Source organism: Aeromonas lacus (genome assembly GCF_000764665.1).
In the GTDB taxonomy this organism is placed as follows: Bacteria; Pseudomonadota; Gammaproteobacteria; order Enterobacterales; family Aeromonadaceae; genus Aeromonas; species Aeromonas lacus.
The window spans coordinates 1-57671 of sequence record NZ_JRGM01000136.1 but is presented as its reverse complement, the minus strand read 5'-3'; the positions used below and the strand labels follow the sequence as shown (position 1 = coordinate 57671).

Genomic DNA, 57671 nt, shown 5'->3' with positions numbered 1-57671 from the left:
AGCCGTACCCCCCACCGTTTTCGCAATGTGGGCGAACAGGAGTGCGTGCTGATTTCGGCCAACACCCCCGCCAGTTTCTAACTGACAGACATCGGTTAAAAACGGCTCAATGTTTAATGAATTGTTACAGAATGGATTTACAAGCGGCAAGATGTTTAGCATATTGATACGCGGATAGTGACTTTTGCCGGTTCAAGGAGTGAACATGAGTGACCTGACCCTAGCCCAGTGGCAACACAAGGCCTCCCACCTGACCCTGCCCTCGCAAGCCTTTATCGACGGCAGCTATCGGGATGCCATCAATGGCGCCACCTTCGACTGCATCAACCCGGCCAACGGCAAGCTGCTGACCAAAGTGGCCGCCTGCGACGCCGCCGATGCCGAGTTGGCGGTACAGGCCGCTCGTGCCGCATTCGATGACAAGCGCTGGAGCGGCCTGCCACCGAAACAGCGCAAGCAGATCATGCAGCGCTTCGCCGAACTGATGCGTCTCAACAAGCTGGAGCTGGCGCTGCTGGAGTCGCTCGACATGGGCAAACCCATCGGCGATGCCATGGGCTATGACGCCCCTGCCGCTGCCAACTGCATCGCCTGGAACGCCGAAGCCATCGACAAGATCTACGATCAGGTCGCGCCGGTCGAGGAGTCGGCACTGGCGCTGGTGACCCGCGAACCACTCGGGGTGGTCGCCGCCATCGTGCCGTGGAACTTCCCGTTGGTGATGGCCTGCTGGAAGCTGGGCCCGGCGCTCGCCACCGGCAACTCGGTGATCCTCAAGCCTTCTGAAAAGTCCCCCCTGACCGCCCTGCGTATCGCGGGACTGGCCAAGGAAGCGGGCATTCCGGACGGTGTGTTCAACGTGCTGCCCGGCTTCGGTCACACCGTGGGCGAGGCGCTGGCCATGCACATGGATGTGGATTGCATTACCTTCACCGGCTCCACCAAAATCGGCAAACATCTGGTGGAGTGCTCCGGCAAATCCAACCTCAAGCGCGCCTTTATGGAGTGCGGCGGCAAGAGCCCCAACATCATTCTGGCTGACGTGCCCGATCTGGACGCTGCCGCCAGAAGCGCGGCCGGCGCCATCTTCTACAACCAGGGCGAGGTGTGTACCGCCGCCTCCCGGCTGCTGGTGCAAAACAGCATCAAGCCGCAGTTCATGGAGCGACTGCTGGCCCATGCCCGCGAGTGGATCTCGGCCAACCCGCTCGACCCTGCGACCCGCATCGGCGCCATGGTGGATCACATCCAGATGGAGCAGGTGCTGCGCTATATCGAGATTGGCAAGCAGGAGGGAGCCAAGCTGCTGCTGGGAGGAAACCGCACCAACACAGTGAGCGGTGGCTTCTATATCGAGCCCACCATCTTCGACGAGGTAACCCCGCAGATGCGTATCTTCCGCGAGGAGATATTCGGCCCGGTGCTGGCGGTGACCGGCTTCGATACGCTGGGGGAGGCCATTGCGCTGGGCAACGACACCGACTACGGCCTGGCAGCGGCGATCTGGACGGCGGATCTCAACAAGGCGGTCAAGGGCTCACGCGCGCTACGCGCCGGAACAGTATTCGTCAACAACTGGGATGGCGGCGACATGACCATGCCGTTTGGCGGCTTCAAACAGTCCGGCAACGGTCGCGACAAGTCGCTGCACGCGCTGGAGAAATATACCGAGCTGAAAAGTACCTGGATCCAGCTCGAATAAGGGCATAAATAGCCATCATCATCAGCAAGGGGGGAGAAATCCCCCCTTTTGCATTTCGGTCTTCCATCAGACGGCACAATCGATATAATCATCAAATAAGCAAGCCATTAAATATAAAGACAAAAATGCTATTTTTTCTGGGAAGTGTCCTGTTTCTGGTGATCGGTTTGCCCCTGCTGTTCTTCGTGCTGGGGCACGGCGAGGCCTACGTGACCTGGGGCCCCTGGATCTCCGCTATCGCCCTGATGCTGTGGCTGCTGATGGATGTGGACAAGATCCGCCGCGGCAAAGGCTGATCCCCCTCCTCCCCCCGACTTCGCTTTATTCGCTTCTTTCCCCGTACAAGGATCGCTACACTGATTTTTTGCGATGTTTTTCCAACATCCGCACTCCAGTGAAGGCTATCTGCATGTCGCAACAGACCGAGCGCGAGGGGATCATCTACGCCCTGAGCGCCTATACCCTTTGGGGCATAGCCCCGATCTATTTCAAAACCATTGCCGCCGTGCCGGCCATCGAGATCCTCACCCACAGGGTGATCTGGTCCTGCGCCCTGCTGATGGTGCTGGTACTGCTGGGCCGCCAGTGGCACAAGGTGCAGGCGGTGCTGCGTCAGCCGAAAGTGCTGCTTACCCTCGCCTTCACCTCCTTCACGGTAGGGGGCAACTGGCTGCTCTTTATCTGGGCCATCAACAACGGCCATATGCTGGATGCCAGCCTCGGCTACTACATCAATCCGCTGTTCAACGTGCTGCTGGGCATGCTGTTCCTGAGCGAGAAGCTGCGCCGCCTGCAGTGGTGGGCGGTCGCCCTCGCCTTTATCGGGGTGGCAATCCAGCTTATAGCCTTCGGCTCCCTACCCTGGATCGCGCTGGTGCTGGCGTCGAGCTTCGCTCTGTATGGTCTGGTGCGCAAAAAGCTGGCCCTCGATGCCCTCACCGGCCTGCTGCTGGAAACGCTCATCATGCTGCCTGCGGCGGCTTTCTACCTGTGGGGCATCGCCGACAGCCCGACCAGCCACATGACGGAGAACGGCTGGCAGCTCAACCTGCTGCTGATCGCCGCCGGCGCCGTCACCACGGCTCCCCTGCTCTGCTTCACCGCGGCGGCAACCCGGCTCAAGCTCTCCACCCTGGGTTTCTTCCAGTACATAGGCCCCAGCATGATGTTCATTCTGGCCGTCACCCTCTACGGTGAGGCGCTGGCAATGGACAAGCTCATCACCTTCGCCTGCATCTGGAGTGCGCTGGTGATCTTCACGCTGGATGGACTGCGCAACGGCAAGACCAAGCCTGTACCGGCCAAAGAGTAACCCCTGTCATCCCGCCCCGGCCGTCGTGCCGGGGCAAACCTCACCCGCACAACTATTCGCGCCACATCACGCCAGTCACGATTGAATCGCCCTCCTGATAATGAAGCTATGCTATCCATGAACAACACCGCATGGAGGCATCATGTTCAGGCAAATTCACGACCGTTCACTGCTCTTTAGCCAGCTGCTTGGGGTGCTGGTCATTATCGTACTGATATCCATCAGCTTTTTTGGCCTCTATTCGCTCAGAAGTGCAGCCGACCAGATGGGGCAAGGCAAGGACGTGGTGGCCGACATCCTGCCACCTCCGCTCTACCTCATCGAATCCCAACTGCAGGTCTATACCCTGCTCCATGCCAAACCGGAGGAGCGGGAGGGGTTGCTGCAGACTCTCGCACGCCTGCAAAAGGAGTTCGAAGAGCGCAACCGCTTCTGGCAGGAGAGCAACCTGAACGAACCGCTCAAACAGCTGCTACTGGGTGAGCAGAAACAGCAGGGGGAGCGCTTCTGGCAACTGCTCAATACCCAGTTTGTTCCCGCTATCAAAGCAGGTGATATCGCAACGGCCACCCGCATTGCGACAAACCTTCATGCCATCTACAACGCTCACCGCCTCGGAGTGGATGCTACTGTCACCAGTGGTAACCAATATGCCGCCGCGCAAATGACTCATCTCGTCGATACCACCCGCCTCTGCTACGGCTTGCTGCTCTGTGCCGCACTGATCGGCATAGCCCTTATCTTCGGCCTCGGCCTGCCGACCCAGCAACGGTTGCTCGCTGCAGGCAGGGCAACAGCCGCCATCGCCGAGGGAAAGTTAACCGTGACAATGCCGGAGCCAGGACGAGATGCCATCGGCGACCTGATTCGCCAAATAGGCGCAATGCAAGGCCAACTGGCCACGCTGGTCTCCTCACTGCAACGCAGTGCTACTACGCTGGACGAACGGGCCATCATTCTGACAACTACAGCGCAGCGACATTCCGATGACAGTCTGACCCAGGTAGATACCGCCCGACAGATAGAACAGGCTATCGAGCAGCTCACACATTCAATGGGTCAAGCGGATGAACAACTGCACCATGTCAGCGAGCTGACCCGGCAATCAGCTTCCCGAGCCGCCGAAACCGCTCAGGTCATCCACGCTGTCGAGAAGGTCATAGACGAACAGGCAACCGGTGTGAAACGGGTCTCAAGTACCATTTCAGATCTGGCCAGTCTCTCGCAACAGATCTCGGGACTGGCGGGCGCTATCCAGTCCATTGCGGAGCAGACCAATTTGCTGGCTCTTAACGCAGCGATTGAAGCCGCCCGGGCGGGAGAACAGGGGCGCGGCTTTGCCGTGGTGGCCGATGAGGTGCGCTCTCTCGCCACCCGTACCGGCAGTGCCACGACCGAGATCAACACCATCATCGACCGAATCCAGAGTGTCAGCCTGCGGGCCGTTAGTGAAATGGATACCGAACTGGGCAGGGTTGGCGAAGCAATTGAGCACGCAGGCATGGCGCACCAGAGTGTGGCAGGCATTGAACAGAGCTGTGGTGACGTGGGTCACCGCATTACCCAGGTCGAGCAACTGATGAGCGAGGAACGGCAATTGATCCGGGAGATCACCGAAAAGGTTGGCGAGATGTCTCATCTGGCGAACGAGGTCAATCAAAGTGCCAGCCTTGCTGCCGAGGAGGCAGAACAGGTCGCCCAGCACGCACACATCCTTACCAAACAGACCCGTCATTTCCATCTCGACACCCAGCAACGCTGAGCCCCCAGCCGGCCATAACAGACACCTCCACCCATTTTTTCAATCACTGGCAAAATGGGTGGTGTTGGGCTCCATGAGGGAATAGGATCCGCCCCTCCAATAACCAACTACAAGGATCAACTGGCATGAATCGAAAATGGTCGCTCCCCATCGTGGCAATCGCGGGGGGAGCGTTACTCTGGCTCGGCAACACCTTTGGTATGAAATGGGCCCTGATGGCCCTGATCGGATTCGGCTTCGGCTTCACCCTCTCCTTCAGCCGCTTCGGCATCGTCTTCGGTTGGCGCGAAATGCTGACCAAGCGCAACAGTTACTATGTGCGGGTTCACCTGCTCACCATCGCCATCGAAATTCTGCTGTTCACCACCTTCCTCTCCTTTAGCCACGCCCTGTTTGGCGATGCCATGGTGGGTAACGTGATGGCTATCGGCATTCCTTTCATCGTCGGTGCCTTCCTGTTCGGCATCGGCATGCAGCTGGCAGGCGTCTGTGCCACCGGCACGCTTTATTGCTGCGGCGAGGGGCAACCCCGCTTCTGGCTGGTGCTGATCTGCTACGGCATCGGCACCCTCATCAGCAACCAGTTCCGCCCCGAGCTGGAGGCCACCTTCTCCAGCCATGTAGTGCTGGCCAAGGATTTGACCGGCAATATCTGGAGCGGCATGCTGCTCAACCTGGCGCTGGTCGCCGCGCTGTTCCTGCTGTTTCGCAAGAGCGAACTCAAGCGTACCGGCGAACTCAAGCCCCTCTTCAGCGGCGGCAACCTGTTCTGGCGCGATGGCCGCTTCACCGTGCTGACCGGCGGCATCATCATCGCAGTGCTCAACTCCACTGTCGTCGCCCTGCACGGCTCGGCCTGGACCATCACAGGCGCCGTCTATGACATGGCGCTGCGCGGCGCCTCTCTGTTCGGCCTGTTCGAGGGCAGCCCCAAGCTGGCCCAGCCGCTCTTCATCAACCCCATGGTCGGCATGTTCTGGCTCGGCATTCTGGGGGCCATGCTGGCGCGCTGCATCAGCGGTGGCGGTAACTTCGCCCCGATGCGGATCGGCAACAGTCTGGCATCCATCCTCGGCGGCCTGCTGATGGGGATGGGCGCCATGTACAGCGCCTGCAACCTCGGTGGCTTCTTCGATGGCACTGCCTCCGGCAGCCTGCACGGCTGGGTCTGGATGCTGATGGCCCTCGCCGGCAGCCTGATCGGCATTCGCCTGCGCCCGCTGTTCAAACTCTGAGCCACAGACCTGCACTCGCTGCCAAGGGAGTCGGGTCACACCAAATAGAGAGAGCCAGTCCGCTTGCGCGGGCTGGCTCTCTTTTCTCTGTCGCGACGGGATCACCCCGACCCTTTAGCTAGCACGTCATCAGAACCACTGACCGTGGCGCTTGATGTAGATGCTCTTGACGGTCTGGGTCAGCCCCATGTAGGCCAGCATGGTGATCACCAGCCACATGAAGTACTTGGGCCCATCCAGGGTGATGAAGCCGAAGTGCTCAGCCACAGGCGAGAAGGGCAGGTAGCAGCCTATGGCAATGGCGATCGAGGTGGAGAGCAGCACCGGCAAGGTAGCGGTACTCTGCAGGAACGGGATCTTGCGGGTACGCAGCATATGCACCACCAGAGTCTGCGACACCAGCCCCTCGATAAACCAGCCGGAGTTCATGATGGCTTGACCGTTGACCAGCGGATCCATGCTGCCGTTGGCGGTGGCATAGAGAGCGCCGGCACCGAACACGAACCACATCAGGCAGTAGGTGCTGATATCGAATACCGACGAGGTCGGGCCGAGCCAAAGCATGAAGCGCTTGATGTTGCTCGCCTCCCACTTGCGCGGCCGCTTGAGGAATTCGGGGTCCATCTTGTCCCACGGCAGCAGCATCTGGGAAACGTCATACACCAGATTCTGGATCAGCATCTGCATCGCCAGCATGGGCGCCCAGGGCAGCCAGGCGGAGGCCACCAGCACCGAGAAGACGTTGCCGAAGTTGGAGCTGGCGGTCATGTTGAGGTACTTCAAGATGTTGCCAAAGGTCTCGCGCCCCTTGATCACCCCCTCCTCCAGCACCATCAGGCTCTTCTCCAGCAGGATGATGTCGGCAGTCTCCTTGGCGATGTCGGCACCGCTATCCACCGAGATCCCCACGTCCGCATCCCGCAGTGCCGGTGCATCGTTGATGCCGTCACCGAGGAAACCGACGGTGTTGCCGTTGGCCTGCAGCGCCTTCACCACCCGCGACTTCTGCAGCGGGGTGAGCTTGGCGAAGATGGTGGTCTGTTTGACCGCCTCGCACAGCGCCACGTCGTCCATCCCTTCGATATCCTTGCCGAGCAGCGGCACGCCGGGCTCCAGCCCCACATCGCGGCACACCTTGCTGGTGATGATGGGGTTGTCGCCGGTCAGCACCTTGACCGCCACGCCATAGTCGTTCAGCGCGCGGATGGCCGGTGCAGCCGAATCCTTGGGCGGATCGAAAAAGGTGAGGAAGCCGCGCACTACCAGATTGACCTCATCACTGGTGCGATAGCTCTGCTTGCGCTCGCCCGCCGGGATCTCGCGAGTTGCCACGATCAGCACCCGATACCCCTCGGCATTGAACTCCTCGCTCTGGCGCAGCAGGGCACGGCGATCGGCGTCGGTCAGTGCGCGGATCTCCTTGCCATCGGCGATCTGGCCGGAGACGGCCAGCATCTCTTCCACTGCCCCTTTGGAGACCATCAGCTGCTGGCCCAGATCGTCCTGCACGATCACCGACAGGCGACGACGCACGAAGTCGAACGGCAGCTCGTCCACCTTGCCGTAGTTGGCCGGCTTGCAGCTCTCACCCAGGGCATCGGCGTGTTCGATCACCGCGATGTCCATCAGGTTCTTCATGCCGCTCTGGTAAAAACTGTTGAGCCAGGCCAACTGAAGGATCCGGTCGTCCCGATTGCCACGCACGTCGTAATGGTGCTCGAGGATGATCTTGTCCTGGGTCAGGGTGCCGGTCTTGTCAGTGCAGAGCACATCCATGGCACCGAAGTTCTGCACCGAGTTGAGCCGTTTCACCACCACCTTGCGCTTGGCCATCGCCACCGCGCCCCGCGCCAGATTGGCAGAGACAATCATCGGCAGCATCTCTGGGGTGAGGCCCACCGCCACTGCCAGCGCAAAGGTGAGTGCCGACATCCAGTCGCCACTGCTGATGCCGTTGAGCATAAAGACAATGGGCACCATCACCAGCATGAAGCGGATCAGCAGCCTGGTGACGCTGTTTACGCCGCGATCGAAGCTGGTCTCGATGCGCTTGTGACTCACCACATTCCGGGCCAGCGAACCGAAGTAGGTATCACTGCCGGTGGCCACCACCACGGCGCGGGCGGTACCGCTCACCACGTTGGTACCCATAAAGCAGATGTTGGGCAGATCGAGCATCCCGCCATCGCAAGCACCGGTGCCTTCCGCCGACTTGCCGGCCACAGCGCCCAAAGTGTCGTACTTCTCAACCGGCAGAGCTTCGCCGGTCAGCACCGCCTGACTGATGAAGAGGTCGCGCGATTCGATCAGCTTGATGTCGGCCGGGATCATATCCCCCGCCTGCAGGTGCACTATGTCACCGACCACCAGCTCGGTCATCGCCACCTCCTTACGCTGGGGGGTCGCCCCCGGCGAGGGGCGGCGCTGCACGGTGGCGGTATTGCGTACCAGTGACTTGAGCGCCTCAGCCGCCTTGGCAGAGCGATACTCCTGCCAGAAACGGAGCAGGCCGCTCAGGCTGACCATCACACCAAGGATGATCACCTTGACCCAATCCTCGTCACCCGGTTCGGCCATCAGCACGTCCATCACGTAGCTGACCAGCCCCAGCGCGATCAGCACCATTACAAAGGGGTTCTTGAACGCCTGCAGCAGCTGGATCAGCGCATGGGGTGGCTTGTCGTGATTCACCTCGTTGAGACCGAACTCGGCCAGCCGGTTGGCTGCTTCGGTCGCGGTCAGGCCGTCAATATTGCTGCGCACGGCGGTGAGGGTGTACTCGAGGGATTTGTCGGCCTCGTCGAGCACCCGGGAGGAGATTTTCTCTCTCTGCGTACCCGGTGCAACAAAACCCTTCTGCTTGTGCCGGCTGGCTGTATGTTGTTGTTTCATTACTCTTTATCCTGATTTTTACGCGCAGGAAGGCCCCGTCGCGGGCTTGGCCTGGCGTCAGTACTGATATCGAAGGCTGTGAACCCAACACGCTGCGGGTGCGCTCGATCGCCGCGCACGGGGCGGCCCGTCAGACAAATGTCTGCCGTCGCGCTAACCAGCATGGTTGAGTCAGATCAGGGGTCAGGACACCGCATCCCGTCCCCGTAGGGGGATCAGGAGTGGGGAGGCGTGGACCCCGAGGGTCGAGGTTTGGGCTCTTCGGTCATCGGTTTTCCTCCGAGTTTGCCAGGGCACATGGCCGGATACGGGTATCCGCCAGCAGTGCCAGTAGTGCCAGTAGTGCCAGTAGTGCCAGTAGTGCCAGTAGTGCCAGTAGTGCCAGTAGTGCCAGTAGTGCCAGTAGTGATGATGAAAATCAGGATAACAATTGCGAACTACAAGATAATGGCGCGAGTCAAATAATGTCAGGCGTGTTTCATTTAGCCATTCACAGAAAAATGACAGGCCATGAAATATATTTCAGCGGAAAACAAAAACCACCAAATATATATTTCACACAAACCCAAGATATATTTATTCGCAACCACGCCTATCGAAAACAGAGCCGTTTTCAATATGGTGGAATTCATCTTGTTCTTCGACGCCCGCTCGCCAACGGCCAGTCAGATGCTGCTCGACGGCAACACGGACTTGCGGCGCAACAGGGGCGACGATGAAGCGTGCGATTACATGATTCGCGAGGCGGTGCGGCTCGCAGATGAGCGGAACAATCCGGTTTGCAACGACAATCCCTGTTAAAACGGGCCCTTGGCTGTTGCGGGAGTCAGTGGTGACTCATTGAAATGCTGCACTCTAATGCTACGTTCGAGCAATCAGAGTGAGGAGGAAAGAGAGAATATTCGGCCTCAGCTCTGGTAAACCCGCATCGCGATTTGCAATCGGCTACAACTGTCGCAGTCCATAATATTCATCCATCTGTTGATAACACGCAGGGATTCTAACCAAAAGGCTCTGCGGGAGCAAAGTTTAAATCGATATTTTTTCATCTATTTATTTACCTCCCATATCACCGATATTTTCCATATCGAAAATATTCGCTGATTCATTGCCTTGTACTACCCGTTATCCATAAAGAACGGGAGGCCAGGCCTCCCGCTTTTCTTGCCATCTTATTGAGCCGGATGGGAAACCCCTTCCAGATGGACTTCGACCCGGCGATCCGGCGCCAGACAGGCGATCAACGCCTGTTTGGAGTGACTGGCGCAGTTGCTGCCGGTTACCGGATTGGCCTTGCCACGCCCCTCAACCCGAACCTTGTCGGCATAGAGTCCCTTGGCCACCAGATAGCTGGCCACACTCTGGGCCCGCTTCTCGGAGAGGGCGAGGTTGTAATTGTCGGAACCGATGCGGTCGGTGTAGCCGATCACGGTGGCCACCCCGTCCTTCGGATTGGCTGCCACGATCTGGTTGAACAGGGCGTCGAGCGCCTCGCTGGCAGCCGGTTTAAGGGTCGCCTTGTTGAACTCGAACAGCACGTCGGAGCTCAGGCTGAACTCCTTGGGTGCCACCACCACAGCCGGGGCCGGGGCGGCAACTACCGGAGCTGGAGCCGGGGCTACCTCCCCTTGCTGGCCGAAACGATAGAGCATGCCAAACGCCAGCAAGCCATTGTCCAGCTCGATGCCTGAACGATCGATGGAGGTGTCGCCCAGTGGGGTAGTATATTGGTACTCCAGACGCGCCGCCCAGTTCTGGTCGATGGTGTACTCGGCACCCAGTGCCCCGACAAAGGCGGCACCATGTTTCTTGCCGGTATCGCTCGCGCCACCAACGCCGATCTTGCTATCCGTCCAGGCATAGCCACCACCCAGACGACCATAGAGATCAAGAGTGTTGGTCGCCGGGAAGCTGATCTTCATGGTGGCCTGTACCAGCTGGCTCTTCGCCTCGCCATCGAGTGCCGTCGCACCGCTGCCACCGCTCATCTTGTACTTGCCGAGCCAGTCATAGCCCAGTTCAAAACCGAGGTTGGGATTGAGCTGGTAACCGGCGAATGCCCCCAGCCCCAGATCGTTCTTGTCCTCACTGTTGTTGCCTACAGCATTGAAGGCACTGGCGATATCCTGGTTTTTATCTACACCGTAGTAGTTGGACCAACCGGCCTTGCCGCCGGCATACCAGGTGTTGTCCTGAGCAGCCGCCTGCACGGCGCCCGCAGCCAGCAATCCGCCGACCAACACGGCAAGCATCGATTTATTCATGTTCAGCCTCTGCAATAAGTCGTTTAGGCGCCTGAATGCGCACTCTCCCTGTGTGAAGCCGTCAGGCGGCCTCGCCGCATTCAGGTTATCCCATCCACTGCCAGCCTCAAATGACCAAGCCATCAGGAGTGTGAACTTGCCTGCATTATCTGTGCTAAAAACAGCCAGTTAGCGGCCTGCCAATAAAAAAGGGAGGCCGACGCCTCCCTCCTTCTTCATCGCGATCGTGCCATCAACTGGCCAGGAACAGTCGGTAGGCGGGGTCGTCGCTCACCTCTTTCCAGCCGTAGCCAATCTCGCGCAGGTAGTCGTGGAAGGCGGCAACGTCCTCGTCCGGCAGCTCGAACGCGCAGAGCACCCGGCCGTAGTCGGCACCGTGGTTGCGGTAGTGGAACAGGCTGATGTTCCAGCGACAGCCCAACGTCTCCAGAAAGCGCATCAGGGCCCCCGGCTGCTCCGGAAACTTGAAGCTGTAGAGGCGCTCACCAAGGGGCCGGGCCGGGCGACCACCAATCATGTAGCGCACGTGGTTTTTGGCCAGCTCGCTCTCGGTCATGTTGACCACCGGATAGCCGTTGCCACCCAGCTGATCGATGATCTGGCCGAGCTCCTCGTCACCGCCGGTGAGGCGCACCGAAACAAACAGCGAAGCCTGGGCCGCATCCGCATAGCGGTAGTTGAATTCGGTCACCATACGGGGCCCGAGCTGACGGCAAAAGTCGAGGAAGGCCCCCTTGCGCTCGGGGATGGTCACCGCCAGCATGCCCTCGCGCTTCTCGCCAATCTCGCAGCGCTCCGACACGTAGCGCAGGCTGTGGAAGTTGACGTTGGCACCGGAGAGAATGGCCGCCATCCGCCCACCCTTGACCTGCTCACGCTCGCTGTAGGCCTTGAGGCCCGCCAGCGACAGGGCACCCGACGGCTCGGCGATGGCGCGGCAGTCGTCGAAGATATCTTTCAGCGCGGCGCAGATCTGGTCATTGGAGACGGTCACCACCTCGTCCAGATACTGGTTACAGAGGCGGAAGGTCTCCTCACCGATGCGCCTGACCGCCACCCCGTCGGCAAACAACGAGACGCGCTCCAGATTGACCGGCTCGCCCGCCGCCATGGCCGCCTTGAGGCAGGCTGAGCCTTCCGCCTCCACCCCGATCACCTTCACATCCGGCAGCAGCTGCTTGATATAGACCGCCACCCCGGCGGCCAGACCACCGCCCCCCACCGGCACGAAGACGTGGGTGAGGTGAATGTCCTGATCCAGCAGCTCCTTGCCGATGGTGCCCTGCCCGGCGATCACCTCGACGTCGTCAAACGGCGGGATCAGGGTGTAACCCTCCAACTCGGCGAGGCGGCGGCTCTCGGCATAGGCCTCGTCGAAGCTGTTGCCAAACAGCATGACGTTGCCGCCCTGACGACGCACCGCGTCGATCTTGATGTCCGGTGTGGTCTTGGGCATCACTATGATCGCCTTGATGCCGAGCTTGGCCGCCGACAGGGCGACCCCTTGCGCGTGGTTGCCGGCGGAGGCGGCGATGACGCCGTGATCCTTCTGTTCCTGAGTCAGGGTGGCGATCTTGTGGTAGGCGCCGCGCAGCTTGAAGGAGTGGACCGGTTGCAGATCCTCCCGCTTCAGACTGACGTGGTTGCCGAGCCGCTCGGAGAGTTTTTTCAACGTTTGCAACGGGGTCACCCGCGCCGCCTCATAGACGGGAGAGAGCAGCACCTTGCGTAGATAATCAGCCGCAGAGACCATGACTTACTCCCCCAGCATCAGGCGGTCGCGCCACACCAACCCTTTGTCGGCACTCTTGTCGAAACACAAGCTGAGGCAGGCAAATAGGGTCGACGGCTGATATTTCATATTGGAATTCATCTTTATTCCCCCAGCATCGAACGATCGCGCACCGCACCTTTATCGGCGCTGGTGGCGAACATGGCATAGGCGCGCAGGGCAAAAGAGACCTGACGCTGACGATCGAGCGGCTTCCAGCCTCGAGCTTCCACGGCGACGCGGCGGGCGGCCAGCACGCTGTCGGCCACTTCCAGCACCATGCTGCGAGCCGGGATGTTGATACTGATGATGTCACCATCCTCCACCAGACCTATGGTGCCGCCGGAAGCGGCCTCCGGCGAAACGTGGCCGATGGAGAGGCCTGAAGTACCGCCGGAGAAACGGCCATCGGTGATCAGGGCGCACGCCTTGCCGAGGCCCATGGATTTGAGATAGGTGGTGGGGTAGAGCATCTCCTGCATGCCGGGGCCCCCTTTCGGCCCTTCGTAGCGGATCACCACTACCTCGCCCGCTTTCACTGTGCCGTCGAGGATGCCGTTCACCGCGCTCTCCTGACTCTCGAATACCCGGGCCGGACCACGGAAGGTGAGGTTCTCTTCATCCACCCCGGCGGTCTTGACGATGGCGCCGTTGACCGCGAGGTTGCCGGAGAGCACGGCGAGGCCGCCCTCCTGGCTGTAGGCGTTGTCCAGCGAGCGGATGCAGCCCTCGGCACGGTCCAGATCCAGCTCCGGCCAGCGGCAATCCTGACTGAACGCCTTGGTGGTGCGGATCCCGGCCGGGCCTGCGCGGTAGAAGTCCACCACCTCCTGACTCGGCTGACGGCTGACGTCATATTCATTGAGCTGTTCGACGAGAGAGCAACCCAGCACAGTGCGGGTATCGCCGTGTACCAGACCCGCTTTTTCCAACTGGCCCAGAATCGCCACCACGCCACCGGCGCGGTGCACATCTTCCATATGGTACTTCTGGGTAGAGGGCGCCACCTTGCACAGCTGCGGCACCTTGCGGGACATGCGGTCGATATCGGCCATAGTGAAGTCCACCCCGGCTTCCTGCGCCGCCGCCAGCAGGTGAAGCACGGTATTGGTGGAGCCGCCCATGGCGATATCCAGCGCCATGGCGTTCTCGAACGCCGCCTTGGTGGCGATATTGCGCGGCAGGGCGCTCTCGTCATCCTGTTCATACCAGCGCTTGGCCAGCGTCACGATGCGCTGACCCGCCAGCTTGAATAGCTGCTCGCGATCGGCGTGGGTCGCCAGCATGGAGCCGTTACCCGGCTGGGAGAGGCCAAGCGCCTCGGTCAGGCAGTTCATGGAGTTGGCGGTAAACATGCCGGAGCAGGAGCCGCAGGTGGGGCAGGCACTGCGCTCCACCTGTTCGCTCTGGGCGTCGGAGACCTTGGGGTCGGCACCCTGGATCATGGCGTCTACCAGATCCAGCTTGATGATCTGGTCAGAGAGCTTGGTCTTGCCCGCTTCCATCGGGCCGCCGGAGACAAAAATGACCGGGATGTTGATGCGCAGTGCGGCCATCAGCATCCCCGGGGTGATCTTGTCGCAGTTGGAGATGCAAACCATGGCATCGGCGCAGTGGGCGTTGACCATGTACTCCACCGAGTCGGCAATCAGCTCCCGCGATGGCAGGGAGTAGAGCATGCCGCCGTGGCCCATGGCGATGCCGTCATCCACGGCGATGGTGTTGAACTCCTTGGCAACGCCGCCGGCGGCTTCGATTTCGCGCGCCACCAGCTGGCCCAGATCCTTGAGGTGAACGTGGCCCGGCACGAACTGGGTAAAGGAGTTGACCACGGCGATGATGGGTTTGCCGAAATCCTGATCGGTCATTCCGGTGGCGCGCCACAGGGCACGGGCCCCGGCCATGTTACGTCCGTGGGTGGTGGTGGCGGATCTCAACTTCGGCATTGTCTCTACTCCCTGAATGCCCATATGGGCTCGATGCGTTATGCGGTGATGATTCGAGTGGATCGGAATCGATCCTGGTGAAGGCTCTACTGGGCAGCCCTCACCGGAAGCGACTCGGGGAGGCATGACGCCTCCCCTCTGCACTCAGTCGTTAACTGGCGTCAACCAGCCCCACTTGTCTTCGGTCTGGCCGTTGAACAGGCCGAAGAAGGCGTTTTGCAGTTGCTCGGTCACCGGGCCACGGCTGCCAGCGCCCACCTTCATCCGATCGACGGAGCGCACCGGGGTCACTTCGGCGGCGGTGCCGGTCATGAAGATCTCATCCGCCACATAAAGGGCTTCGCGGGGCAGCGCCTGCTCGCGCACCTCATAACCGAGGTCGCGAGCCAGCGTCATGATGGTGTCACGGGTGATGCCGGGCAGGATGGCGGCGGTAGCGGGCGGGGTAAACAGCACACCGTTCTTCACCAGGAACAGGTTCTCCCCCGCCCCTTCGCTCAGGTAGCCGTTCACGTCCAGCGCTAGCCCCTCGGCGAAGCCGTTGCGCTTGGCCTCGCGGCTGATCAGTTGGGAAGAGAGGTAGTTGCCGCCGGCCTTGGCGCCGGTGGGAATGGTGTTGGGCGCGAGCCGATTCCAGGAGGTGACGCACACATCCACCCCGTTTTTCAGCCCCTCTTCCCCCAGATAGGCGCCCCACGGCAGGGCAGCTACCATCAGGTCGGCCTTGGCATCCAGCGGCGGATGCAGCCCCAGCCCCACGTTGCCGACAAAGGCCAGCGGGCGCAGGTAGCCGCTCTTCAGGCCGTTCTCGCGCACCACGGTGCGGCAGGCTTCATTCACTTCGGACTCGCTGTAGGGGACGTCCATCCAGTAGATCTTGGCGGAGTCGAACAGGCGGCGGGTGTGCTCCTGCAGACGGAAGATGCAGGTGCCTTTGGGGGTATCGTAGGCGCGTACCCCCTCGAACACCGAGGAGCCATAGTGCAGGGCGTGGCTCATCACGTGCACCTGGGCATCCTGCCAGGGCACAAGTTTGCCGTTGAACCAGATGTATTGGGGGTGAGTGGCGGATTGGGAAGGCTGTGACATTGGCTTGGCTCCTTAAGCTCTGATCCGGGGTTGCTGTTCCAGTGCATCGACCCGGGAGACGTCCACCAGCTTGACCAGCTGGCTCCACAACTGCTGGATGGGACGCACCGACTCGACAGTAACCGTGATCCGCAGCTGTTGGCAATCCTGCTCCATATTAAGGGCGCAGAGATTGAAGCCGCGGTGACGCACCACCCGCAGCACCCGCTCCATCACTTCGGGTCTGTGCTGGGCGTGGATATGCAGGGTGTGCTGTGCAAATGCTGGCTGGGCAAGGGTGTGCGGATTCATGGGCGTTGCTCCATCATCTTGTGGTTGGCGACTCCCGGCGGAACCAGGGGCCAGACGTTTTCTTCCTCTGAAATAGCCACATGCAGCAGATAGGCACTCTCGCTCTTCAGCAGGCGGTCGAGGGCACCGGCTATCTGCTCCTTGCATGTGATGGTCTCGCCCGGAATGCCGAAGGCGGCAGCCAGGGCGACGAAATCGGGATTGTCGGAGAGGATGGTCTCGCTGTAGCGGCCGTCGAAAAACAGCTCCTGCCACTGGCGCACCATGCCGAGGCGCTGGTTATCCAGCAGCACCATCTTCACCTTGAGCTGGGCGCGGCGGATGGTGCCGAGCTCCTGCACGTTCATCATGAAAGAGCCATCACCGCTCACCAGCACCACTTCATCCTCCGGGCGCGACATCTTGGCGCCGATGGCGGCGGGCAGACCGAACCCCATGGTGCCGAGACCGGCACTGGAGAGGTGATTGCGCGGGCTGGTGAAGCGCATGTGCTGGGCTACCCACATCTGGTGCTGGCCCACATCGCAGGCGACCACGCTGCTCTCCGGCAGCCGGGCAGAGAGCTGCTTGAGCAGGGCCGGGGCGTAGATGGCCTGACCCGGATGGTCGTAGCGAAACGCATATTCGCGGGCCATGGCGGCGCAGTGTTCACGCCAGGGGTCAATCGAGAGGGACATGGCGAGGGCGGGCAACACCCGCTTGAGATCCGTGGTGATCCCCACCTCGGCGGCACGGCGCTTGCCGAACTCGGCGGCGTCCACATCGAGATGGATCACCTTGGCCCCGGGGGCAAACTCCTCCAGCTTGCCGGTCACCCGATCATCGAAACGGGCACCCACCACCAGCAGCAGATCGCTCTGCTGCACCGCATAGTTGGCAGCCTTGGTACCGTGCATGCCGAGCATGCCCAGATAAACAGGGCTATCGGGGTCGAGCGCGCCAATCCCCTTGAGGGTGGTGACCGCAGGCATGCCGGTGACGGTGGCAAAGTCGCGCAACTGCTGCTCTGCATTGGCCATGCCCACTCCTCCACCGACGTAGAGCACCGGGCGCTCGGCGGCGGCGATCAGGGTGCGGGCGGCGGCCAACTCCGAGGGGTTGAGGGCTTCCGGCTCTTCCACCGCAAACAGCGGGCTCTGGGTAGGCACGGCGGCCAGCTGCACATCCTTGGGCAAGTCGATGAGCACAGGACCCGGACGCCCTTCGGTGGCGATGGCGAAAGCCTCTGCCAGCACCCGCCCCAGATCGGCGGCATCGGTCACCATGAAGGAGTGCTTGGTGCAGGAGAGGGACATGCCGAGCACGTCGACTTCCTGAAATGCATCGGTGCCGATGGCGGAACAGGGCACCTGACCGCTGATGGCCACCAGCGGCACAGAATCGAGCAGCGCCTCCGCCAGACCGGTCACCAGATTGGTGGCGCCGGGGCCGGAGGTGGCGATGCAGACGCCCACCTGACCGGAGGCGCGGGCATAACCCACCGCGGCCATGGCAGCGCCCTGCTCGTGGCGGCAGAGCTGATGGGCCAGACCACCGTCATACAGGGCATCGTAGACCGGCATGATGGCCCCACCCGGGTAACCAAACACCTGGGTCACACCCTGTTTTTTGAGAGCCTGTACCAAAAACTGCGCGCCGTTCATGTGGAAAATCCTGTCCTTTGGTCGAAAAAAAACCCCCGAGCTGTGAGGCTCGGGGGTCGCTTGTTTCGTTCTGTCCGGTGGTAGGTCTATCCCTTGTTCCGTGCAGCTAAACGAGCCCCGAGCGGTGAGATAATAATCACCACTAGGACCACAATAATGCTGACGAAACGGGAGGCCATGTTCATAGTTACAACCGGAAATCCTGTGAAATTGGGGCGATTTGCACCGCGAATGGCTATTAGAACTAGCACGGTGATTTTTATTGGGCAAGGCTTTTTTCTGTGACAACCCACTGATTTTGGCTATTCCTCAGCCGAAACTCTGGAATAAAAAACCAACAATGAGCAGTTAGTCAGAACATATATCAACTCAAGGACGGGATTTATGTCATTAGCTGTGGTTTATAGCCGTGCCAGCCTCGGGATCGCGGCCCCGCAAGTTACAGTGGAAGTCCACCTCTCCAACGGCCTGCCCGCCTTCAACATGGTCGGCCTGCCGGAAACCTCGGTGAAAGAGTCGCGGGATCGGGTGCGCAGCGCCCTGCTCAACGGCAATTTCGAGTTTCCGAGCAAACACATCACCGTCAATCTGGCGCCCGCTGACCTGCCCAAGGAAGGCGGCCGTTTCGATCTGGCCATTGCCATCGGAATTCTCGCAGCTTCAAAACAAATACCTGCAAAATACCTGCTCGATCACGAATTTTTAGGCGAATTGGCCCTGACCGGCGAAATTCGCCCCGTGCTCGGCGTGTTGCCCGCCGTGCTCGCCTGCCGGGATGCGGGGCGCACCCTGCTGGTGCCGCGGGAGAATGGCCCCGAAGCTTCCCTCATTCAGGATGCAGAGGTGCGCACCGCTCACCAGTTGCTGGCCGTCACCGCCTGGTTGGCAGGCCAATACGAGCTGCCACTGCCGGATCAACAAAACGCGGAGAGTCTGCCCGATGTACCGGATCTGCAGGATGTGATCGGCCAGTCACAGGCTAAACGGGCGCTGGAGATTGCCGCCGCCGGCAGCCACAACCTGCTGTTCATCGGCCCGCCCGGCACCGGCAAGAGCATGCTGGCGAGCCGTCTGCCCGGCATTCTGCCACCGCTCAGCGAGCAAGAGGCGCAGCAGACCGCCGCCATCCACTCCATCGGCGGCCTCACCCCGCGCGCCGGTCACTGGCACCACAGACCCTATCGCACGCCGCACCACAGCGCCTCGGCGGTGGCGCTGGTGGGCGGCGGCAGCCACCCGCGGCCCGGCGAAATTTCGTTGGCCCACAACGGGGTGCTGTTTCTGGATGAATTGCCCGAATTCGAGCGCAAGGTGCTCGACTCACTGCGCGAGCCACTGGAGACGGGCCACATCACCATCAGCCGGGCCGCCCGTCAGGTGGATTTCCCCGCCCGCTTCCAGCTGGTGGGCGCCATGAACCCCAGCCCCTGCGGCCACTATGGCGACGGCCAGACCCGCTCCAGCCCGGATCAGATCCTGCGCTACCTCGGCAAGCTCTCCGGCCCCTTTCTCGACCGCTTCGACCTGACTGTGGAGGTGCCGCTATTGCCCAAGGGGAGCCTGACCGGCAAGGCGGAGCGGGGGGAGTCGAGCCAGCAGATCCGCGATCGGGTGCTGGCGGCGCGGGAGCGCATGCTGAGCCGCAATGGCAAGCTCAACAATCTGCTGGATAGCCGTGAAATCGAAGAGATTTGCCGATTATCAGCGCAAGATGCCGAATTTCTGGAGAATGCCATCCAGAAGCTGGGGCTCAGTATCCGGGCCTGGCACCGCATCCTGCGGGTGTCTCGTACCATCGCCGATCTGGCGGGACAACCGGCTATCGGCAAGGAGCATCTTATCGAGGCGCTCGGTTATCGCGCCATGGATCGGCTGCTGTCGCGACTACGCAGCAGCTGACAGAAGGGAAAGGATGAGTCCGCCCTCCATAACGGCTCTTAATGGTCTCACGGGCCATCGGCTGATATTATGGCCACAGATCTGACCACTTGATGGCCCTTTATCGACAGCAAGACGGACCCGAACTCATGCCCAATAAGCTGACAGAGCGACTGCGTGGCAGCCTCTCCACCCTGCTCTATTTTTTCAACACCCTCTTCTGGTTTGTCCCCATCTTCTCGCTGGGTCTGCTCAAACTCCTGCTCCCCCTCAAGGGGTGGCGCACCCTCTGCAACTGGCTGCTGGATGGCTGTGCCAGCTGCTGGATCGGTTTCAACAACCTGATCCAGAAAACCATTATCAGAACCCCTTTCGAGGTGGTCGGAGTGGACAAAGGGCGCCGGAATGAGTGGTATATGGTGATTGCCAACCATCAATCCTGGGTCGACATACTGGTATTGCAGCGGGTTTTTAACCAAAAAATCCCCTTCCTGAAGTTTTTCCTCAAGAAAGAGCTGATTTGGGTACCTTTTCTCGGTCTGGCATGGTGGGCGCTCGACTTCCCCTTCATGCGGCGATATTCCAGAAAGTTTCTGGAAAAACATCCCCATCTGAAGGGAAAAGACATAGAGACAACCCGTAAAGCCTGTGCCCGGTTCCGCCACATTCCGGTGAGTGTGATGAACTTCGTCGAGGGCACTCGCTTCACACCGACCAAGCACCAGAAGCAAGGCTCGCCCTACCGTCACCTGCTCCATCCGCGCGCAGGCGGCATCGCCTTTACTCTGGCCGCCATGGGTGACCAGTTGCAGCAACTGGTGGATGTCACCATCGCCTACCCGGACGGCATTCCCAGCTACTGGGATTTCATGTGTGGCCGGGTCGGGAAGATCAAGGTTCAGATCCGCTATTTGCCGATCGACCGCAAACTGGTGGGGGATTACTTCAATGACCCCGAGTTCCAACAAGAGTTTCAGCAGTGGCTGAACGGGATCTGGCACGAGAAGAACCAGACCCTGAACCAGCTGCTGGCAACCAAGGCGCAGTAAACACTCATGTTATCCATGCTTCCTGGCCCGCTGGTGCTGATCATCAGTGCCGGCCTGACCATCCTGTTCACCGCCTTGTGCGCCAGCCTGATCCTGCTGGTGTCGCTAGCCAAACTGCTGCTGCCGATCCCGGCGTTTGGCCGCGCCTGCAGCCGCCTCAACAACCGCTTCATGCGCCTGTGGCTGGCCTGCAATGCGCTGGTGATCCGTCTCACGATGCGCATCGACTGGCAGATCGAAGATAAGACCCGACTGCGCAAGGATGGCTGGTATCTCGTCATCAGCAACCACATGAGCTGGACCGACATAGTCGTACTGGGTCACCTGTTCCGGGACCGGCTGCCGGTGCCCAAGTTCTTCATGAAGCACGAGCTGATATACATACCGCTGCTGGGGCTGGCCTGCTGGGGGCTCGACATGCCCTTTATGCGCCGCTATTCACGGGAATTCTTGCTGCGCAACCCGCACCTGCGCGGCAAGGATATCGAGACCACCCGCAATGCCTGCGGGAAGTTTCGCCACATCCCCACCACTGTCATCAACTTCGTGGAAGGGACCCGCTTCACCGAGCAGAAACGGGATGCCGCCCGCTCCCGCTATCGTCACCTGATGCCGCCCAAGGCGGCGGGGCTGGCCTTTACGCTGGCTGCCATGGGCGAGCAGTTCGACAGCCTGATCAACGTCACCATCCGCTATCCGGACAATGCCGAGACCCCGTTCAAGGACTTCCTGATGGGACGGGTAAAACGCATTCAGGTGCGGATTGAGGAGCTGCCGGTGGATGAGCTGCTGATAGGGGATTACTTCAACGACAAGCAGTTCAAGCGCGGTTTTCAGGAGTGGCTAAACCAGCGCTGGCAAGAGAAGGACGAGGTGCTGGAGGGATGGCAGAGCGGTCAGGCACCGCTGCCGGTTGCCGCCAAATCCGGGGATGAATCCAAAGAGAGCGCAGAAGCCAACTCGGCCAACTGATCCTCGGAGAACACTGCAATACCGTGGCGGCGCAGCAGGGTGGCGGTCTTGCCCTCGCCTGCCACAGAAACACCTTCGAAGCGGCCGTTATAGATACGGCCGCTGCCACATGAGGGGCTCCCCTCTTTCAGCAGGGCGAAGCGAATACCCTGCGCCTGACAGATTTCCAGCGCCAGCTCGGCGCCGCGGTCAAACTCGGCAGTCACATCCAGCCCGCTCGCCGTCATCACTCGCTCTCCCTGCCGCTCGGCAGGAGGACGCGGGGTCGGCAGACCACCCGCCACTTCGGGGCAAAACGCCAGAGTTCGCCCTTCGGCACCCAGCTCACTGAGCCAGTCGCTGACGATCCCCTTGCTTTGACCATCGTAACGCACCGGCTGACCCAGCAGGCAGGCACTCACCAGCACACGAACAGGGGATGCGCTCATGCTTCCGCTCCGTGCATCACCTGATCGAACATCACGCAGCAGGGGCTTTCCATCCGGTAGAGAATGGCGGGGCGCTGTTTGCCAGTCCGCTTGCGGCCTGTGTCCACCAGGATGTCGGCACGATGGATCCGCTTGCGAAAGGCGGCCGTATTCATGGGTGTTTGCAGGATGATCTCGAAGGCGCGCTGCACCTCCGAGAGGGTGAACTCGGTACCCAGCAGTTGCAGCGGCAGAGTGCTGTAGCGGCTCTTGATCCGCAGCCGCTCCAGCCCCTTGGCGATGAGCTGGAGATGGTCGAAGGCGAGGCTCATGCCCGGCAGGGTCGAGACCGGATGCCAGCAGCCGTGGCGGATCTCCACTTCAGGCGCCACCAGACAGAGGTAAACCAGGGTGGTGGACCAGCCGCGGGGATCCCGCTCCAGATTGCCGAGGGTGCAGACCTGCTCGCTGTAGCAGTCACCCAGCCCCCACTCCGCCAGCAGGCGGCGCTGGGCGGCGTCCAGATCCCGGTCCAGCGTCTCGTCGATGCGCAGGGCAGGCAGTTGCCAGCAGTTGGCAAAAGGGGGGCGATCGCGGGTCTCGAGCAGCAGCTCGAGCCGCTCCTCATGCAACCGCAGCACCACCATATCCAGACTCATTCTCAGCATCCCGATCGCCCTGCTCGCCTTCCATTAATGTTTGGTAGATAATATCACACGAATAGTATGTGCAGGAGCCAATCATGGGAACCGTCGCCAGTCTGGATATTGATGCGCAGAAGGGCTTTACCCCTCTCTGCCCGAACGAACTGCCCGTCGCGGGCGGGGATGATATTGTGGCGGCCCTCAACGCTCAGGCCACTCTCGCCAGCCTGCGCATCGGCAGCAAGGATGCCCACCCCGCCAATGCGGTCTGGGTGGCCAGCGAGCCTGCTACCATGCTGCAACCGCTTGATTTGCCTAACGCCGATCTCACCTGGCCGGTACACTGCGTCCCCGGCAGCAAGGGGTTCGAGCTGCTCGACGGCCTGCCCGCTCCCATCGACTATGACTTCTTCGTCTGGAAGGGAGTCGAGCCTGACCTGCACCCCTATGGCACCTGTTTCCACGATCTGGCCGAGCGCCGCAGTACCGGCCTCATTGAATTCCTGCAAGCCCGTGGTGTCACCACTGTGCTGGTCGGCGGCCTCGCCACCGACTACTGCGTCAAGACCAGCGTGCTGCAACTGCGCCGCGCCGGTTTCCGGGTGATCGTCCACCTCGATGCCTGCCGTGGCATCGCGCCCGAGACGATTGCCAGCGCCCACACCCAGATGATCGAGGCTGGCGCCGAACTGGCCCAGACCCTGACCGATGTTCAACGCCTGCTGGACGCCTGATATGCCCCCCATTCTCATCAGCCTGCCCGATACCGGCGTCTGCAATCTACAAAAGCGGCAGGGGAGCGCTCTTGCGTTCACCCGCCTGCGGGGAGTCTGATATGCCACCCATACTCACCAGCCTGCTCGACACCGACGCCTACAAGCTGCACATGCAGCAAGCGGTGTTCCATCGCTATCCGGATGCCGAGGTGGTGGCCGAATTCCACAGCCGCAACGAAGAGGACCTGCTGCCCATGATGGGGCAGATCGAGGAGCAACTGCGCCTCGCCGGCTCCCTGCGGCTGACCAAATCCGAGCACCACTTTCTGGCCGAGCGCCCCTTCTTCACCCCTGACTACCTCGACCATCTGCGCCGCAAGCCGCTCGACGCCTCCCTGCTGAAGGTGTTCGAGCAGGATGGCCGCATCAATGTGCGGGTCGAAGGGCCGTGGCAGGATGTGATCCTGTGGGAGATCCCGGTGCTCGCCATCATCAGCGAGATGCGCAACCGCTTCCGCTACCCCCAGTTTGGCGTCAGCCACGCGCTGGAGCGGCTCGATCAGAAGATCGACAAGCTGGAGCGGGAGCTGAGTAGTGACGAGATGAGCGAGTTCAGCCTCATCGACTTCGGCACCCGCCGCCGCTTCTCCCATGCAGTACAGGATGCGGTAGTGGGGCTCCTCAAGGAGCGGCTGCCGGCATTTCGCGGCACCAGCAACTACATGCTGGCCCAGAAATACCAGCTCCCCGCCGTCGGCACCCAGGCCCACGAGTGGTTCCAGGCTCACCAGCAGCTCGGCTTCCCGCTCGAACACAGCCAGCGCGCCGCCCTCACCAGCTGGCTGGACGAGTTCACCGACCATCTCGGCATTGCGCTGACCGACTGCATCACCATGGATGCCTTCCTGCGCGACTTCGACTTCGAGCTGGCCAGCCGCTATCAGGGCTTGCGCCACGACTCCGGCGATCCCGTGGTATGGGGCGAGAAGGCGATCAGCCACTATCAGCGCCTCGGTATCGATCCTGCCGAGAAGACCCTGGTCTTCTCGGACGGCCTCAATCTCGACAAGGCGGTCGAACTGTTCCGCCACTTCCGCGGCCGCATCAACACCAGCTTCGGCATCGGCACCAAGCTCACCTGCGACCTGCCCGGCGTCAGCCCGATGAACATCGTGTTCAAGCTGATGGAGTGCAACGGCGGCCCGGTTGCCAAGATCTCCGACAGCCCGGGCAAGACCCTCTGCCGGGATGCGGAGTTTATCCGCAACCTCAAGCAGGCCTTCCACGTCGGGGTCTGATCTGCCAGATCACCAGAAAACAAAAAGCCCGCCGGTTTGCACCGGCGGGCTTTTTTTATCGACTCAAGAGTGATCAGTCTTTCTTGGCCAGCAGGAATTTCACCAGCTGGTTGAACTGCTCCTGAGAGGAGATGGATTCAATCTTGATCATGTACTTGCCGTTCACCAGGAAGGCCGGTACGCCACGGATGTTGTAGCTCTCCATGTTGCGATCGAACTGGGAGACCATGCCGGACACGGCGAAGCTGTCGACGGCACCGTCAAACTCTTCGGCCGGTACACCGTTAGCGACGAAGAGCTGCTTCACGTCATCACGGCTCATCGGCGGCTGACGCTGAACATGGATCTTGTTGAAGATGGCCGGGGTCAGCTTGGCTTCGGCGTTGAGCAGGCTGGCAACGGCGTAGGCGCGCTGCATCTCCGGGCCCATTTCACGGCCGAGGAAACCGACCGGGTTCTTCTTCAGGGTGACGCCCTTGGGCAGCTCGGCTTTCATCTGCTCGACGATCGGTTCAAAGGTGGCGCAGTGCGGGCAGTAGTAGGAGAAGAACTCCATCACTTCCGGCTGGGCGGTACCAGTCTGTTTGACCACATCGTAGTTGACGCCTTCCTTGAACTCGGGGGCGGCGTGAACCATGGGGATCATCAGCATGGCAGCAAGGAAAAATAGAACTTTTTTCATGATGTTTCCTGTTAAGGGATCACTGTGAGGCACGCCCGGCGAACCGAAGCAGTGCCAAGCCTATTGTTTCGCCATGCAGACGTCAATGGTCAGGGCCGGAGATCGAGCCCCTCCTGCCGCGCAATATCCCTTCAATTTCACCAGTTTGGCATCAGACTCAACGGCGGTGCCTTCAGAGCCTCCAGCTGTTCGTGCAGGGTCGCAATCTGCTGGCGCCAGTAGTGATCCGTATTGAACCACGGGAAGTGACGGGGGAAGGCGGGATCTTCCCAGCGCCGCGCCAGCCAGGCCATGTAGTGAACGATACGCATCGCCCGCAGCGGCTCGATGAGCGCCAGCTCGCGCGTATCGAACTCCATGAACTCCTCGTAGCCAGCCAGCAGGGTGTCGAGCTGGATCAGCTGCTCGTTGCGCTCGCCACTCAGCATCATCCAGAGATCCTGAATCGCAGGGCCGGTGCGGCAGTCATCGAGGTCGACAAACATGGGGCCATCGCGCCACAAGATGTTGCCGGGGTGACAGTCGCCATGCAGGGAGATCTGCGCCACATCCAGCGTCATGGCGTCGCTGACATGCTTGATCAGCTCGTCGAGCACCCCGAAAAATTGCTTGGCCAGCCCGCTTGGCAGCCATTCGCCGGACGCCAACAGCTGACGCGGCTCGAGCAGCATGCTATCCACGTCGAGCCGAACCCGGTGGTGGAACGGTTTGCTGGCACCGAGCTGATGGATGCGGCCAAGATAGCGGCCCACCCACTCCAGCTGGTCGAGGTTATCCACCTCGAACTGGCGGCCACCAACGCTCTGCCAGATGGCAAACGGGTAGCCTTCATGCTCCAGCAGGGTCTCTCCGGCAAAGGCGAGCGGCGCGGCGACCGGGATCTCCTCCTCACAGAGGCGGGCGGCAAACTCGTGCTCTTCGAGGATCTGGGCCCGGCTCCAGCGGCCGGGTCGATAGAACTTCACCACATAGCGGCGACGATCCTCATCCTGAAACTGGTAGACCCGGTTTTCGTAGCTGTTGAGCTCGATAAGACCTGAGTCGAGCCGAAGACCGCTGAGATCCAGCGCATCCATGATGAGGTCGGGAGTGAGATCGGAATAGTTGAAACGCATGTCATCCACCATAAGAAAGGGGCGCCGTTGCGCCCCATTCTATCACTACTGCCCGCCGTTGCCGTGCATGGCGGTAGGCCAGACCGTTACAACCGGCCGATAAACTTGCTGCCCTGACGCAGGTTGCCCTTGCTGTCATCGGGGGCAGCCCCTTCCCGCTTGAGCACAAACTGGATATCCAGCGTCGGCCGCTTCAGGTTGTAGGGATCCACCGCCAGACTGACCGGCAGGGTGTAAATTTCGCCCGCCTTAAGAGTCACTTCACGGGGGCCGAACCACTGATACTCGGGCAGCCCCTCCACATCCAGCTGGTAAGTCTGGGGTTGCAGGGTCTTGTTGAGGATCTTGAGGGTATAGGTGTTCTCGATCAGCCCGTCGTTGTTCTCACGGAACAGTTGGTTGCGATCCCGCAGGATATCGAGCCCCATCGGCATGATGGACATGGCGTTGTAGGCAAATACCCCCAGCATGGTGGCCATCACCAGGCCATACCCAATCAGCTTGGGCCGCGCCACATGGGTGGAGTCGTTGGCCAGCTTGTGCTCGGTGGTGTAGCTGATGAGCCCCTTCGGATACCCCATCCGCTCCATGGTCTGGTCACAGGCGTCGACGCAGGCGCCGCAGTTGATGCACTCGTACTGCAGACCGTCACGGATGTCGATACCGGTCGGGCAGACCTGCACGCAGAGGTCGCAGTCGATGCAATCCCCCAGCCCCATCGACTTGTAATCGGCTTTGCGCGAGCGGGCTCCCCGGGTCTCGCCACGCTTGGGGTCATAGCCGACGATGAAGGTGTCCTTGTCGAACATGGCGGACTGGAAGCGGGCATACGGGCACATGTGGATACACATAATGGCGCGCATCCAACCAGCGTTGCCGTAGGTGATGATGGTGAAGAAACTCACCCAGAACAGCACCCATCCGCTGGCCTGCAGGGTGAAGAGGTCCGGCACCAGTTCAGTCACATCCTGGAAGTAGGCGACGAAGGTCAGGCCGGTCACCAGCGAGATCGCCAGCCAGGCCAGATGCTTGGCCCCCTTGCGAGCCAGCTTCTCGCCGCTCCAGGGCGCTTCGTCCAGCTTGCGCCGCTTGTTGGCCGGCCCCTCCAGCTTCTCTTCGAACCAGATGAACATGAAGGTCCAGACCGTCTGCGGGCAGAGATAGCCACACCAGACCCGACCGAGGAAGGTGGTAATAAAGAAGAGCCCGAAGGCGGCGATCATGAAGAGCCAGGCGAGCAGGGTCAGATCCTGCGGCCAGATGGTGGCACCAAAGACGTGGAACTGCTGATGGCCGAGGTCGAACAGCACCGCCTGTCGCCCCTCGTAGCGCAGCCAGGGCAGCAGCACGAAGAGGGCAACGAAGAACCAGCCCATCCCTTTGCGCACCCGCTGCCAGTAACCGGTCTGGGCCCGGACGTAGATACGGTTGCCGGGGTTGAATCTGTCATCGCTGGCTTTGAACGTATTGGGGTTGAAAGTCCCGGTTACGCTCTTGTCGGTGACATCCTTGATATCGATTTTCTCGTGATCGGCCATTGCAAGACATCGCTCCCTTATTTGTTATGGAGCGGATTATATCTTAAACAACCTGCTAATTGTGTGGATTAGATGTATCTAATATTGGGGTTGGATCGCAAATTTCGGCAACAAAAAAGCACATCACCTTGCGGTGATGTGCTTCTGTTCAAGATTCACTTGATTCCGCGCGCCTTGAGCAGTGCCTCTTTGAAATCGGGCACGTGATCCTTGGCCAGACCGGGGATCATCGCCTGCTTGTCGGATTCCCGCATCTTGAGGTGATAGATCAGCATGTCGTCGGTCAGCTCGGACAGGGGACCTTCAAAACCCGCTTCTTGGGACAGTTTGGCAACAAACTGCACCAGGCTGAGATCCTGTTCCTTGATCCAGGCAGGCTGCAACAACTCCAGCAGCTCTTCGATACGATGACATTGCATAGACAACCTCTTTAATCTGTCTGTATTAACTCAGGCAACCTTACCCATCAAGGCTACTTCGATTCGATCCCTCCCATTATGCTTGGCCTGATAGAGGGCCGCATCCGCTTTTTGGATCAAATCGGCGATTTTCATGCTGTTGTCCGGTATCAGAGTGGCAACACCAAAGCTACATGTGACCCGACCGGAGACCAGTGACTTCTGGTGCGGGATGGCCAGCTCCTTGAGCGCCTGCCGCACATTGTCCGCCACCTGCAGCGCGCCCTGCATGCCGGTGCAGGGCAGCAGCAATGCAAATTCCTCGCCACCGTAGCGAGCAGCCAGATCGTCCTCGCGCCGCTCCACCTCGGCCAGCAAACCCGCCACCTGCTGCAGGCAGTCATCCCCCAGCTGGTGACCATAGAGATCGTTGAACTGCTTGAAGTAATCCACATCCACCAGCACCAGCGACAGCGGCGCCCGGGCCCGGTGGCAGCGGCGCCAGGCGCGCTCCAGACAGTCGTCGAGATGGGCACGGTTGGCGATGCCGGTCAGGCCGTCGAGACGGGAGGTGAGGCGCAGATGTTCGGAGACCGCTTTCAGCTCTGCCACCAGTTCGGCGTTGGAGAAGCGGTGGTGGAGCGAGGCGATCTGATCCCGCCGCATCCGGCGCAGCAGAGTCGGCAAAAAGACGAAGAGGTAGCCCGCCAGCATGCAGGAGACGATCCGCTCCTGCTCGTTGCCCGCCCCCAGCTCGAACAACATGGCGCACCCGAGCGGCAGGGCGGAACCATAGAGGGTGCGGCGGCTGCCAAACAGCATGATGGCGCTGCCGGTAAGAATGAGGCTGGAGAGCATCATCATGGCGGCCCGGTAGGTATCGGGCAGCTTGTCCATGTAGAGCAGCACCCCAAGCGCCCAGATGATGGAAGTGATGGTGGCTCCGATAAAGAGCTCCCGCTCCAGCACCGGCAGCGGCGTCTGGTGCAGGCGGGCTCGGCGCCAGCGCAGGTGCCAGCCCCGGCCAAGCAACCACAAGAAAGTCCCTGCCAGCCAACCGAGCGCCTCGATGGCGGGCAGATAGTCGTGAAACAGCAGACTCCAGCCAAATGCCAACACGCCCAAACAGGGGAGACTGAACGATGCATGGGTATAGAGCTGAGCCATGATGGCCTGCTTAACCTGGCGTGTCACACTCTGGGTCAACTGAGTACTCCTGTACAAGAGCCGAGCAGTCTACCATTACCCCCTGACCTGCAACAATAAAGCGCCGTTTATTAAGAAGTTAATCAGTCAACGACGCTTTCTCCTGCGCTGGCCGGTGAGCCCTTGCTCACCCCTTCTCCAGCTCGTCGAGGATCGGGCACTCGGGATTCTCATCCCCGTGGCAGCAGCAGACCAGTCCCTCCAGCGAGCTGAGCATCGCCTGCAGCCCGGCGATGCGCGTGCGCAGATCGACGATCTTCTCCTGCGCCAGCTTCTTCACCTGGGCGCTGGTTCTGTGCTCGTTCCGATAGAGCGCCAGCAGCTCCTGACACTCCTCCAGATTGAAGCCGGTCTCCCGCGCTCGCTTGACGAAGCGCAGCTCGCGCAGGGCCGATTCGGTGTAGCTGCGGTAGCCGTTGTCGCTGCGTACCGGTGCCGAGATAAGGCCGATGCTCTCGTAGTAACGGATGGTTTTGGCGGTCAGTCCCGTGGCCTTGGCTACCTTGCTGATGTTCATGGATGACTCCTTAACGGTTCGATTCAGTGCTGACATTGTGGCTGACCTGGGCAATTGCCCGCGGCTGCCAGCGTTTCAGTAACAGGGAATTGCTTAAAACTGTGATGCTGCTCAGGGCCATGGCAGCCCCCGCCAGCTCGGGGCTGAGGTAGCCCAGCGCCGCCAGCGGAATGCCGATGATATTGAACACGAAGGCCCAGAACAGGTTCTGCTGGATGGTGCGCCAGGTCGCTGCCGAGATATCGATAGCATCGGCCACCAGCCGCGGGTCAGATCGCATAAGGGTGATGGAGGCGGTTTCCATCGCCACGTCGGAGCCGGAGCCCATGGCGATACCCACATCCGCCGCCGCCAGCGCCGGGGCATCGTTCACTCCATCCCCCACCATAGCCACCAGCCCGCGGGTTTGCCCCCGCAGCGCCTCCACTTTCTCCACCTTGCCCGCTGGCAGCACGGAGTCAAAGGCCCCGTCCAGTCCCAGCTTGGCAGCGATATGGGCCACGGGGGCCGGCGCGTCGCCGCTCACCAACCAGCTGGCGATGCCGCGCTGGCGCAGGGTGGCGATAGCCTCCGGACTCTCGGGGCGCAGGGTATCGGCCAGTGCGGCGATACCAGCCACCGTGCCGTCGATGGCCACCCAGACCCGGGTCGCGCCATCGGCGGGCTGTTCATCCTGTTGCGGCTGCTCAATGCCGAGTTGGGCCAGCAAGGAACCATTACCGATGGCGACCGCGTGACCCGCCACCTGACCGACTATGCCAGCACCGACCCGCACCTCGACCGCCTCCGGCTGGGGCAGCACTACCTCCTTGCCGACCGCCTCGCGCATGGCCAGCGCCAGCGGGTGTTCGCTCGCCTGCTGCAGGGCGGCGGCGAGACGCAGCTGCTCGGCAGTACCGCTCCAGCTCGCCAGCACAGGCTTGCCCTGAGTGAGCGTGCCGGTCTTGTCAAAGATGAGCGCCTTGATGGCGTGGGCCTTCTGCAGGGTATCCACATCCTTGATCAGAATGCCGTGGCGCGCAGCCACCCCGGTACCGGTGACGATGGCCGCCGGCGTGGCCAGCCCCAGCGCACAGGGGCAGGCGATCACCAGCACCGCCACCGCTGCCAGCAGCGCCTGACCGAAATCGTTGCTGATGGCGTACCACACCAGCAGGGTGAACAGGGCGATGGCCATCACCACCGGCACAAACACGGCGGAGACCTTGTCCACCAGCTGTTGCAGCGGCGCCTTGCCCATCTGGGCGCTCTCCACCAGTGCGATGATCTTGCTGAGGCTCGACTCCTCCCCCACGGTAGTGGCTTCAATCTCCAGCACGCCGGAGCGGTTGATGGCACCGCCCAGCACCTTGTCGCCCTCGCCGCGCGGCACCGGCAGGCTCTCGCCGGTGAGGATCGACTCGTCCAGCTCACTGGCGCCGCTCACGATTTTGCCGTCCACCGGCACCCGCTCGCCCACCAGCACCCGCAGCCGATCGCCACGCAGCACCTCGTCGATGGCGACGATCTGCCAGCTCTCGCCACGCCAGACGGTGGCGCTTTCCGGCCGCAGTGCCATCAGTTCACGAATGGCGGACTGGGTGCTACGTCTGGCCCGAGCCTCCAGCAACTTGCCGAGGGAGATCAGGGTAATGATGATGGCGCTCGCCTCGAAGTAGAGCTTGCCGCTGGCGGCCATCCCCAGGTTAAGCAGCAGATAGAGGCTGTAGAAGTAGGCGGCACTGGTGCCGGTCGCCACCAGCACATCCATATTGGCCGCGCGGTTCTTGAGGGCGAGCCAGGCACCGCGATAGAAGCGGCCCCCGATCCAGAACTGCACCGGGGTGGCGAGCAGCAGCTCCAGCCAGGCGGGCAGATGCCAGGGGAACAGTCCGGCCATGGCCAGCATCCCCACCAGCAGCGGCAGGGTGAGCAGGGCCGAGACAATGACCCGGGTTTGCGCCTGACGGGCGCTGGCCGCTTCCTGCGCTTCCCGCTCCAGCAACTGCTGGCGACGGCCGCTGGCCGAGCCCTGCGCCAGTTTGGCGCCAAAACCGAGCGCCTCGATCTGCTCGCGCAGAGCGGCGGGGCTCTGGGCGCCCGGCACCAGCACGATCCGGGCCTGTTCGATGGAGAAATTGACCTCGGCCGAGATAACGCCGGGCAGCGCGGCCAGCATCTTGTTCAGTCGAGCCGAACAACCTGCGCAACTCATGCCGGTAATTTGAAACAAAAAGGTCTCGCTGCCGTAGTCGTAACCCTGACTTTTGATGCTGTCGAGCACCGCAGGCAGGCGATCGGGGCTGGCCAGCTCGATGGCCGCCTGCTCCAGCGCGAAGTTGACGGTGGCCGATACCCCGTCGAGTTTGTTGAGGCTTGCCGTGATGCGGCTGGCGCAGTTGGCGCAGCTCATGCCGCTCAGTGGCAACTGCAGATGAATGGGTGATTGAAGATGAGTGGTCATGTTGTTCCTCCCCGGAACCCGTCGGCACCACAAAACGCCGACTGGCAAACCCTAACCTTTACTGTAAGGGCAAGCTCAAGCCACATGATCCACTTTTTGCAGATGAAAAAAACGGCGCCCGTTTGCTGCCAGAGAACAAACGGGCGCCACATTCAACTATTGCGCGGTGTGAGCGGAGCTCAGATACCGTACTGGGCGCGGTAAGCCTGCATGGCCGCCAGTTGCGCCGCCAGCTCCGGCTGCTCGGCCTGCTTCTCTTCCAGATAGGCAATCAGGTCGCTCATCTGGATGATGGCGATGATGTGGGCGCAGTAGTCACGCTCCACCTCCTGAATGGCGGAGAGCTCGCCCTTGCCCTTCTCCTGACGGTCCAGCGCGATCAGCACGCCCGCCAGCGAAGCGCCGTTGGCCTGGATCAGATCCATGGATTCACGGATGGCGGTGCCGGCAGTGATAACGTCGTCCACCAGCATGATGCGCCCCTTGAGCGGGCTGCCCACCAGATTGCCGCCCTCGCCGTGATCCTTGGCCTCCTTGCGGTTGAAGCACCAGGGCACATCCACATCGTGTTGCTCCACCAGCTGTACGGCGGTAGCGGAAGCGATGGGGATCCCCTTGTAGGCCGGGCCAAACAGCACATCGAACTCGATGCCGGCATCCATCAGCGCGGCGGCATAGAAACGGCCGAGACGGGCCAGATCGCGGCCGCTGTTGAACAGACCGGCGTTGAAGAAGTAGGGGCTTTTACGACCGGATTTCAGGGTAAATTCACCGAATTTGAGAACCTGTTTCTCCAGGGCGAACTCGATAAATTGACGCTGGTAGGCTTTCATTCTGGCTCCTTGCTTGGCTTGTCGTTTACTGGTGTGGGGGTATAAAAAAACGCGGCCAATGCCGCGTTTTTAAAATCAGGAGAGTGACTGCTTCTGCAGCGCAATGATCTCTTCAATGCCGCCCTTGGCGAGCCCCAGCATCGCCAGCAGCTCCTCATGGGTGAAGGGCTCGGCCTCCGCGGTGCCCTGCACCTCGATGATGCGACCATCTTCGGTCATCACCACGTTCATGTCGGTCTCGGCGGCGGAGTCTTCGATGTACTCCAGATCGCAGATGGCTTCACCCTGATACATGCCGACGGAGACGGCGGCGATCATCTGCTTGAGCGGGCTCTGCTTGAGCATGCCCTTCTCGACCATCCAGTTCAGCGCATCCACCAGCGCCACGCAGGCACCGGTAATGGAGGCGGTGCGGGTACCGCCATCGGCTTGCAGCACATCACAGTCAACTGTGATGGAGTGCTCGCCCAGCGCAGTCAGATCTACCGCCGCACGCAGGGAGCGGGCGATCAGACGGGAGATCTCCAGGGTACGGCCACTCTGCTTGCCAGAGGCCGCTTCGCGGTTCATCCGGGAGTGAGTGGAACGCGGCAGCATGCCGTATTCGGCAGTGACCCAACCCTGACCCTTCCCTTTCAGGAAGCGCGGAACGCTGGTGTCGACGCTGGCGGTGCAGAGCACGCGAGTGTTACCGAACTCCACCAGCACTGAGCCTTCTGCATGTTTGGTGAAATTGCGGGTAATGGTAACCGGGCGAAGTTGCGCGGCACTGCGATCGCTGGGACGTGACATGGGACGGACCTCTGGGCTGGCTCAAATTGGCGAAGGAGTATAAGCGATTGCTACTCAAATATCAGCCGCTAAAACCACGGCATCGGCTGACGAGCAGGGCCGGGCTGAGTATACTGGCCGCACACTTCATCAAGCCCGGAACAATCAATGATTCACAGCATGACCGCCTACGCCCGCAAGGAATTCAAGGGCGACTGGGGCACAGCCGTTTGGGAAATTCGTTCGGTAAACCAGCGCTATCTGGAAACCTACATTCGCCTGCCGGAGCAACTGCGCAGCCTGGAGCCGGTACTGCGTGAGCGTTTCCGCGCCAAGCTGCAGCGCGGCAAGGTGGAGTGCAACCTGCGTTTTGAAGCCGCTCAAGCCGATGCAAAGCAACTGCATATCAATGAAGAGCTGGCCAAACTGATCATCGACAGCGCCAACTGGGTAATGAAAGAAGCGGGCCAAGGCCAGCTCAACCCGGTCGACGTACTGCGCTGGCCGGGCGTCATGGCTGCCGCCGAACAGGACATGGACGCGGTCGCCACCGAGCTGCTCGGCGGTTTTGACCAGACCATGGACGATTTCCTCGCCTCCCGCGCCAGTGAAGGGGCAAACCTCAAGGCGCTGATCCAGCAGCGTCTGGATGGTATTCAGGTAGAAGTGAAAAAGGTGCGCGTCCACCTGCCGCAAATCATCGAATGGCAGCGCCAGAAGCTCACCGACCGTCTGGCCGAAGCCAAGGTCGAGCTGGATCCGGCCCGCATCGAGCAGGAGATCGTCATGCTGGCCCAGAAGATCGACGTGGCCGAAGAGCTGGATCGTCTGGAGATGCACATCAGCGAAACCAACAAGATCATGAAGAAAGGTGGCGCCTGTGGCCGTCGTCTCGACTTCATGATGCAGGAGTTCAACCGCGAGTCGAACACCTTGGGCTCCAAGTCTATCAACGCCGAAGTGACCCAGTCCGCCGTCGAGCTGAAGGTCCTCATCGAGCAGATGCGCGAGCAGATCCAGAACATCGAGTGATCGATTGAGCACTCTGTTCTGATAAAAAAGCCCTTGTCGAACAAGGGCTTTTTACTTGATGGCAATGTCACAAACCTAGTCATAGAGCAATGTGACGGGGGCGCTCAGCCGGATATTGCCGCCAGAGCCCTGATAAGACTCCAGCGCCACGGCAAAATCGATGCTGCAACGCGATGAGGCGTAGCACTGCACGCTGCCGATATTGTTCCCGCTCGCCGTTCTCACCCGGAATACCGCACCACTTCCCGACACCAGTGCATTGCCAATATTGGCCCTGACAACCGCCGTCTGGTTGCAGGAGCCGCTAATCGAGACCCCGACCTGCTGACCATAACTGGGCGATATCCGGATCGTGCCGAAGTTGGCAGCTCCTATGTTGAATGAGCACGACGTGATGGGCAGGCTCAGCTCGGATCTGCGCCAATACCAGCTCAGCTCGGCGTGCCCCCTGAGGACGTTGAAGACCCCCCTCCGCTCAAAACCGACGATGGCCTGGATACCGGTGATATTGCCATTTTCGGATGCGCCGGATGCAGTGAGCGACAACCGCCTGTTGCTCAACACACTCATGGCGTAGGCTCGCAGTTTTGGGCACAGATAGAGATCGCAGGCAGCCTCCCATGGTACCGAGGTGCCGCTCGGGAGATACCCTTCATAGACTCTGGTTCTCCCGTTATCGTAGGAGACCTCCATTCTGACTTTATTGGCATAACGGGAGCAGTTTCCCGAATTGTTGCCACAAACTCGTGAGTCAGTAATATTGTTCGAATCCGAACTGTTGAAAACGATCGACATATTTGACAAGGTCATGGTCGATACATCCAGCGCCCACGTCGGCATGCTCACTGCAAATAAAAAAAACGGTAGAAAAAACAACCTCACCCAGTATTTTATGGTGGACGACAGACGTGAATGATTGAGTATTGAACTCGCTTTAAACCATAGATACATGGCCAATAAACTGTCCCTGAAGATATTATTCATAATCCAGTTTGAATTGTGCAGATGCCTTGAAATATCCCGGTTTAAGTTCATTGGCAGACAACACCTTGACGTAGGCACCAAACTCCAGCGTCATATTGCCGGTCGTGATGGAAACCAGCTGACTCGCTCTGTTAATCGGCAGGGGCGTGCCGTTTTTCTCCTCCAGCCCAACCGCAATCCCCTTTGCCTGACTGCTGGAGTCCAGCGCCAGCAGTGAGTTGTCACCAACTGCCGAAGTGCCACTAAACGTCACCTTGACGTTTTTGGCAACGATGGGGTTGCATCTCTCCAGATGGATTTGAAACGCCTTGCTTTTGCTTCGCATATTTCCGGCAAGGTCGTGATCGGTGATCGTGGACATATCGACCTGAACAAGCTCATCTCCTGCCCGCAAATAGCATGGCTGGCTGACCAGTTGTCCGGTAATTACCAGCTGCAGCGTATCGCTAGCTGCCAGAGTCAAAAAAGGGGATAGTAATATCGCCATCCCCCCCACAATGTTACACCCAGAAAATAATTTCATCTGAATGTCCTTTAACGGTTTTATTTTATCTGCTGCAACCTGCAAGTATTGGCGCAGCGATAATGGAGTTGCTTACGGCCACCATAATCATCGATATAGGTGAGCGATGGCCTTGCCCCCATATTGAACGATAGGGTGGCACTGCCATGAGGAGCCAGCATCACGGGTTCAAACGTGCCGACTACCTTGCCATCCACTACCGCCTCGACGAGCGAGATATAGTAGGGCGTAGGGTTATCCAGCCTGGTTTTTCCGCCCTGCTTGCTCACCTCCACCCCGTTCTGCCAGGGCGTCTTGTGACTTGCTCCGGCAACCAGCAGGCTCGTCGGCCGATAGAAAAACTTGATGCGCGTCTGCAAGGCCAGCTGCAGGGTATTGGGTGTATTGCTGCGCGGAGGGATCTCGCGCATGTTGAAGTAGAGGAGGCTCTCCCGGTCCTGTGGCAGCCTCGCCACCTCCGGCAGCGCCTGCACCTTGAACAGGCTCTCCATGCCCGGCTCCAGCCGCTGCAACGGCGGCAAAATGGTAAACGGCGAGTTCACCTTGTTGCCTTTTTCATCTTCCAGCCAGGCCTGTGCCAGATATGGCAGGCTGTTGTTATTGTTGTGGATCGTCAGGCTTATTGATTTGGCCTCACCCGGATAAATGACCCGGGTGCGATCCAGCGATACGGCCGCCTGCAGATGAAGGCTGGTCAAACTCAAGAAAACAGAAACAATCCAACGCATTTTGTGTACCACGATACCCACTCTCGATTCACGATTCGTATTTATTGGCAGACCAGAGAGACCAGAACGCTCTCGGCCGGCAAACGGGCTGGCAAACGGGTTTGGCACTGCTGCTCGCCCCAGCTCACCGTCAGCTCTTCACCGTCATGCAGCCCTGCCAGATAGCCAATCCCATCATCTGCCAGCATGCCTATTTGCTGCTGTTTGGCATTGCGCACCTCGGCCGCAAACGGCAGTGGCTTGTTGTTTGTTGTCCGGATTTCCACCATGCGCTTGGCACCGGAAAGCATGTCAAAGTGACGATATCCAATAGCCCCTTCGGTCAGAGTGCCCGCCGTGATCGGGGGGCCCAGCGGCTCGGCATCTTCCCCAAGCAGATCGACGTTGATCATGGTTCTCTGCCGGTAATAGCTGGTAATGTCGGCTATCACCGCCTTGCCGGAGCGGTTGCTGGCGGTCACATGACCGGCCGACTGCAGCGGCACATCCGCCACCCCATCGGTATCCACCAGCATGCGGGTGCCCCCCATCATGCCCACCGGATGCAGCGCCGAGCCTTGCGCAGTGGCGGTTATGCCACCAGCCATCGACAGGCCAAGCGAGCGGCTGTCTGGTTGATAGCTGGCATTGGCCATCACTGTGCTCTTGCTGCCCGCATGGGTATAAAAACCGCTGATGCCCTCTCCCTGCGGCGAGGTTGAAGCGGTCAGCGAGTAACTGTTGCGCTCATCCGCCATATCGCGAAAACCCACGTTGTGGCTGGCCTTGCCGCTCATACTCGCCGCGTTGTAGCTCAGGCTCTTTCCCAGCCCGAACGGCATGGAGAGCGAGAAATAGAGGCCGTCATCCGCCTGGTTGCCCTGGGTATTGCGATAGGCAGTCAGCGAGGCGTTCAGACCATGCCACTCCATCAGATCGAAATAATGCGACACCGAGACGCTGGCATATTCGCTGTCACGCTGGTTCCAGTAAGACTGATAGGTGTAATCCAGATAGAGACCCAGATTCGCATCGCGAAACTGCGAGCTCAGCAACACCTTGTACATCTCCTTCGAGCCCCCTCCGTAGTGACCGCTCTGCTCTTTTGCACTGACAAAATCACTCATGGTCATGAAGTCGTGCTCGGAGAAGCGATAACCGGCAAAGGTGATCTGGCTGTCATATTCATCGAAGTTCTTCGAGTAGTTGATCCGGTATGACTCACCGGATTTCCGCTCCTGCAACAGCTCAGCCCGCGATGTGGTCACATCAAACGAGATGGCCCCGAGATAGAGCAGATCCCGGCCGATTCCGAGGGCAAGGGCGTTATACCCATCCCCCAGCAGCGTCCCGCCAAACAGCGACTTGCCGTTATCAATTCCCCACGAGAACTCGCCACTCGCAAACAGGGGGCCATCGAACGGGTGCCTGTCCAGCGCGACCTTGCCGCCATAAACCCGGTAACGCAGCGAACCGGGACGCGCCAGATAGGGGATGGTGGCCGTATTCACCTGAAATTGCTGTACCGTGCCATCGACCCCCTCCACCCGGACATCCAGCACCCCGGTGATGCCGTTGCTGAGCTCCTGGATCCGGAATGGCCCGGCAGCTACCTGGGTTTCGTAGATAACGCGCCCCTGCTGGCTCACCACCACCTTGGCGTTGGTCTCGGCTACTCCCACCACTTCGGGAGCATAACCACGGAGATTGGGGGGCAACATACTGTCATCGGTGACGAGGGATGCCCCGGCAAAGCGAAAGCCATCGAACAGCGAGTAGCCACTGTCCAGCTCGCCAACCAGCAGCTGTGAGCTCCAGGTCGGTAAGGCCCGATAACCGTACACTCGCGAGAGCTGCACTTCACTACGGACACTTTCTGCCTCTCCTGTCCCCTGCTCATGGCGAGCTTGCCAGTCCGCCCGCAGGCGCCAGGCACCGAGGTTGGCGCCCCCCACACCATAGCCACTCAGGTTGGTGAGCTGCTGCAGGTCATGGCTCCAGCGTCCGTGCTGAATATTGATGCCGTAGTCGAGCATCACACCGCCAATCCCCTCTTCCCATCGGGTCGGCGGATCCCAGTATTCGTTGACGTAGTCGCGATAGGCCTGTGGCACCGAAATAAACAGGGTGTCCTGACTCAGCTCTCCCCTGACCATCAGGCCGTCGAGCACCCGCAGGTCATAGCACCCCTCGCCATTTTCTGTTGCTGTCAGCTTGGCAAGCTCGGACTGTTTTAACCCCAGCTCCAGACTCAGCTCGCGAGCAAGACAAAATTCTGACTCGCCATGACTGTTCTTTTTAAATTCAATTTGTAGCTCTCCGAGCGAGACCTCATTCACCTTCACCTGCATCAGATATGACCCGGGAAGAATATATCCCGACTTATTAAATGCGCCGGAGGCAATATTTTCCCTGTCATTGATATCAAGCAGATCGGTGTTGAACTCAAATTCGGAAGCAACGGCAACATCAAAGAGCATTAAATATATAAAAAGAGACTGCAGTATGTAGAATATGCGCATAAAAACGAATATGGCTCCATATCAATACTGCGCATCCTTGCGCCTGCAATCAGTCGTCGTGACAACGCTTATTGGTAATTCATGACGAAGTCGGTGGTGGCAGAGAATTCACCTGCAACAGCCTTGACCCCCGTCTTCAGGGTACTGACTACCTTGGCACCAAACTTCAGGCGGTTATCACCGTCAACCAGCGTCAGGGCATTGGTTGGCTGACCCAGTACCACCTCTTGCCCATCATGCTGGCTCACAAGAGAGATAGCGGCACCCTTGGCATAACCACTGACTGCCAGGCGAGTTTTTTCGGTGTTATCTGCAATGCCATTGAAAGTCACGGTCGCAGAGTTGACCGTATCGAGTGTGCAGCCTTCCAGATGAATCTCGAAAGGACGCAGCGGCCCCTCTTTATTCAACTCCAGCACCCGACTCGATATTTGTCCCATCTGCACGGTCTGGTTCACGCTCTCGGAGGCAATTGAACAGGGTGCATCAATAATTGCACCAGTGAAGTTAATAGTACCGCGACTCTGTTCCGGAACAGGTGTCGGTGTCGGCGCGGGAGTAGTATCATCTGCCATCGCATAACCGGACATAATAGAGAACATAGCCACAAATAAAGCCTTATTTCCTGACATCACACATCTCCTTGGTTAATAAAAAGCAACCATTGGAGATATTATTCATATTATTCCGCGGCCATACATAAGAATAATCCCATTCTTTCCGGAAAATAAATGTGCTTGCCCTTATTAAATTCGGTTATGAAGAACACCATTCTGGTGCAGTGACCCACCAGCTTGCCCTGGCCAAGGTCGGCCGATTACCCTTGAGGATTGCGATGGAGGAGGTATCCCGTGAACTACGACGTTTCGTTGTTGGAGATAAAGCTGTTTCTGATGACCACCCGGTTTGGCAGCTTTTCAGATGTGGCGCGTCGGCAGGATATGACCCCTTCGTCCGTCTCGCGCAAGATGGCGCAACTGGAGGAGAAGGTGGGCTCCAAACTGTTGCACCGCCATACCCGCTCCATCTCCCTCACCGAGGAGGGGGTCGCCTTTGCCAAACAGTGCGCCGAGATCCTCCAGCAGTATGAGCGGGTGGTCGGCCAGATCGAGCAGCGGGCGGACACCCCAAGAGGCACCATCCGGATCAGCGCGCCGGTCGCCTTTGGCCGGCTGCACATTGCCCCCTATCTGACCGAGCTGCTGGAGCGCTACCCCCTGCTCAAGGTCGAGTTGCAGCAGACGGATCACTATGTCGATCCGGCGGCCGAGTCGATCGACCTGCTGATCCGCATCGGGATCTCGCAAGACTCCTCCCTGCGGATGAAGCAGTTTGGTCAGCAGCACTACGTGATGGCGGCCAGCCCCGACTACCTCAATCGCCATGGCGAACCGGCCCGTCCGGATGAGCTGGTGCAGCACAACTGTCTGGTCTTCAAGGGGAGCAATGGCCTGCAACGCTGGTTCATCGGCCAGGAGCAGCTGCAACCCTATGAGGTGAGCGGCACCCTCTACAGCAACAATGCCGATACCTTGGTTGCCGGCGCTGTAGCGGGTGCCGGGATTGTAGTGTTCCCCACCTGGCTCATCGGCGAGGAGCTGAAAACCGGGCGGCTCAAACCGATCATGACCCGGTTCACCGTCTCCACCAGCGTGGAGCAGCAGGTGATCAGCGCGCTCTATCTGGAGACCGACCAGCTCGCCGCCAAAGTGAGGGTGGTGATCGATTTTCTGGCGGGAAAATATGGCTCTCCCTGCTACTGGGATGCCAGACAGGTTTAGCCAGACAGCCTGCCGGTCAGCTTGTGCAGCGCCGGCAGCAAGACAAAGACGGCGCAGGCCACGATCACGCTGTCGATGAGCAACACTGCGACTGGTGCGGCGGGGTCGAGCTGCCATCTCGCCAGCAGCGGCGCCATCCAGCGCGGGATCAGCAGCGTCAGCGGAAAGATGATGGCCAGCACGTGCAGGTATTCGCCAAGCTGTTTTTTCATAAAGACTCTGATGTTGTGGCAGCCAAACCAGTGGCAAGAGTGGCATTCCTTTCACCACTGGCGAGCCAGCTACAGCGTGGTGATGTCCCGGGTGCAGATAAAGTGGGCATCCGCGGCAAAGGTTTCGAATTGACGGATCACCTGCTGCATCTGCGAACTCTGGATCTCCTGCAGAAATTGCGTCTCCGACTCAATGCGGATCACTTCGAAGTAGTCCCACGGCGAGGCACTCTGCTGCCCCAGCATCTTCAGCCCCTTGAACACCTCGAACGAGGTGACGCTGTTGAGCCGGTTCACGGTGGGCAGATCGACCTCCCGTGCCCACGCCAGATAATCCGCCTCGTTCGTCCCCGGTTTGAGATTGAAAAAGACCATCAGGGTTGTTGCCTGTTCACTCATTCACTTGTTCCTGTTGTCGGTTCGCCAGATAGATGCAGAGCAGCGCCGCAGCGACGGCCATCATGGCGGCAAGGCGCCAGTAGTTGAGGGGAATGGGGGCATTGCCCAGCCAACCCATGGTATCGATCACCAGACTCATCACCATCTGGCCCAGAATGGTGGCCACAGTGGCGATGGCGACCCCTACCCGTGGAATGGCCGCGACCATCACCACCATGTAGACAATGCCGAACAGGGCACCGGCCAGCTGCCACTTCGGCACGCTGAGCAGGGTCGCCTGATAGGGCGGCTCAAAGAAGAAGATCAGCAGGGCGGTCACCACAGTGCCCATGGTGAAGGTGAGCAGCGAACTCTGCACCACGCCGACCCGCGACCCCAACTGACCATTGATCGCCGCCTGGGCGCTGAGCGCCATGCCGGAGACGATGGCCAACACGATAATCAGCACCATCAGTTTGCTCCCAGATAGGTAAACAGCAGCGCCAGCGCGATGCAGCCAAGTGCCACCAGCCGCAGGGGACGGGTTGCCCGTTTCGGCATGCCAAACCAGCCGAAGTAGTCGATGGCAAAGCTCTTGGTCACCTGCCCCAGCAGGACGCAGATCATCGTCATCGCCACCCCCAGCATGGGGGTCGAGAGAGTGAGCGCCACCACATAGACGGGGCCAAGCAAGCCACCGATCAGCTGCCATTTCGGCACCCCATGCCACCCTGTAGATGGCCCCCGCACCGTGAAGAAACGGATCAGCCAGAGCAGTGCAGCCCCCACACCGAAGATGCTCAGAGTGGCCCACAGATGGCCCACCTGTTCACCAAGGGGGCCCAGCAGGCCCGCTTCGAAGGAGAGGCCCATGCCGGCCATCACGATCAGCAAAACCGGGAGCGCGTTCATCGTGGATCAAACAAGGCGACGGGTGATTGACCGCTATAGGCCTTGCCCTGCGGATAGGAGACCAGCTCCAGCTGCATGCCCCATGGCGCAAGAAAATAGACCCAGGACTCCCCTGCGGTCGGCCCCTCCGTCATGCAGGTCGGCTCGCCCAGCACGGCGATCCCCCGCTCCTTCAGGTAAGCCACCGCCGCCGCCATGTCATCCACATAGAAGGCGAGATGGTGGCCACCGATATCGGCGTTGTTGGGAGCCTTGAGGTTGCGTTCGATATTGCTGGCGTACTCGAAGATCTCCAGATTGATCCCTTTGGCATTCATCACCGCAATGCGGGTGATCTCGGCGCGGGCATGCACGTTGAGGTGCTCCGCCATCCAGTTGTCACTCGCCACAAAGGGCCCGAACTCATAGGCAAGCTCGAAATCGAAGTGGTCGCGAAAAAAGGCGATCGCCTCTGCCAGATTGGGCACGGTAAAGCCGATATGATCGGGCTTTTTCAGTCCTGGAATGGCCATCAGATATCCCCCCGCTCGTGGCGCAATTTGTTGAGCGCCCCCATGGTGGTCGCCCCCTTGTTGAAGCCGGTATAGACGGATGCAAAGACGATCAGCTCTTCAAGCTCCTGCCAGGTCGCCCCCTGCTTGAGTGCCATATCGACATGAGCTGCGAAGGGGTTGCCTTCACCGCTGACGTTGAGGGCCATCTGGTCGATGGCGATGGTGATGAACGCCTTGGTCTTCTGGTCGAGCAGCGGCATGCCCCAGGCTTCACCCGCCACGCGAACCGTCATGTCGCCCCAGGTCGGGTGAATGGATTTGAGCCCGCTGACCAGAGCCTGATCATCGAGCACGGCATTTGCAAAAGGTAATGATGTTGTCATCAGTGACGCCTCAGTAGTTGATAAGTTCGCCGTAGCGGATGAGGCGCATTATTAGGGAGCGGGATGTATTGAAAAACCGGCGGGCCGGAACATCACTTATGCAGGATCTGCACAAATGGCACGGTGAGTTGCGCCATGTTGGAAAAAACAAAACAGGCCCGTTGCGGGCCTGTTTCAGTTGTGGTGATCGGTTGATATCAGCTGCCGGCGCGGGTCACCCCGCCGGAGCCCACGATCTGCTGCTCCACCTCGGGGTCACCCCAGTAGGTGATGTTGCCAGTGCCTGCGATGCCGATCTTGAGCGTTTTCTGGGCCCGCACCTCCACATCACCGCTGCCGGCGATATTGACCTCGACCTCGTTGCCACGCATCTCGCTGCCCAGCACATCGCCAGCACCGGCAATGTTCAGCTCGATGCTGGCGGCAGAGCCGCTCCCCAGATCCAGGCTGCCTGCACCAGCGATGTTGCCTTTCAATCGCTGTACCTCCAGCTGGCTGGCGACGATACCACCGGTTCCCGCCACTGACAGCTCCAGCGCCTCACCCTTGAAGCCACTCAGATCGCCGTTGCCGGTACCTGCCAGCGCCATTTCACTGAGCTCTGGCAGGGTGATGGTGATCTCCAGCGGTTCGGTAGGCCGCAGTCGGTAACCATCCTTCACCTCGATCTCCAGCTTGCTGCCGCGCTCGGTCAGCTCCAGATAGGGCAAGAGATTTGCCTGCCCCTTGATCAGGATGCCGCGCTGCTCCCCCGCCACCAGATGGAGGGTAGCTGGAGTTCCCGCCAGCACCCGGGTCACCCGCTCGCCCAGTGCCTGCTGGCGCTCGACCGGGACACCTTCCCCCTTGATCTCGGTATCGGCAAAGACGTTGCAACCTCCCATCACCAACGCCACCAAGACGCCAATCATCCACCGCATAACTGTTCTCCTTTTTATTTATTGATAAGCCACCTGACAGGCCCTGTTCGAAACCACAAAAATAAAGGCCGTATGAAACCACAGATAGCAATGGCCATGCCAGAAGCTAACTACATGATTTTCAATAAAAATAAAATCAACAGTAAGAAGTGGCACGCATTAAAAAGATCCATTTAGACCACCATTTGGCGAATCTGACCATCCCCTAACAGGCAGGTGGAGAGCTGGCTGGCGAGCCGTTCGCGAGGTCGCTACGCTGACAAGCCGTGGAAGTTTTTGATTGCCGCACCGGTCTGTTGAGCCAATAGTGGTACTTCGTGCGTACCAAGCTCTCCATTGCGGTAATGTCATTACCACTGTCTTGTCAGTCTTCACTGCCAACAAGGAGGCAGAGCGTGACCCAAGCAAGCCCTCTCTATTCCACTGCCACCGGTCTGCCGGAACCGACTCGCACCCCGTTGCTGACCGGCAGCGATCCCGAGCAGAAACGGCGCGAGCTGCTCGCCTACTTCTGCCAGACCTTCGATCTCTACGACTCGCTGTTCGACTGTCTGGCCGATGAGCGCGCCTGGTTCAACAAGGCGATCCCGCTACGCCACCCGCTCATCTTCTACTACGGCCACACCGCCGCCTTCTTTATCAACAAGCTGCTGGCGGCGCGCCTGATCGACCAGCGGCTGGATGCCCGCATCGAGGCCATGGTCGCCATCGGGGTGGACGAGATGAGCTGGGACGATCTGGACGAGACCCACTACGACTGGCCAAAAGTCACCGAGCTGCGCAGCTATCGGGCCAAAGTCCGTACGCTGGTGTGCGACTTCATCCGCCAGATGCCGCTCACCCTGCCCATCGACTGGCAGAGCCCGGCCTGGGTGATACTGATGGGGATTGAGCATGAGCGCATCCACCTCGAGACCTCCAGCGTACTGATCCGCCAGCTGCCGCTCGCCTGGGTGCGACCGCAGCCTTATTGGCCCGCCAGCACCGAAGCACGTCACCGCATTGACCAAGTGCCCGCCAACAGCCTGCTGCCGGTGGCAGGCGGCAAGGTGCGCCTTGGCAAGCAGGACGCCACCTACGGCTGGGACAACGAATATGGCGAGCGCCATATCGAGCTGGCCCCGTTTCAGGCCAGCCGCATGCTGGTGAGCAATGCCGAGTACCTCGCCTTCGTTCAGGTAGGCGGCTACGGCCAGCAACAGTGGTGGGATGAGGAGGGGTGGGGCTGGTGCCAGTACGCCAAGGCGCAGATGCCCGCCTTCTGGGTCGGCGACCCCGCCGAACCCGGGCAATTGCAACTGCGGCTGATGACCGAGCAGGTCGCCATGCCCTGGGACTGGCCGGTCGAGGTAAACCAGCTGGAGGCGGCCGCCTTCTGCCGCTGGAAGGCGGCCCAGACCGGCCTGCCAGTCCAGCTGCCGAGCGAGGCGGAGTGGCTGCTGCTGCGCGAGCAGGTACCCGGCGATCAGCCGGACTGGACGGAGGCCCCCGGCAATATCAATCTGGCCCGTTTCGCCTCCTCCTGCCCGGTGGATGCCTGCCCGCAAGGGGAGTTCTTCGATCTGGTGGGCAATGTCTGGCAGTGGACCAGCACCGCCATCGATGGCTTCGACGGCTTTAAAATCCACCCGCTCTACGACGACTTTTCCACCCCCACCTTTGATGGCAAGCACACCCTGATCAAGGGCGGCAGCTGGATCAGCACAGGTAACGAAGCGCTTAAATCATCCCGTTACGCCTTCCGGCGTCACTTCTTCCAGCATGCGGGTTTCCGCTATCTGGTCTCCCGTTATCAGGAACCCGTTATCGTGAATCCCTATGAAACCGACACGCTCGTAGCTCAATATCTCGACTTCCAGTACGGCCCGAACCACTTCGGGGTAGCCAACTACGCCAAGACGCTTGCTGATCTTGCTGGCGAGCTGTGCAGCAACCACCAGCGGGCGCTCGATATCGGCTGCGCTACCGGCCGCGCCAGCTTCGAGCTGGCCCGCCACTTCCAGCATGTGGACGGGGTCGACTACTCGGCCCGCTTCATCGATGTGGCGCTGGCTCTCGCCAGTCAGGACAGCTTCCGCTACGCCATTCCGCTGGAGGGGGAACTGGTGGAGTATTGCGAGGCACGCCTGTCGAGCCACGGGCTGGGGGCAAGTCAGGCTGAGCGCATCCACTTCAGTCAGGGGGATGCCTGCAACCTCAAGCCCAAATATGACCACTACGATCTGGTGCTCGCCTCCAATCTGATCGACCGGCTACGGGAGCCCGCCCGCTTCCTGCGGGACATAGCTCCCCGGCTGCGCAGCGGTGGCCTGCTGGTGCTCACCAGCCCCTATACCTGGCTGGCGGAATATACCCCGCCCGCAAACTGGCTCGGCGGCATTCGCGAAAACGGCGAGGCGCTCACCACCTATCAGGCGCTGCAACGGCTGCTGGCGGCGGAGTTCGAGGAGCACTGCCCGCCCCGGGATGTGCCTTTCGTCATCCGCGAGACCGCCCGCAAATACCAGCACACGGTGGCGCAGCTCACCGTCTGGCGCAAACGCTAATCCGCCGGTCGGCTTATAGATGAAAAGAGGGAGGCCAACGGGCCTCCCTCTTGTTATGGCAGCAGAAACGGCGCGAGTATCAATGCCCCTGCTCGTGATAGCGGCGCGCCAGCACGGCGCAGACCATCAGCTGGATCTGGTGGAAGATCATCAGCGGCAGCACCATCACCCCGACGCTGGCGGCCGGGAACATGACGTTGGCCATCGGCACCCCGTTGGCGAGGCTCTTCTTGGAGCCGCAGAAGACGATGGTGATCTCGTCCGCCTTGTCGAAGCCGAGGCGACGGCTGATCCAGACGTTCCAGCAGAGCACCAGCACCAGCAAGACACAGCTCAGCAGCACGATACTGGCCAGATCGTACCAGCCTACTTGATGCCAAATCCCCTGCACCACCGCCTCGCTGAAGGCGACGTAGACCACCAGCAGGATGGAGCTCTGATCCAGCTTGCCGATGAGCGGCCGGTGACTGTCGACCCAGCGACCGATCAGCGGGCGCGACAGGTGGCCGACCACGAACGGCAGCATCAGCTGCATCATGATGGACTGGATAGAGTGCCAGGTGTCGATCCCCTCCCCCTGCACGTGGATCATCATCCCCACCAGCACCGGCGAGAGGAAGATGCCGAGGATGCTGGAGGCCGAGGCGCTGCACACCGCCGCCGACACATTGCCCCCCGCCATCGAGGTAAAGGCGATGGCCGACTGCACGGTGGCAGGCAAAGCGCAGAGGTAGAGGAAGCCAAGGTAGATAGCCGGGCTCAGCCAGCTCGGTACCAGCGGGGTGAGCAGCAGCCCGAGCAGCGGAAACAGCACGAAAGTGCTGAGCATCACCACCAGATGGAGCCGCCAGTGACCGAGGCCCGCCAGCAGGTTCTGGCGCGACAGCTTGGCGCCATGCATGAAGAACAAGAGCGCCACCGCCAGCTTGGTCAGCAGACCGAACCAGACGGCTACCTGCCCCTCGCAGGGAAAGAGGGAGGCCAGGGTGACCACCGCAATCAGCACAACAGTAAAGGGATCCAGACGCACGAAAGGTCTCCATCAGAAGGGCATCCTGCAGCCATGGCGACAGTCAGGATTGGGGAGGACAAGAAACAGAGCGGGAGATGTCTGGCACCTCCCGCTAAAACGAACCTCCAGCTTACCCCGATAACGGAGAGGCGCAAAGTTGAGCGGCGAATAATTGTTCATCAATGCTTAACGCCTTCGCCATATCGAGTAGTAAAAGTTGACGATAAAACGGCCCTGACCGCCCCCCAACGGCGAAAAATGGATAAAAAACGGGCGACCCAGGCCGCCCGTCTTGCGTTGATGGTCAGCCGATCAGCGCTGGCTGGCCAGCTTGCCGTTGCCGCTTTTCTTCTCATTGCCGGCGAGCTTGCGGGCCTGCCGCTTCTCGAAGCGGGAGATCCACCAGTAGGCCAGCGCCGAGAAGACCGCGGTCATGAAGACGTTGATGAAGAAGGCGCGCACCAGATCCACCCCGCTCGGGAAGGCGGAGGCACTCATGCTCACCACGAAGATGGCGATCAGCACCGACACCACGCCCATCCCGAATTTACGCGACCCCATGCGGAAGTCGCGCGGGGTGTCGTCATGTTTCCAGCGGAACACGAAGTAGGCCACCATGATGAAGATCGGCGGCAGCATGGCAGTCCCAGCAGTGAGGTTGATGGCGGTGTTCATCATCTGCTGTACCGACTCGGAGCCGAAGCCGTTGACCACCAGCATCGCGAACACGAAGACAAACTGCCACCAGGCGGCGCGCACCGGTACGCCGTGCTCGTTGAGCTGGGTGGTCTTCTCGCCGTAGACCCCCTGCGGGATCTCGGAGAAGTGGATCTTCACCGGCGCCGAGGTCCACATCATCATGGAGCCGAACATGGCGATGAACAGCACCACGCCGACGAAGCGGCCCACCAGCGCCTCGGAGAGCCCGAAATACTGCGCCATGCCGGTGAAGATCTCCACCATGCCGCCGGCATAGGTGAGGCTCTCGCGCGGCACGAACACGTTCACCAAAAGGGAACCGACCGCGTACATGGCACCGATGACGATACCCGCACTGATGATCACCTTGATAAAGGACTTCTGGCCGCCCTTCACGTCATTGAGGTAGGCCGCTGCGGTCTCGGCACCGCCCGCCGCCTGAAAGATCCAGCACATGATGCCGAGCGTCGCCCAGTTGACGGTGGGAGTCATCGCCTCCAGCGTGATGGGCTGGGCCGGCACATGATCGCCACTCAAAGCCATCAGGGCGCCCAGCACATAGATTGCGAACAGGGCAAATACACCGTAGGCCACTATTTCGGCAATCTTGCCGAGCCAGCTCGCCCCCTTGGTGGAGATGTGGGTCGCCGCCGCAAACAGCACGATGGAGATGATCGAGGTGACCATGGGCGAGAAGCTGTACTCATAGCCCAGCATGGCGTAGGAGGCGTAGGCGATGACGTTGGGCAGCAGGGAGACAAACCAGAACAGGTTCACGAACCAGTAGAGAAACGAGCCCAGATAGGCCATCCGGGTGCCGAGCGGTTTTTTAAGCCAGTCGTACATCCCCGACTCGGAGTTTTTGTTGGCCGAGACGAACTCGGCGATGATGAAGACGAACGGAATGAAGTAGACGATGGTCGCCAGCAGGAAGATGGGGGCGGAGCTGAGCCCCAGCTCGATGTTGTTGTTGACGATGTTGCGCACGTTGAACACGGCGGCAAAGGTCATCGACAACAGGGCAAACTTGCCTATGGTGCCGCGTACGGATTCAGACATGGTGTCCTCCAGTGGACTCGCGCTCCCGGCGGGGAGCGCTGTGACTCTGTGATGTGTTCGGCAAGGGTCTGTCGGCCCCGCACTTTACTCTCTTGTTATGAGCGGGCCGCGTGGACGGCCTCGTTGCTGAACCGGTGCCGTCTCCCGCACCGGCTCGCAATACCATTCAGACGATCGGGGTGCCCGGCGCCATCGGCACCCGCGGTTGCAACAGCACGCTCTGGCTCTCGTCCGGGGTCTCGGCGCAGAGCAACATGCACTCGGATCGCTCGCCGCGCATCTTGGTGGGCTTGAGGTTGGTCAGCACCACCACCTCGCCGCCCATCAGCTCCTCTTCGCTGTAGTAAGGCACCAGACTGGTGACAGTCTGCAGCGGCCGCTCGCCACCCACGTCGATCTGGACGATGTAGAGTTTGTCGGCCCCGGGGTGACGCACCACCTCCAGTACCTTGCCCACCTTCATCTCGACCCGCTTGAATTCGGCAAACTCGATCGTCTCGCTCATTCTCTTTTCCTTTTCTGGTTCAACGGTTTGCGGGTGGCCAACGGCCACCCGGTTTGATTGGGATTCAATTCAGTGGCTATGGCGTCTGCATGGCAACCTGCGCCGCCGGCTCGGCCTCTTTGGCACGCGCTTCGGCATTGAGAGAGGCCTCGTATCTGTTGTATTTCCACCAGGCGAAGCCGAGGAAAATCACGATCCCGCCGACGTTGTAGAAGATGATGGTCATGATGTCGGCGCCGGTCGGGAAGGTGGAGGCGAGGAAGCCCACCGAGAAGATGGCGATCAGCACCGAGACCACGGCGATGCCGGTGGTGCGCGAACCCATCTTGAAATCCCGCGGCAGGTGATCGAACTTCAGACGCAGATTGAGGTAGGCCAGCATGATGAACAGCGGCGGCAGCATGGAAGCGGCGGCGGTCATGTTGATGACGGTGTTCATCAGATCCTGCGCTGTGTTGGAGCCCAGAGTCGGGATCACCATCAGCGGCAGCACGATGAGGTACTGGATCCAGGCTGCCCGGGCGGGCACGCCGTTCTCGTTGAGCTCGACCGTCTTCTTGCCAAAGATGCCGGCCGGGATTTCGGAGAAGAAGATCTTCACCGGGGTCGCCGTCCACATCAGCAGGGAGCCGAACATGGCGGTGAAGGAGACCAGACCCACGAAGCGGTTCATCAGGATCTCCGGCAGGCCGAAGTAGGCGGCCAGCCCCTCGAACACCTGCACCGAGCCGCCGGTATATTTCAGGGTGTCGCTGTGGACGAACACGTTGATCAAAAGCGATGCGATGGAGTAGAGCACCCCGATAAAGATCCCGGCGACGATGATCACCTTCACGAAGGATTTGGAGCCCCCTTTCACGTCATTGACGTAGACCGCCACCGACTCGGCGCCACCAGCCGCCATAAAGATCCAGGTGGTGATACCGAGGAAGGCCCAGCTGAAATCGGGGACCATGGCCTCTACCGTGATGGGGTCAGCCGGTTGCACGCCGCCCACCAGTGCCGCACCTGCCAGCAGGATGTAGGAGAGGGTCAGCAGCAACATCAGGGACGAGGTCACCGAGGTGATGGGGCCGAGCATCTTGGCGCCGTTGGTGGAGACGTAGGTGGCAAAGGCAAACAGCACCATGCTCAATGCCGTGGTCGCCACCGGAGTGAGAATGTACTCGTAGCCGAGGAAGGCATAGGAGGCGTAGGCGATGACCCGAGGCAGCAGCGAGGTGAAGAAGAAGAGGTTCACGAACCAGTAGGTGTAGGCCGAGATAAAGGCCCAGCGACCGCCGAGGGAGCTCTTCACCCAGGCATAGACGCCCGCTTCGGAGTTCTTATTCAGTGACACAAATTCCGCAATGATCAGGCAAAACGGAATGAAGTAAAAAATGGTGGCCAGAAAGAACATCGGGGCCGAGGCCAGACCGATCTCGATGTTGTTGTTGATGACGTTGTTGAAGCTGAATACCGCCGCGAAGGTGAGCGACAGCAGACCAAACTTGCCTATCGTATTGCGTTTGGAATCAGACATGGTGCATCTCCAGACCTGTAGTTATCTAGCGAAAGAGCGGGGCATGATTTGTAGGGTGAGCCCCGCTCTTCCGGCTTTTGTCAGTGCAGAACCGGCGGCTTGTTATTTGTTCTTGAAGTAGCCGCCTTCAACGGTGACCTTGATGATCACCTTGCGCACCGGCGCATCACCGACGAAACGGTAAGCCTCGTCGTTCTCGAAGATCACCACCTGACCGTTGCCGACTTTCTGGCGCTCACGCACCTCGCCAGCCAGCCACTCGCGGTCGGTGGTGTCGTCATAGGCCTGCTCAACCACCAGCTCGCTCTTGGCAGCCCACTCCACCGTCTCTTCCCCTTCCAGGTAGTAGTGAACGTCGAAGTAGCGGCGCTGCCCCTCGAACAACGAGGTGGCCGGGCTGGCCCCCTCCTGCAAGCGGTAGGTGAGGGAGTCACCGATGGAGTGGCAGATGCCGGGCTTGAGGTTCGGCAGGTTGTTGATGGCCTCCACGCAGCGGCCCCACTTCTTGCCCTCCCGGTAGATGTTTTTGAACAGGGTCAGGTTGTCCAGGGTGATCATGCGAGGTTCCTCCCGCCGTTGATGGTGAGATCGAGCCCGGCCAGCGCAGCCGGATTGAGGTTGCCGCGAGCGATGGGCAACAGGGTCAGGCCGAAGCTGAACGGCTCGAAGCGCACCCGCCAGGAGTCCAGCACCTCGGAGCCCCAGGAGTTGGAACCGAGCCCCAGTACCTTGTGATCCAGATTGAGGGTGAGATAACCGCAGGGCTCCAGCTCGTTGATGTGCTGCGCCGCATGGATATGCTCCCAGCTGTAGGGCCAGACGCTCAGGTTGATGGGGGCATCGGGTCGCACGTAGAGACCGGCGCCGTGACGGTTGGTCAGGGTCGCCCAGCGCACCTGCTGGCGGTTGCCGTTGTCCTGCGGGAAGGGGTAGTGCTCCCACATCTCGCTGACTGTGCTCTGGAAGCTGTCGATCCAGTTGCTCTGGCGGCTGTCCTGATAGTTCTCGCCCGGCCCCATGCCGTAGTAGTGCACCCGGTCGAGATCCTGGCGAATGCCCAGCTCGAAGCCGATCTTGGGGATGATGTCGTCATAACCGCCGTAGGGTTGACCGGACAGTGCCACATGCAGCTGGCCGTTCAGGCTCAGGGTGTAGACGTAGCGACAGCGCATACCGAAGTCGAACACCGGCGGCGCGATCAGGCTTTCCACCGTCACCTCGACTGCCTCGCCCAGCTGACGCCAGCTCAGAGTGCGGAAGTGCTCCTGCATGATCTGCAGGTGATTCGGGTGCCACAGACTCTCGTACTCCTGCTTGTGGTTGTCGATCATCGGCTTGAAGAAGGTGAGGCGCGGCGAGCGCTCAATCAGCTCATTGCCATCCTGCTGCCAGCTCACCAGCTTGCCGTCGAGGCGTGAGAAACGCAGGGCAAAGCCGCTGCCACTCAGGGTCAGCGAGAGGCGCTCGTCGGCGATCTGCAACGCAGTGGCGTTGGGATTGGCAAAGGGCTGCAGCTGGCGAGTCGACTCTTTCAGCCGGAACTGGTACTGGCCCAGCTCATGCTCCGCCGCGCTGTAACGGGTGGCACTGGCCTTGATGACCCGTAGCTGGACGAAGGTTTCCCGCCCATCAAGCGTGGGCAGCTCGAGCTGCAGATCTGTGGTGGCTCCGGGAGCCCCCCCTTCCAGCCGGATCTGCTGGCTGGCCAGCAGTTCGCCCTCGGCCTTCACTTCGACCAGCAGGCGGATATCGTCGAGAGTGGAGAACCAGTAGCGGTTTTCCACCGCCAGCTTGCCGCTGGTCAGATCCAGCGCGCGCACCTTGATCGGGCAGATCACCTGCTTGTATTCGCGCAGGCCCGGCCCCGGGGTCTGATCCGGATAGATGAGGCCATCCATGCAGAAGTTGTAGTTGTTGGGATAGTCGCCGTAGTCGCCGCCGTACTTGTAAACGGCGCGCCCCTGCTCGTCCTGATCCAGAATGCCGTGATCGCACCACTCCCAGATGTAGTGGCCCTGAATGTGAGGATGGCGGTCGAACACCTGCTGGTATTCGCTGAGGCCACCCGGGCCGTTGCCCATGGCGTGGGCGTATTCGCAGAGGATGCGCGGCTTCGCCATCGGGAACTCGCCGAAGCAGTTCATCTGGGAGACGCGCGAATACATGGTACTCACCACATCCACCACCTCGGCATCGCGATCCTCTTCGTAGTGCACCAGCCGAGTCGGGTCGATCGCCTTGCAGCGCTGGTACATGGCTCTGATGTTGCAGCCGTAGCCAGACTCGTTGCCGAGCGACCAGATGATGATAGAGGGGTGGTTCTTCTGGGCGTGCACGTGGCGCTCGATGCGATCCACGAACACCGGCTCCCAGAAGGGGTCGTCGGTGATGCGGCTGAGATCGCCGACGTTGGCAAAACCGTGGGTCTCCACGTCGGTCTCCGCCATCACGAACAGACCGTACTGGTCGCACAGCTCGTAGAAGCGCGGGTCGTTCGGGTAGTGGGCGGTACGTACCGAGTTGAGGTTGTGCTGCTTCATCAGCACGATGTCGCGTTCAACACGATCCATGCCGACCGCGCGGCTCTTGAGGTGGTCGTTGTCGTGGCGGTTCACCCCGTGCAGCTTGAGGTAGTGGCCGTTGACGTAGAAGAGCCCATCTTTGACCTTGATTTCACGCACCCCGACTCGCTGCGGGATCACTTCCAGCAGCTCGCCCTGACCGTTGTAGAGGGAGAGTTGCAGCTGATAGAGGTAAGGATCTTCGGCGCTCCAGAGATGGGGGTTGGCCAGATCCAGCGTGAAGCGGCAATCACACTTGCCGTCGATGGCGAGATGGTCGAGCGAGCCACTGGCGATCTCGCTGCCCTGATCCAGCAGCGACCAGACCAGACGGTGATCACGGGCGGACGCCCCCAGATTTTCCAGCTGAATGTCGCAGCTCAGGGTGGCACTTTGATTGTCATCGGCCAGCGTGGTGCGGATGAAGAAGTCCTGCACATGGGCGGCCGGTTTGCCCACCAGGTAGACGTCGCGGAAGATCCCCGCCATCCACCACATGTCCTGATCTTCGATATAGGTGGAGTCAGCCCACTGCATCACCCGCACCGACAGCAGGTTCTCGCCAATGCTGGCGTAGGCACTGATATCGAACTCGGCGGTGAGACGGCTCCCCTTGCTGAAGCCGACGTAGTGACCGTTCACATAGACCTCGAAGTAGGTCTCCACCCCGTCAAACTTGATGATCACCTGCTCGCCGTCCCAGGCCGGGCTCAGCATGAAGCTGCGCTGATAGGCGCCGGTGGGGTTGTTGGTCGGCACGAAGGGCACGTCGATGGGGAAGGGAAAACCTTCGTCGGTGTACTGCAGCTGACCATGTCCTTCCATCTGCCACATGTTGGGCACGGTGATCTGGCCCCACTCGCTCATGGGGCTGTGATAGAAGGCCTCCGGCACCTGCAGGGGGTGGTCGAAGTAGTGGAACTGCCACTGGCCGCTAAGGCTCAGAAAACGGCGGCTCAGCTCGCGCTGCATGGTGGCCGCCAGCCCGTGGTCGGCATAAGAGAAGAAATAGGCGCGCGGAGCCAGCCTGTTTTCACCAACGAATTGGACGTTTTCCCAGTTATTCACATGTCCTCCCGGAACAAGGCAACGTTAACTGGGTAAACTCTAGATAAACATTTACTAAATATCAGCTTTGAATTAGTAAAGCTTTAACCTGATCACAATGAATAGATGGTTTTGTGAGCGAGATCAGAAGCGGGAGATAAAGGAAGGCAAGATATGGAGGAGTGGCATGGATGTTGATAAGAGTTGGCTGATTAGCAATAAAATCAACTATAAAACAATATGATATGACGTTGCTGGATGATATGGGAAAGAGGTTTGTTTGGGAGAGGTGTCGCACCACCGCAAGATGGCGCGACTAAAAAGCAGAATGTTTTACTAAAATCAGCGAGTGGTGCCACGCAGGGTCAACTTGCTCGGTACCAGCACCCGGAGTGGAATATCCCGCTCATCTCGCAGCCGTTCGACCAACAGATTGACTCCCTGGGAGCCCATCAACTCAGAGTGGATCCGCACCGTGGAGAGCGGCGGGAAGGTGAACTTGGCGGTCGGAATATCGTTGACGCTGATAAGCTCGATCTGCTGGGGAATCGCCAGTCCCTTCTCGTGGATGGCACGCAGCACACCGATGGCGATGGAGTCGGAGGCGACGAACAGCGCCTTGGGCCAATCTCCCGCCAGCATCTCTTTTGCCAACTGGTAGCCGGAGGCACTGGAGAAGTCCCCACGATAGAGATCGCTCTCCTGCACCACCCCCAGCCGCTGGCCATAATCCCGGAAGGCCAGCTCGCGCAGATCCGGATTCTCATCCTGGCCACCGATATAACCGATGCGCTGGTGCCCCTGCGCAATAAAGTAGTCGACGACCTGCTGGCTGATCAGGGCGAGATCCACATCGACCGAGTCGAACTCTCCCTGTGAACGGCAGTCGACAAACACCAGCTGGCTGGAACAAGCCCTGAGCTGGGCGAGGCGCTCGGTTGTAAGGGTGCCGACTACCAGAATGCCATCCACGGCGCTCAGTTCGCGCCCTTCACCGCAGTTGTAGAGATGGGTCAGTTCGATATTGAGGCGGGCACTCTGGGTCTCGATGCCATAACGGATGGCGAGATAGTAAGGGTCGTTGACCTCGGTACTCTGGGGATAGGCATAGACCACCAGAAAGTGCAGCTTGCTCTTGTGTACCCCCTTGCGGGCGCTGCTGGTCTTGTACTCCAGCCGTTCGGCAATCTCGAAGATCCGCTGCTTGGTCTCTTCCTTGACGCTCAGGCTGGGATCCTCGTTCAGTACCCGGGATACCGTGGCGAGAGAAACCCCCGCTTCCTGTGCAATTTCCTTCAACGTAGCCATCAATACCTCGCTGGCAGCATCACGTGTTAATCGGTAACGGCTAAAGAGTAACGGGCAATCCCTTGATAGCCCAGCACTTTTACTAAAATGCCGGCGGCAGCGCAGCTTTTTGGAAGAGAGAAATGCAAAAAGGCCTCCCGAATGGGAGGCCTCTTCTAAATAGGTGCCTGACAGTGTCCTACTCTCGCAT

Annotated in this window: 52 protein-coding genes (1 of these 52 running past the window's edge); 15 read left to right on the top strand and 37 right to left on the bottom strand. The window is 60.2% G+C overall.

Annotated features, from left to right (window positions below; all coding sequences use genetic code 11):
• The 6 genes from LG31_RS0112250 to LG31_RS0112230 all read left to right on the top strand — a co-directional run.
• On the top strand, nt 1–81 hold the end of the coding sequence (locus LG31_RS0112250) for a cupin domain-containing protein (RefSeq protein ID WP_033114754.1). Its footprint begins 462 nt before the window's first position; only the last 81 of its 543 coding nucleotides appear in the window; the start codon falls outside the window, past its left edge; it ends in the stop codon at nt 79–81.
• Nucleotides 82–205: 124 nt separating this feature from the next.
• On the top strand, nt 206–1702 hold the full coding sequence (locus tag LG31_RS0112245) for an aldehyde dehydrogenase (RefSeq protein WP_033114753.1): 1497 nt from the start codon (nt 206–208) through the stop codon (nt 1700–1702).
• Between the two features lie 125 nt (nt 1703–1827).
• Complete coding sequence (locus LG31_RS21435) at nt 1828–1998, top strand: hypothetical protein (protein WP_005341999.1); 171 nt, start codon at nt 1828–1830, stop codon at nt 1996–1998.
• Nucleotides 1999–2111: 113 nt separating this feature from the next.
• Nucleotides 2112–3014 carry an EamA family transporter RarD gene (gene rarD / locus LG31_RS0112240; RefSeq protein WP_033114752.1) on the top strand — a complete coding sequence of 301 codons (903 nt, stop codon included), beginning with the start codon at nt 2112–2114 and terminating at the stop codon, nt 3012–3014.
• 142 nt (nt 3015–3156) lie between these two features.
• Nucleotides 3157–4776 carry a methyl-accepting chemotaxis protein gene (locus tag LG31_RS0112235; RefSeq protein WP_033114751.1) on the top strand — a complete coding sequence of 540 codons (1620 nt, stop codon included), beginning with the start codon at nt 3157–3159 and terminating at the stop codon, nt 4774–4776.
• A 125-nt stretch (nt 4777–4901) separates the two neighbouring features.
• Nucleotides 4902–6011 carry a YeeE/YedE thiosulfate transporter family protein gene (locus LG31_RS0112230; RefSeq protein ID WP_193354228.1) on the top strand — a complete coding sequence of 370 codons (1110 nt, stop codon included), beginning with the start codon at nt 4902–4904 and terminating at the stop codon, nt 6009–6011.
• A gap of 129 nt (nt 6012–6140) precedes the next feature.
• Here the strand turns inward: LG31_RS0112230 and mgtA are convergent, their stop codons facing one another.
• Nucleotides 6141–8903: a magnesium-translocating P-type ATPase gene (gene mgtA / locus LG31_RS0112225; RefSeq protein WP_084059609.1), complete on the bottom strand. Its 2763-nt coding sequence runs from the start codon at nt 8901–8903 to the stop codon at nt 6141–6143.
• 510 nt (nt 8904–9413) lie between these two features.
• On the opposite strand from mgtA, the gene LG31_RS0112220 reads away from it, so the two are divergent.
• On the top strand, nt 9414–9704 hold the full coding sequence (locus LG31_RS0112220; RefSeq protein ID WP_033114750.1) for a hypothetical protein: 291 nt from the start codon (nt 9414–9416) through the stop codon (nt 9702–9704).
• A 371-nt stretch (nt 9705–10075) separates the two neighbouring features.
• On the opposite strand, the gene ompA is transcribed toward LG31_RS0112220, so the two are convergent.
• From ompA to ilvG, 6 genes are all read right to left on the bottom strand, one after another.
• Nucleotides 10076–11167, bottom strand: coding sequence for a porin OmpA (gene ompA, locus LG31_RS0112215; protein WP_033114749.1), 1092 nt, complete (start codon nt 11165–11167; stop codon nt 10076–10078).
• A gap of 232 nt (nt 11168–11399) precedes the next feature.
• Nucleotides 11400–12920, bottom strand: a complete 1521-nt coding sequence (ilvA, locus tag LG31_RS0112210) for a threonine ammonia-lyase, biosynthetic (protein ID WP_033114748.1) — start codon at nt 12918–12920, stop codon at nt 11400–11402.
• Between the two features lie 122 nt (nt 12921–13042).
• Nucleotides 13043–14884, bottom strand: coding sequence for a dihydroxy-acid dehydratase (gene ilvD, locus LG31_RS0112205; protein WP_033114747.1), 1842 nt, complete (start codon nt 14882–14884; stop codon nt 13043–13045).
• A gap of 144 nt (nt 14885–15028) precedes the next feature.
• Nucleotides 15029–15973, bottom strand: a complete 945-nt coding sequence (locus LG31_RS0112200; RefSeq protein WP_005342010.1) for a branched-chain amino acid transaminase — start codon at nt 15971–15973, stop codon at nt 15029–15031.
• A gap of 12 nt (nt 15974–15985) precedes the next feature.
• Nucleotides 15986–16264 carry an acetolactate synthase 2 small subunit gene (ilvM, locus tag LG31_RS0112195; RefSeq protein WP_033114746.1) on the bottom strand — a complete coding sequence of 93 codons (279 nt, stop codon included), beginning with the start codon at nt 16262–16264 and terminating at the stop codon, nt 15986–15988.
• Nucleotides 16261–17907 (bottom strand): acetolactate synthase 2 catalytic subunit, encoded by a 1647-nt coding sequence (gene ilvG, locus LG31_RS0112190; RefSeq protein WP_033114745.1) that lies wholly within the window; start codon nt 17905–17907, stop codon nt 16261–16263. Before ilvG ends, ilvM begins: the two co-directional genes overlap by 4 nt.
• Nucleotides 17908–18291: 384 nt before the next feature.
• On the opposite strand from ilvG, the gene LG31_RS0112185 reads away from it, so the two are divergent.
• From LG31_RS0112185 to LG31_RS0112175, 3 genes are all read left to right on the top strand, one after another.
• The gene (locus LG31_RS0112185; protein ID WP_033114744.1) at nt 18292–19806 is read left to right on the top strand and encodes a YifB family Mg chelatase-like AAA ATPase; all 1515 of its coding nucleotides are present in this window, start codon (nt 18292–18294) and stop codon (nt 19804–19806) included.
• A gap of 128 nt (nt 19807–19934) precedes the next feature.
• Entirely contained in the window at nt 19935–20834 is a 900-nt protein-coding gene (locus LG31_RS0112180) for an acyltransferase (protein WP_033114743.1), read from the top strand.
• Nucleotides 20835–20840: 6 nt separating this feature from the next.
• A complete protein-coding gene (locus LG31_RS0112175; RefSeq protein WP_033114742.1) occupies nt 20841–21806 on the top strand; it encodes an acyltransferase in 966 nt (321 codons plus the stop codon).
• Here the strand turns inward: LG31_RS0112175 and LG31_RS0112170 are convergent.
• Together LG31_RS0112170 and LG31_RS0112165 are read right to left on the bottom strand one after the other, a co-directional pair.
• Nucleotides 21731–22234 (bottom strand): 2-thiouracil desulfurase family protein, encoded by a 504-nt coding sequence (locus tag LG31_RS0112170; protein ID WP_033114741.1) that lies wholly within the window; start codon nt 22232–22234, stop codon nt 21731–21733. The genes LG31_RS0112175 and LG31_RS0112170 overlap by 76 nt on opposite strands.
• Nucleotides 22231–22881 (bottom strand): NUDIX hydrolase, encoded by a 651-nt coding sequence (locus tag LG31_RS0112165; RefSeq protein WP_033114740.1) that lies wholly within the window; start codon nt 22879–22881, stop codon nt 22231–22233. The genes LG31_RS0112170 and LG31_RS0112165 overlap by 4 nt, the downstream gene beginning before the upstream one ends.
• 74 nt (nt 22882–22955) lie before the next feature.
• Between LG31_RS0112165 and LG31_RS0112160 the strand changes: the two genes are divergently transcribed.
• On the top strand, nt 22956–23591 hold the full coding sequence (locus LG31_RS0112160) for a nicotinamidase (protein ID WP_033114739.1): 636 nt from the start codon (nt 22956–22958) through the stop codon (nt 23589–23591).
• Nucleotides 23592–23692: 101 nt separating this feature from the next.
• The gene (gene pncB, locus LG31_RS0112155; protein WP_033114738.1) at nt 23693–24871 is read left to right on the top strand and encodes a nicotinate phosphoribosyltransferase; all 1179 of its coding nucleotides are present in this window, start codon (nt 23693–23695) and stop codon (nt 24869–24871) included.
• A gap of 73 nt (nt 24872–24944) precedes the next feature.
• Here the strand turns inward: pncB and LG31_RS0112150 are convergent, their stop codons facing one another.
• The 9 genes from LG31_RS0112150 to rph all read right to left on the bottom strand — a co-directional run bounded on the left by LG31_RS0112150 (nt 24945) and on the right by rph (nt 34395).
• Nucleotides 24945–25553 carry a thiol:disulfide interchange protein DsbA/DsbL gene (locus LG31_RS0112150; protein ID WP_033114737.1) on the bottom strand — a complete coding sequence of 203 codons (609 nt, stop codon included), beginning with the start codon at nt 25551–25553 and terminating at the stop codon, nt 24945–24947.
• A 137-nt stretch (nt 25554–25690) separates the two neighbouring features.
• The gene (locus LG31_RS0112145) at nt 25691–26680 is read right to left on the bottom strand and encodes a serine/threonine protein kinase (RefSeq protein ID WP_033114736.1); all 990 of its coding nucleotides are present in this window, start codon (nt 26678–26680) and stop codon (nt 25691–25693) included.
• Between the two features lie 74 nt (nt 26681–26754).
• On the bottom strand, nt 26755–28206 hold the full coding sequence (ccoG, locus tag LG31_RS0112140) for a cytochrome c oxidase accessory protein CcoG (protein WP_033114735.1): 1452 nt from the start codon (nt 28204–28206) through the stop codon (nt 26755–26757).
• 155 nt (nt 28207–28361) lie between these two features.
• Nucleotides 28362–28625: a YihD family protein gene (locus LG31_RS0112135; RefSeq protein WP_033114734.1), complete on the bottom strand. Its 264-nt coding sequence runs from the start codon at nt 28623–28625 to the stop codon at nt 28362–28364.
• A 30-nt stretch (nt 28626–28655) separates the two neighbouring features.
• Entirely contained in the window at nt 28656–29810 is a 1155-nt protein-coding gene (locus tag LG31_RS0112130) for a GGDEF domain-containing protein (RefSeq protein WP_033114733.1), read from the bottom strand.
• Between the two features lie 127 nt (nt 29811–29937).
• Entirely contained in the window at nt 29938–30327 is a 390-nt protein-coding gene (cueR, locus tag LG31_RS0112125) for a Cu(I)-responsive transcriptional regulator (protein ID WP_033114732.1), read from the bottom strand.
• Between the two features lie 10 nt (nt 30328–30337).
• Nucleotides 30338–32770 carry a heavy metal translocating P-type ATPase gene (locus LG31_RS0112120; protein WP_033114731.1) on the bottom strand — a complete coding sequence of 811 codons (2433 nt, stop codon included), beginning with the start codon at nt 32768–32770 and terminating at the stop codon, nt 30338–30340.
• A 179-nt stretch (nt 32771–32949) separates the two neighbouring features.
• Nucleotides 32950–33603 (bottom strand): orotate phosphoribosyltransferase, encoded by a 654-nt coding sequence (gene pyrE, locus LG31_RS0112115; RefSeq protein WP_033114730.1) that lies wholly within the window; start codon nt 33601–33603, stop codon nt 32950–32952.
• Between the two features lie 75 nt (nt 33604–33678).
• A complete protein-coding gene (rph, locus tag LG31_RS0112110) occupies nt 33679–34395 on the bottom strand; it encodes a ribonuclease PH (protein ID WP_021138508.1) in 717 nt (238 codons plus the stop codon).
• Nucleotides 34396–34542: 147 nt separating this feature from the next.
• Between rph and LG31_RS0112105 the strand changes: the two genes are divergently transcribed.
• On the top strand, nt 34543–35406 hold the full coding sequence (locus tag LG31_RS0112105; RefSeq protein WP_033114729.1) for a YicC/YloC family endoribonuclease: 864 nt from the start codon (nt 34543–34545) through the stop codon (nt 35404–35406).
• Nucleotides 35407–35481: 75 nt separating this feature from the next.
• Here LG31_RS0112105 and LG31_RS0112100 read toward each other — a convergent pair whose 3' ends face one another.
• From LG31_RS0112100 to LG31_RS0112080, 5 genes are all read right to left on the bottom strand, one after another.
• Nucleotides 35482–36357, bottom strand: a complete 876-nt coding sequence (locus tag LG31_RS0112100) for a hypothetical protein (RefSeq protein WP_152598385.1) — start codon at nt 36355–36357, stop codon at nt 35482–35484.
• Between the two features lie 25 nt (nt 36358–36382).
• Nucleotides 36383–36913, bottom strand: coding sequence for a fimbrial protein (locus tag LG31_RS0112095; RefSeq protein ID WP_033114727.1), 531 nt, complete (start codon nt 36911–36913; stop codon nt 36383–36385).
• A 20-nt stretch (nt 36914–36933) separates the two neighbouring features.
• Nucleotides 36934–37617: a fimbria/pilus periplasmic chaperone gene (locus LG31_RS0112090; protein ID WP_238567519.1), complete on the bottom strand. Its 684-nt coding sequence runs from the start codon at nt 37615–37617 to the stop codon at nt 36934–36936.
• Nucleotides 37618–37682: 65 nt separating this feature from the next.
• Nucleotides 37683–40100 (bottom strand): fimbria/pilus outer membrane usher protein, encoded by a 2418-nt coding sequence (locus LG31_RS0112085; protein WP_238567518.1) that lies wholly within the window; start codon nt 40098–40100, stop codon nt 37683–37685.
• A gap of 110 nt (nt 40101–40210) precedes the next feature.
• Nucleotides 40211–40774: a fimbrial protein gene (locus LG31_RS0112080; protein ID WP_033114725.1), complete on the bottom strand. Its 564-nt coding sequence runs from the start codon at nt 40772–40774 to the stop codon at nt 40211–40213.
• 219 nt (nt 40775–40993) lie between these two features.
• Between LG31_RS0112080 and LG31_RS0112075 the strand changes: the two genes are divergently transcribed.
• A complete protein-coding gene (locus tag LG31_RS0112075) occupies nt 40994–41923 on the top strand; it encodes a LysR family transcriptional regulator (RefSeq protein WP_033114724.1) in 930 nt (309 codons plus the stop codon).
• Here the strand turns inward: LG31_RS0112075 and LG31_RS0112070 are convergent.
• The 7 genes from LG31_RS0112070 to LG31_RS0112040 form a co-directional block, all read right to left on the bottom strand.
• Nucleotides 41920–42135: a putative antibiotic biosynthesis monooxygenase gene (locus LG31_RS0112070; RefSeq protein WP_033114723.1), complete on the bottom strand. Its 216-nt coding sequence runs from the start codon at nt 42133–42135 to the stop codon at nt 41920–41922. The genes LG31_RS0112075 and LG31_RS0112070 overlap by 4 nt on opposite strands.
• A gap of 69 nt (nt 42136–42204) precedes the next feature.
• Nucleotides 42205–42534, bottom strand: coding sequence for a hypothetical protein (locus tag LG31_RS0112065; RefSeq protein WP_033114722.1), 330 nt, complete (start codon nt 42532–42534; stop codon nt 42205–42207).
• Complete coding sequence (locus tag LG31_RS0112060) at nt 42527–42985, bottom strand: DMT family transporter (protein ID WP_033114721.1); 459 nt, start codon at nt 42983–42985, stop codon at nt 42527–42529. The genes LG31_RS0112065 and LG31_RS0112060 overlap by 8 nt, the downstream gene beginning before the upstream one ends.
• Nucleotides 42985–43425: a DMT family transporter gene (locus tag LG31_RS0112055; RefSeq protein WP_033114720.1), complete on the bottom strand. Its 441-nt coding sequence runs from the start codon at nt 43423–43425 to the stop codon at nt 42985–42987. Before LG31_RS0112055 ends, LG31_RS0112060 begins: the two co-directional genes overlap by 1 nt.
• Nucleotides 43422–43937: a VOC family protein gene (locus LG31_RS0112050; RefSeq protein WP_050513455.1), complete on the bottom strand. Its 516-nt coding sequence runs from the start codon at nt 43935–43937 to the stop codon at nt 43422–43424. The genes LG31_RS0112055 and LG31_RS0112050 overlap by 4 nt, the downstream gene beginning before the upstream one ends.
• Nucleotides 43937–44302 carry a carboxymuconolactone decarboxylase family protein gene (locus tag LG31_RS0112045; protein ID WP_033114718.1) on the bottom strand — a complete coding sequence of 122 codons (366 nt, stop codon included), beginning with the start codon at nt 44300–44302 and terminating at the stop codon, nt 43937–43939. Before LG31_RS0112045 ends, LG31_RS0112050 begins: the two co-directional genes overlap by 1 nt.
• A 197-nt stretch (nt 44303–44499) precedes the next feature.
• Nucleotides 44500–45222, bottom strand: coding sequence for a head GIN domain-containing protein (locus tag LG31_RS0112040; RefSeq protein ID WP_033114717.1), 723 nt, complete (start codon nt 45220–45222; stop codon nt 44500–44502).
• Nucleotides 45223–45617: 395 nt separating this feature from the next.
• Here LG31_RS0112040 and ovoA point away from each other — a divergent pair, with 395 nt between their 5' ends.
• Entirely contained in the window at nt 45618–47768 is a 2151-nt protein-coding gene (gene ovoA / locus LG31_RS0112035) for a 5-histidylcysteine sulfoxide synthase (RefSeq protein WP_033114716.1), read from the top strand.
• A gap of 79 nt (nt 47769–47847) precedes the next feature.
• Here ovoA and LG31_RS0112030 read toward each other — a convergent pair whose 3' ends face one another.
• From LG31_RS0112030 to ebgR, 7 genes are all read right to left on the bottom strand, one after another.
• Nucleotides 47848–48798: a bile acid:sodium symporter family protein gene (locus LG31_RS0112030; RefSeq protein ID WP_033114715.1), complete on the bottom strand. Its 951-nt coding sequence runs from the start codon at nt 48796–48798 to the stop codon at nt 47848–47850.
• Nucleotides 48799–49092: 294 nt separating this feature from the next.
• A complete protein-coding gene (locus LG31_RS0112025; protein WP_033114714.1) occupies nt 49093–50538 on the bottom strand; it encodes an amino acid permease in 1446 nt (481 codons plus the stop codon).
• Between the two features lie 166 nt (nt 50539–50704).
• Nucleotides 50705–51043: a tRNA-binding protein gene (locus tag LG31_RS0112020; protein WP_033114713.1), complete on the bottom strand. Its 339-nt coding sequence runs from the start codon at nt 51041–51043 to the stop codon at nt 50705–50707.
• Nucleotides 51044–51119: 76 nt separating this feature from the next.
• A complete protein-coding gene (locus LG31_RS0112015) occupies nt 51120–52565 on the bottom strand; it encodes an amino acid permease (RefSeq protein ID WP_033114712.1) in 1446 nt (481 codons plus the stop codon).
• Nucleotides 52566–52667: 102 nt separating this feature from the next.
• The gene (locus LG31_RS0112010) at nt 52668–53123 is read right to left on the bottom strand and encodes a beta-galactosidase subunit beta (RefSeq protein ID WP_033114711.1); all 456 of its coding nucleotides are present in this window, start codon (nt 53121–53123) and stop codon (nt 52668–52670) included.
• Complete coding sequence (gene ebgA / locus LG31_RS0112005) at nt 53120–56194, bottom strand: beta-galactosidase subunit alpha (RefSeq protein WP_033114710.1); 3075 nt, start codon at nt 56192–56194, stop codon at nt 53120–53122. Before ebgA ends, LG31_RS0112010 begins: the two co-directional genes overlap by 4 nt.
• 321 nt (nt 56195–56515) lie before the next feature.
• Nucleotides 56516–57481 (bottom strand): transcriptional regulator EbgR, encoded by a 966-nt coding sequence (gene ebgR / locus LG31_RS0112000; protein ID WP_033114709.1) that lies wholly within the window; start codon nt 57479–57481, stop codon nt 56516–56518.
• Nucleotides 57482–57671: the final 190 nt, after the last annotated feature.

Coding starts and splice junctions, on each gene's coding strand:
- LG31_RS0112245 (WP_033114753.1), top strand. CDS start 206: ATGAGTGACCTGACCCTAGCCCAGTGGCAACACAAGGCCTCCCACCTG.
- LG31_RS21435 (WP_005341999.1), top strand. CDS start 1,828: ATGCTATTTTTTCTGGGAAGTGTCCTGTTTCTGGTGATCGGTTTGCCC.
- rarD (WP_033114752.1), top strand. CDS start 2,112: ATGTCGCAACAGACCGAGCGCGAGGGGATCATCTACGCCCTGAGCGCC.
- LG31_RS0112235 (WP_033114751.1), top strand. CDS start 3,157: ATGTTCAGGCAAATTCACGACCGTTCACTGCTCTTTAGCCAGCTGCTT.
- LG31_RS0112230 (WP_193354228.1), top strand. CDS start 4,902: ATGAATCGAAAATGGTCGCTCCCCATCGTGGCAATCGCGGGGGGAGCG.
- mgtA (WP_084059609.1), bottom strand. CDS start 8,903: ATGAAACAACAACATACAGCCAGCCGGCACAAGCAGAAGGGTTTTGTT.
- LG31_RS0112220 (WP_033114750.1), top strand. CDS start 9,414: ATGAAATATATTTCAGCGGAAAACAAAAACCACCAAATATATATTTCA.
- ompA (WP_033114749.1), bottom strand. CDS start 11,167: ATGAATAAATCGATGCTTGCCGTGTTGGTCGGCGGATTGCTGGCTGCG.
- ilvA (WP_033114748.1), bottom strand. CDS start 12,920: ATGGTCTCTGCGGCTGATTATCTACGCAAGGTGCTGCTCTCTCCCGTC.
- ilvD (WP_033114747.1), bottom strand. CDS start 14,884: ATGCCGAAGTTGAGATCCGCCACCACCACCCACGGACGTAACATGGCC.
- LG31_RS0112200 (WP_005342010.1), bottom strand. CDS start 15,973: ATGTCACAGCCTTCCCAATCCGCCACTCACCCCCAATACATCTGGTTC.
- ilvM (WP_033114746.1), bottom strand. CDS start 16,264: ATGAATCCGCACACCCTTGCCCAGCCAGCATTTGCACAGCACACCCTG.
- ilvG (WP_033114745.1), bottom strand. CDS start 17,907: ATGAACGGCGCGCAGTTTTTGGTACAGGCTCTCAAAAAACAGGGTGTG.
- LG31_RS0112185 (WP_033114744.1), top strand. CDS start 18,292: ATGTCATTAGCTGTGGTTTATAGCCGTGCCAGCCTCGGGATCGCGGCC.
- LG31_RS0112180 (WP_033114743.1), top strand. CDS start 19,935: ATGCCCAATAAGCTGACAGAGCGACTGCGTGGCAGCCTCTCCACCCTG.
- LG31_RS0112175 (WP_033114742.1), top strand. CDS start 20,841: ATGTTATCCATGCTTCCTGGCCCGCTGGTGCTGATCATCAGTGCCGGC.
- LG31_RS0112170 (WP_033114741.1), bottom strand. CDS start 22,234: ATGAGCGCATCCCCTGTTCGTGTGCTGGTGAGTGCCTGCCTGCTGGGT.
- LG31_RS0112165 (WP_033114740.1), bottom strand. CDS start 22,881: ATGCTGAGAATGAGTCTGGATATGGTGGTGCTGCGGTTGCATGAGGAG.
- LG31_RS0112160 (WP_033114739.1), top strand. CDS start 22,956: ATGGGAACCGTCGCCAGTCTGGATATTGATGCGCAGAAGGGCTTTACC.
- pncB (WP_033114738.1), top strand. CDS start 23,693: ATGCCACCCATACTCACCAGCCTGCTCGACACCGACGCCTACAAGCTG.
- LG31_RS0112150 (WP_033114737.1), bottom strand. CDS start 25,553: ATGAAAAAAGTTCTATTTTTCCTTGCTGCCATGCTGATGATCCCCATG.
- LG31_RS0112145 (WP_033114736.1), bottom strand. CDS start 26,680: ATGGTGGATGACATGCGTTTCAACTATTCCGATCTCACTCCCGACCTC.
- ccoG (WP_033114735.1), bottom strand. CDS start 28,206: ATGGCCGATCACGAGAAAATCGATATCAAGGATGTCACCGACAAGAGC.
- LG31_RS0112135 (WP_033114734.1), bottom strand. CDS start 28,625: ATGCAATGTCATCGTATCGAAGAGCTGCTGGAGTTGTTGCAGCCTGCC.
- cueR (WP_033114732.1), bottom strand. CDS start 30,327: ATGAACATCAGCAAGGTAGCCAAGGCCACGGGACTGACCGCCAAAACC.
- LG31_RS0112120 (WP_033114731.1), bottom strand. CDS start 32,770: ATGACCACTCATCTTCAATCACCCATTCATCTGCAGTTGCCACTGAGC.
- pyrE (WP_033114730.1), bottom strand. CDS start 33,603: ATGAAAGCCTACCAGCGTCAATTTATCGAGTTCGCCCTGGAGAAACAG.
- rph (WP_021138508.1), bottom strand. CDS start 34,395: ATGTCACGTCCCAGCGATCGCAGTGCCGCGCAACTTCGCCCGGTTACC.
- LG31_RS0112105 (WP_033114729.1), top strand. CDS start 34,543: ATGATTCACAGCATGACCGCCTACGCCCGCAAGGAATTCAAGGGCGAC.
- LG31_RS0112100 (WP_152598385.1), bottom strand. CDS start 36,357: ATGTATCTATGGTTTAAAGCGAGTTCAATACTCAATCATTCACGTCTG.
- LG31_RS0112095 (WP_033114727.1), bottom strand. CDS start 36,913: ATGAAATTATTTTCTGGGTGTAACATTGTGGGGGGGATGGCGATATTA.
- LG31_RS0112085 (WP_238567518.1), bottom strand. CDS start 40,100: ATGCTCTTTGATGTTGCCGTTGCTTCCGAATTTGAGTTCAACACCGAT.
- LG31_RS0112080 (WP_033114725.1), bottom strand. CDS start 40,774: ATGTCAGGAAATAAGGCTTTATTTGTGGCTATGTTCTCTATTATGTCC.
- LG31_RS0112070 (WP_033114723.1), bottom strand. CDS start 42,135: ATGAAAAAACAGCTTGGCGAATACCTGCACGTGCTGGCCATCATCTTT.
- LG31_RS0112065 (WP_033114722.1), bottom strand. CDS start 42,534: ATGAGTGAACAGGCAACAACCCTGATGGTCTTTTTCAATCTCAAACCG.
- LG31_RS0112060 (WP_033114721.1), bottom strand. CDS start 42,985: ATGGTGCTGATTATCGTGTTGGCCATCGTCTCCGGCATGGCGCTCAGC.
- LG31_RS0112055 (WP_033114720.1), bottom strand. CDS start 43,425: ATGAACGCGCTCCCGGTTTTGCTGATCGTGATGGCCGGCATGGGCCTC.
- LG31_RS0112050 (WP_050513455.1), bottom strand. CDS start 43,937: ATGGCCATTCCAGGACTGAAAAAGCCCGATCATATCGGCTTTACCGTG.
- LG31_RS0112045 (WP_033114718.1), bottom strand. CDS start 44,302: ATGACAACATCATTACCTTTTGCAAATGCCGTGCTCGATGATCAGGCT.
- LG31_RS0112040 (WP_033114717.1), bottom strand. CDS start 45,222: ATGCGGTGGATGATTGGCGTCTTGGTGGCGTTGGTGATGGGAGGTTGC.
- LG31_RS0112025 (WP_033114714.1), bottom strand. CDS start 50,538: ATGTCTGAATCCGTACGCGGCACCATAGGCAAGTTTGCCCTGTTGTCG.
- LG31_RS0112020 (WP_033114713.1), bottom strand. CDS start 51,043: ATGAGCGAGACGATCGAGTTTGCCGAATTCAAGCGGGTCGAGATGAAG.
- LG31_RS0112015 (WP_033114712.1), bottom strand. CDS start 52,565: ATGTCTGATTCCAAACGCAATACGATAGGCAAGTTTGGTCTGCTGTCG.
- LG31_RS0112010 (WP_033114711.1), bottom strand. CDS start 53,123: ATGATCACCCTGGACAACCTGACCCTGTTCAAAAACATCTACCGGGAG.
- ebgR (WP_033114709.1), bottom strand. CDS start 57,481: ATGGCTACGTTGAAGGAAATTGCACAGGAAGCGGGGGTTTCTCTCGCC.